The sequence below is a fragment of the Stenotrophomonas sp. 71799_Sma genome (assembly GCF_056482505.1).
This window is the reverse complement of the sequence record NZ_CM151202.1, coordinates 57,672-114,557: the sequence shown is the minus strand read 5'-3', so window position 1 is coordinate 114,557 and position 56,886 is coordinate 57,672. Positions and strand designations below refer to the sequence as shown.

Annotated in this window: 45 protein-coding genes (2 of these 45 running past the window's edge); 20 read left to right on the top strand and 25 right to left on the bottom strand. The window is 68.1% G+C overall.

All coding sequences use genetic code 11. The features are described from left to right. Together ACZK4Z_RS00475 and ACZK4Z_RS00470 are read left to right on the top strand one after the other, a co-directional pair. Window positions 1-1,947, top strand: partial view of a DUF4175 domain-containing protein gene (locus ACZK4Z_RS00475; RefSeq protein ID WP_253143517.1) — the 3' portion only. Its footprint begins 222 nt before the window's first position; only the last 1,947 of its 2,169 coding nucleotides appear in the window; its start codon lies off the left edge, out of view; it ends in the stop codon at window positions 1,945-1,947. Next, on the top strand, window positions 1,944-3,752 hold the full coding sequence (locus ACZK4Z_RS00470; protein ID WP_125893029.1) for a hypothetical protein: 1,809 nt from the start codon (window positions 1,944-1,946) through the stop codon (window positions 3,750-3,752). The genes ACZK4Z_RS00475 and ACZK4Z_RS00470 overlap by 4 nt, the downstream gene beginning before the upstream one ends. Before the next feature lie 70 nt (window positions 3,753-3,822). Here ACZK4Z_RS00470 and ACZK4Z_RS00465 read toward each other — a convergent pair whose 3' ends face one another. Then, entirely contained in the window at window positions 3,823-4,497 is a 675-nt protein-coding gene (locus ACZK4Z_RS00465; RefSeq protein WP_125893027.1) for a hypothetical protein, read from the bottom strand. Window positions 4,498-4,536: 39 nt separating this feature from the next. Beyond that, the gene (locus tag ACZK4Z_RS00460; RefSeq protein WP_012509660.1) at window positions 4,537-5,055 is read right to left on the bottom strand and encodes a hypothetical protein; all 519 of its coding nucleotides are present in this window, start codon (window positions 5,053-5,055) and stop codon (window positions 4,537-4,539) included. A gap of 212 nt (window positions 5,056-5,267) precedes the next feature. On the opposite strand from ACZK4Z_RS00460, the gene ACZK4Z_RS00455 reads away from it, so the two are divergent. The 3 genes from ACZK4Z_RS00455 (at window position 5,268) to ACZK4Z_RS00445 (ending at window position 9,160) form a co-directional block, all read left to right on the top strand. Next, window positions 5,268-7,757 carry a DEAD/DEAH box helicase gene (locus ACZK4Z_RS00455; RefSeq protein WP_125893025.1) on the top strand — a complete coding sequence of 830 codons (2,490 nt, stop codon included), beginning with the start codon at window positions 5,268-5,270 and terminating at the stop codon, window positions 7,755-7,757. After that, window positions 7,754-8,779, top strand: coding sequence for a ribonuclease H-like domain-containing protein (locus ACZK4Z_RS00450; protein ID WP_125893023.1), 1,026 nt, complete (start codon window positions 7,754-7,756; stop codon window positions 8,777-8,779). Before ACZK4Z_RS00455 ends, ACZK4Z_RS00450 begins: the two co-directional genes overlap by 4 nt. A 66-nt stretch (window positions 8,780-8,845) precedes the next feature. Further along, window positions 8,846-9,160 carry an I78 family peptidase inhibitor gene (locus ACZK4Z_RS00445; RefSeq protein WP_125893021.1) on the top strand — a complete coding sequence of 105 codons (315 nt, stop codon included), beginning with the start codon at window positions 8,846-8,848 and terminating at the stop codon, window positions 9,158-9,160. Between the two features lie 67 nt (window positions 9,161-9,227). On the opposite strand, the gene ACZK4Z_RS00440 is transcribed toward ACZK4Z_RS00445, so the two are convergent. Both ACZK4Z_RS00440 and ACZK4Z_RS00435 read right to left on the bottom strand, forming a co-directional pair. Continuing rightward, complete coding sequence (locus tag ACZK4Z_RS00440; protein ID WP_125893019.1) at window positions 9,228-11,210, bottom strand: M56 family metallopeptidase; 1,983 nt, start codon at window positions 11,208-11,210, stop codon at window positions 9,228-9,230. A 3-nt stretch (window positions 11,211-11,213) separates the two neighbouring features. Further along, complete coding sequence (locus ACZK4Z_RS00435) at window positions 11,214-11,600, bottom strand: BlaI/MecI/CopY family transcriptional regulator (RefSeq protein ID WP_004133922.1); 387 nt, start codon at window positions 11,598-11,600, stop codon at window positions 11,214-11,216. Window positions 11,601-11,790: 190 nt separating this feature from the next. Between ACZK4Z_RS00435 and ACZK4Z_RS00430 the strand changes: the two genes are divergently transcribed. After that, the gene (locus ACZK4Z_RS00430) at window positions 11,791-12,867 is read left to right on the top strand and encodes a serine hydrolase domain-containing protein (protein ID WP_478451571.1); all 1,077 of its coding nucleotides are present in this window, start codon (window positions 11,791-11,793) and stop codon (window positions 12,865-12,867) included. Between the two features lie 72 nt (window positions 12,868-12,939). Here the strand turns inward: ACZK4Z_RS00430 and ACZK4Z_RS00425 are convergent, their stop codons facing one another. After that, the gene (locus tag ACZK4Z_RS00425) at window positions 12,940-14,046 is read right to left on the bottom strand and encodes an SDR family oxidoreductase (RefSeq protein WP_125893015.1); all 1,107 of its coding nucleotides are present in this window, start codon (window positions 14,044-14,046) and stop codon (window positions 12,940-12,942) included. 193 nt (window positions 14,047-14,239) lie between these two features. Here ACZK4Z_RS00425 and ACZK4Z_RS00420 point away from each other — a divergent pair, with 193 nt between their 5' ends. Further along, entirely contained in the window at window positions 14,240-14,548 is a 309-nt protein-coding gene (locus tag ACZK4Z_RS00420) for a hypothetical protein (protein ID WP_004153470.1), read from the top strand. On the opposite strand, the gene ACZK4Z_RS00415 is transcribed toward ACZK4Z_RS00420, so the two are convergent. After that, entirely contained in the window at window positions 14,526-15,581 is a 1,056-nt protein-coding gene (locus ACZK4Z_RS00415) for a DNA topoisomerase IB (RefSeq protein ID WP_478451096.1), read from the bottom strand. The genes ACZK4Z_RS00420 and ACZK4Z_RS00415 overlap by 23 nt on opposite strands. Before the next feature lie 111 nt (window positions 15,582-15,692). Here ACZK4Z_RS00415 and ACZK4Z_RS00410 point away from each other — a divergent pair, with 111 nt between their 5' ends. The 3 genes from ACZK4Z_RS00410 to ACZK4Z_RS00400 all read left to right on the top strand — a co-directional run bounded on the left by ACZK4Z_RS00410 (window position 15,693) and on the right by ACZK4Z_RS00400 (window position 22,243). After that, window positions 15,693-16,082: an I78 family peptidase inhibitor gene (locus ACZK4Z_RS00410; RefSeq protein ID WP_004133799.1), complete on the top strand. Its 390-nt coding sequence runs from the start codon at window positions 15,693-15,695 to the stop codon at window positions 16,080-16,082. A 175-nt stretch (window positions 16,083-16,257) separates the two neighbouring features. Continuing rightward, complete coding sequence (gene gltB / locus ACZK4Z_RS00405; RefSeq protein ID WP_125893011.1) at window positions 16,258-20,712, top strand: glutamate synthase large subunit; 4,455 nt, start codon at window positions 16,258-16,260, stop codon at window positions 20,710-20,712. 85 nt (window positions 20,713-20,797) lie between these two features. After that, window positions 20,798-22,243: an FAD-dependent oxidoreductase gene (locus ACZK4Z_RS00400; protein WP_014035469.1), complete on the top strand. Its 1,446-nt coding sequence runs from the start codon at window positions 20,798-20,800 to the stop codon at window positions 22,241-22,243. On the opposite strand, the gene ACZK4Z_RS00395 is transcribed toward ACZK4Z_RS00400, so the two are convergent. After that, window positions 22,229-24,637 (bottom strand): ATP-binding protein, encoded by a 2,409-nt coding sequence (locus tag ACZK4Z_RS00395; protein ID WP_125893100.1) that lies wholly within the window; start codon window positions 24,635-24,637, stop codon window positions 22,229-22,231. The two genes, ACZK4Z_RS00400 and ACZK4Z_RS00395, sit on opposite strands and share 15 nt — an antisense overlap. Before the next feature lie 167 nt (window positions 24,638-24,804). On the opposite strand from ACZK4Z_RS00395, the gene ACZK4Z_RS00390 reads away from it, so the two are divergent. Further along, window positions 24,805-25,671: a methylglyoxal synthase gene (locus tag ACZK4Z_RS00390; RefSeq protein WP_049422383.1), complete on the top strand. Its 867-nt coding sequence runs from the start codon at window positions 24,805-24,807 to the stop codon at window positions 25,669-25,671. A 490-nt stretch (window positions 25,672-26,161) separates the two neighbouring features. On the opposite strand, the gene ACZK4Z_RS00385 is transcribed toward ACZK4Z_RS00390, so the two are convergent. The 3 genes from ACZK4Z_RS00385 to ttcA are packed head-to-tail and all read right to left on the bottom strand — an operon-like array spanning window position 26,162 to window position 28,863. Beyond that, a complete protein-coding gene (locus ACZK4Z_RS00385; RefSeq protein ID WP_125893009.1) occupies window positions 26,162-26,941 on the bottom strand; it encodes a M48 family metallopeptidase in 780 nt (259 codons plus the stop codon). A gap of 59 nt (window positions 26,942-27,000) precedes the next feature. After that, window positions 27,001-27,906, bottom strand: coding sequence for a recombination-associated protein RdgC (locus tag ACZK4Z_RS00380; RefSeq protein WP_005411825.1), 906 nt, complete (start codon window positions 27,904-27,906; stop codon window positions 27,001-27,003). Between the two features lie 36 nt (window positions 27,907-27,942). Then, window positions 27,943-28,863 carry a tRNA 2-thiocytidine(32) synthetase TtcA gene (ttcA, locus tag ACZK4Z_RS00375; protein ID WP_180837745.1) on the bottom strand — a complete coding sequence of 307 codons (921 nt, stop codon included), beginning with the start codon at window positions 28,861-28,863 and terminating at the stop codon, window positions 27,943-27,945. Between the two features lie 91 nt (window positions 28,864-28,954). Between ttcA and ACZK4Z_RS00370 the strand changes: the two genes are divergently transcribed. Further along, a complete protein-coding gene (locus ACZK4Z_RS00370) occupies window positions 28,955-29,158 on the top strand; it encodes a YdcH family protein (protein ID WP_005421068.1) in 204 nt (67 codons plus the stop codon). A gap of 100 nt (window positions 29,159-29,258) precedes the next feature. On the opposite strand, the gene plsB is transcribed toward ACZK4Z_RS00370, so the two are convergent. The 4 genes from plsB to ACZK4Z_RS00350 all read right to left on the bottom strand — a co-directional run bounded on the left by plsB (window position 29,259) and on the right by ACZK4Z_RS00350 (window position 34,915). Further along, window positions 29,259-31,895 carry a glycerol-3-phosphate 1-O-acyltransferase PlsB gene (gene plsB, locus ACZK4Z_RS00365; protein WP_125893005.1) on the bottom strand — a complete coding sequence of 879 codons (2,637 nt, stop codon included), beginning with the start codon at window positions 31,893-31,895 and terminating at the stop codon, window positions 29,259-29,261. Beyond that, window positions 31,895-32,845 (bottom strand): hypothetical protein, encoded by a 951-nt coding sequence (locus tag ACZK4Z_RS00360; RefSeq protein ID WP_125893003.1) that lies wholly within the window; start codon window positions 32,843-32,845, stop codon window positions 31,895-31,897. Before ACZK4Z_RS00360 ends, plsB begins: the two co-directional genes overlap by 1 nt. 424 nt (window positions 32,846-33,269) lie before the next feature. Next, a complete protein-coding gene (pyrF, locus tag ACZK4Z_RS00355; protein ID WP_125893001.1) occupies window positions 33,270-33,995 on the bottom strand; it encodes an orotidine-5'-phosphate decarboxylase in 726 nt (241 codons plus the stop codon). Continuing rightward, the gene (locus ACZK4Z_RS00350) at window positions 33,992-34,915 is read right to left on the bottom strand and encodes a 5'-nucleotidase, lipoprotein e(P4) family (RefSeq protein ID WP_032128687.1); all 924 of its coding nucleotides are present in this window, start codon (window positions 34,913-34,915) and stop codon (window positions 33,992-33,994) included. The genes pyrF and ACZK4Z_RS00350 overlap by 4 nt, the downstream gene beginning before the upstream one ends. 101 nt (window positions 34,916-35,016) lie before the next feature. Between ACZK4Z_RS00350 and ACZK4Z_RS00345 the strand changes: the two genes are divergently transcribed. Continuing rightward, entirely contained in the window at window positions 35,017-35,667 is a 651-nt protein-coding gene (locus ACZK4Z_RS00345; protein WP_032128686.1) for a YceH family protein, read from the top strand. A gap of 98 nt (window positions 35,668-35,765) precedes the next feature. Here the strand turns inward: ACZK4Z_RS00345 and ACZK4Z_RS00340 are convergent, their stop codons facing one another. Beyond that, window positions 35,766-36,293, bottom strand: coding sequence for a GNAT family N-acetyltransferase (locus ACZK4Z_RS00340; protein ID WP_125892999.1), 528 nt, complete (start codon window positions 36,291-36,293; stop codon window positions 35,766-35,768). Between the two features lie 214 nt (window positions 36,294-36,507). Between ACZK4Z_RS00340 and ACZK4Z_RS00335 the strand changes: the two genes are divergently transcribed. After that, window positions 36,508-37,859 (top strand): IS3-like element ISStma2 family transposase gene (locus ACZK4Z_RS00335; protein ID WP_132810585.1). Its coding sequence is split into 2 segments (ribosomal slippage): window positions 36,508-36,955 and window positions 36,955-37,859, totalling 1,353 coding nucleotides; the frame shifts between segments, so codons are not numbered across the junction. 127 nt (window positions 37,860-37,986) lie between these two features. Here the strand turns inward: ACZK4Z_RS00335 and ACZK4Z_RS00330 are convergent. Continuing rightward, window positions 37,987-39,963, bottom strand: coding sequence for a UvrD-helicase domain-containing protein (locus ACZK4Z_RS00330; RefSeq protein WP_125892686.1), 1,977 nt, complete (start codon window positions 39,961-39,963; stop codon window positions 37,987-37,989). 101 nt (window positions 39,964-40,064) lie between these two features. On the opposite strand from ACZK4Z_RS00330, the gene ACZK4Z_RS00325 reads away from it, so the two are divergent. Both ACZK4Z_RS00325 and ACZK4Z_RS00320 read left to right on the top strand, forming a co-directional pair. Further along, window positions 40,065-40,685, top strand: a complete 621-nt coding sequence (locus ACZK4Z_RS00325; RefSeq protein ID WP_008264720.1) for a thymidine kinase — start codon at window positions 40,065-40,067, stop codon at window positions 40,683-40,685. Window positions 40,686-40,780: 95 nt separating this feature from the next. Next, entirely contained in the window at window positions 40,781-41,485 is a 705-nt protein-coding gene (locus tag ACZK4Z_RS00320; RefSeq protein WP_125892684.1) for an SEL1-like repeat protein, read from the top strand. 42 nt (window positions 41,486-41,527) lie between these two features. On the opposite strand, the gene ACZK4Z_RS00315 is transcribed toward ACZK4Z_RS00320, so the two are convergent. From ACZK4Z_RS00315 to ACZK4Z_RS00300, 4 genes are all read right to left on the bottom strand, one after another. Next, a complete protein-coding gene (locus ACZK4Z_RS00315; RefSeq protein WP_012509627.1) occupies window positions 41,528-43,132 on the bottom strand; it encodes an OpgD/OpgG family glucan biosynthesis protein in 1,605 nt (534 codons plus the stop codon). 105 nt (window positions 43,133-43,237) lie between these two features. After that, window positions 43,238-44,050 (bottom strand): bifunctional DNA-formamidopyrimidine glycosylase/DNA-(apurinic or apyrimidinic site) lyase, encoded by an 813-nt coding sequence (gene mutM, locus ACZK4Z_RS00310; RefSeq protein ID WP_049422377.1) that lies wholly within the window; start codon window positions 44,048-44,050, stop codon window positions 43,238-43,240. A gap of 19 nt (window positions 44,051-44,069) precedes the next feature. Continuing rightward, a complete protein-coding gene (locus tag ACZK4Z_RS00305) occupies window positions 44,070-44,402 on the bottom strand; it encodes an EF-hand domain-containing protein (RefSeq protein WP_125892682.1) in 333 nt (110 codons plus the stop codon). Beyond that, the gene (locus ACZK4Z_RS00300) at window positions 44,399-45,601 is read right to left on the bottom strand and encodes a DesA family fatty acid desaturase (protein WP_032128677.1); all 1,203 of its coding nucleotides are present in this window, start codon (window positions 45,599-45,601) and stop codon (window positions 44,399-44,401) included. The genes ACZK4Z_RS00305 and ACZK4Z_RS00300 overlap by 4 nt, the downstream gene beginning before the upstream one ends. 151 nt (window positions 45,602-45,752) lie before the next feature. Here ACZK4Z_RS00300 and ACZK4Z_RS00295 point away from each other — a divergent pair, with 151 nt between their 5' ends. Next, window positions 45,753-46,574, top strand: a complete 822-nt coding sequence (locus ACZK4Z_RS00295; RefSeq protein ID WP_100467667.1) for an ABC transporter ATP-binding protein — start codon at window positions 45,753-45,755, stop codon at window positions 46,572-46,574. A gap of 143 nt (window positions 46,575-46,717) precedes the next feature. On the opposite strand, the gene ACZK4Z_RS00290 is transcribed toward ACZK4Z_RS00295, so the two are convergent. Together ACZK4Z_RS00290 and ACZK4Z_RS00285 are read right to left on the bottom strand one after the other, a co-directional pair. After that, window positions 46,718-47,920, bottom strand: coding sequence for a DUF4785 domain-containing protein (locus tag ACZK4Z_RS00290; protein ID WP_125892680.1), 1,203 nt, complete (start codon window positions 47,918-47,920; stop codon window positions 46,718-46,720). Window positions 47,921-47,931: 11 nt separating this feature from the next. Next, window positions 47,932-48,810 carry a hypothetical protein gene (locus ACZK4Z_RS00285; RefSeq protein WP_032128674.1) on the bottom strand — a complete coding sequence of 293 codons (879 nt, stop codon included), beginning with the start codon at window positions 48,808-48,810 and terminating at the stop codon, window positions 47,932-47,934. 262 nt (window positions 48,811-49,072) lie between these two features. Between ACZK4Z_RS00285 and ACZK4Z_RS00280 the strand changes: the two genes are divergently transcribed. After that, window positions 49,073-49,912: an acid phosphatase gene (locus ACZK4Z_RS00280; RefSeq protein ID WP_125892678.1), complete on the top strand. Its 840-nt coding sequence runs from the start codon at window positions 49,073-49,075 to the stop codon at window positions 49,910-49,912. A 112-nt stretch (window positions 49,913-50,024) separates the two neighbouring features. Here the strand turns inward: ACZK4Z_RS00280 and ACZK4Z_RS00275 are convergent, their stop codons facing one another. Beyond that, the gene (locus ACZK4Z_RS00275) at window positions 50,025-52,298 is read right to left on the bottom strand and encodes a TonB-dependent receptor (RefSeq protein ID WP_071228650.1); all 2,274 of its coding nucleotides are present in this window, start codon (window positions 52,296-52,298) and stop codon (window positions 50,025-50,027) included. Between the two features lie 159 nt (window positions 52,299-52,457). Between ACZK4Z_RS00275 and ACZK4Z_RS00270 the strand changes: the two genes are divergently transcribed. Then, entirely contained in the window at window positions 52,458-53,474 is a 1,017-nt protein-coding gene (locus ACZK4Z_RS00270; RefSeq protein ID WP_032129262.1) for a TIGR00266 family protein, read from the top strand. Between the two features lie 284 nt (window positions 53,475-53,758). After that, a complete protein-coding gene (locus ACZK4Z_RS00265) occupies window positions 53,759-54,751 on the top strand; it encodes a patatin-like phospholipase family protein (protein ID WP_478451093.1) in 993 nt (330 codons plus the stop codon). A 39-nt stretch (window positions 54,752-54,790) separates the two neighbouring features. On the opposite strand, the gene ACZK4Z_RS00260 is transcribed toward ACZK4Z_RS00265, so the two are convergent. Then, on the bottom strand, window positions 54,791-56,791 hold the full coding sequence (locus ACZK4Z_RS00260) for a hypothetical protein (protein ID WP_125892676.1): 2,001 nt from the start codon (window positions 56,789-56,791) through the stop codon (window positions 54,791-54,793). A gap of 87 nt (window positions 56,792-56,878) precedes the next feature. Beyond that, a protein-coding gene (locus tag ACZK4Z_RS00255) for an Lrp/AsnC family transcriptional regulator (protein ID WP_004153377.1) crosses the window boundary here: on the bottom strand, window positions 56,879-56,886 show its final stretch. Its footprint extends 475 nt past the window's final position; only the last 8 of its 483 coding nucleotides appear in the window; the start codon falls outside the window, past its right edge; it ends in the stop codon at window positions 56,879-56,881.

Here is a 56,886-nt window from a genome sequence, read left to right as displayed (position 1 = left end):
GATGCCGGCGGTACCAGCGAGGACAGTGCCGATCTGCTGTTCGCCGATACGCTCACCCTCAATCCGCTGCAGCAGCGCCAGCGCGCGCGCGTGCTGGCCACGCTGGAACGCGCGATGCCGGAACTGCGTCCGCGCTGGCCGCGTGGGGCATTGGCGCTGTGCTGGATCGCAGGCCTGGCCATCGTTGCGCTGGCACTCGGCTGGCCGCGTTCGAATCCCGGTTCCGCGCCTGCTCGCACGTCGGCGCCAGGCAGCACGGCGTCCGCAGGCCCGCTGCAACTGCAGTCCAGTCGCCTGCGCATCGACGCACCGGCTTACACCGGGCAAGCCACGCTGACGCAGAGCACGCTGGATGCAAAGGTCGCCGCCGACAGCCAGCTGTCGTGGTCGTTGCGCTTCGACCACGCACCGGCCAAGGCATGGCTGCAGTTCCACGATGGTCGACGGCTGCCGCTGAGCGAGCGCGATGGGCAGTGGCAGGCACAGGATGTGGCGCGCACGCCGGTGCTGTACCGCGTGGTGAGCGAACCGGCGCTGGCCGAAACCCGCCTGTACCGGCTGGATGTTGTGGCCGACCGCGCGCCCAGCGTGCGCGTGCTGGAGCCGGCCGCCAGCCTGGTGCTGGGCACGCCCGGGCAACGGCAATGGGCGCTGCGCTTCGAGGCCAGCGACGATTACGGTGTCGCGGCGCAGGCAACGCTGTCGATCACCACCACCCAGGGCAGCGGTGAGAACATCACCTTCGTGAAGCGCAGCGTCACGCTTGCCGGCAGCGGCGAAGCCACCGCGCGGCGTTTCGCCCATACCCTTGATCTGGCTGCGCTGGGCGCACAGCCCGGCAACGATGTCATCGCCCAGCTGGAAGTGCGCGACAACCATGCGCCCACGCCGCAGACCGGACGCAGCAGCAGCGTGATCCTGCGCCTGCCCAGCGCCGAAGTCGCACTCGGTGCAGAGCTGGAAGGCCGCATCAAGAAGACCCTGCCTGCCTACTTCCGCAGCCAGCGGCAGATCATCATCGATGCCGAAGCGCTGATCCGGCAACGACGCAGCCTGGCCGCCGAGGACTTCGTGAAGCGCAGCGATGCGATCGGTATCGACCAGCGCATCCTGCGCCTGCGCTACGGCCAGTTCCTGGGTGAGGAAAGCGAAGGTGCGCCGAAGCCACCGCCGACCAGCGACCTGCCCACCAGCGATACGCCCGCCGCAGACGACCACGATCACGACGACGATCACGACCATGGCGCCGAGGCCGGAGCGCACGACGCGCATGGCCACGACCACGGCGGCAAGCCGGCCAATGCCGATACGCCGCCGGTGTTCGGCAGCGCCACCGACGTGCTCTCCGAGTACGGACACACCCATGACCACGCCGAGGCGGCCACTCTGCTCGATCCGCAGACCCGTGCCACGCTGAAGGCGGCGCTTGACCAGATGTGGTCGGCCGAAGGCGAGCTGCGCCAGGGCCGACCGGAGCAGGCATTGCCCTTCGCCTACAAGGCATTGGGCTTCATCAAGCAGGTGCAGCAGGCCGAGCGCATCTATCTGGCCCGGGTCGGGCCGGAACTGCCACCGATCGATGAAGGCCGCCGCCTCGGCGGTGATCGCGCTGGACTGGCCAGTCGGGAACTGCCGCTGGCCGCCCGCACCCCGCCCGATCCGGCCATCGTCGAAGCCTGGCAGCGTCTCGGCGACGACACCGGCGCGCCGGATCTGGATGCGCTCGCGACTTGGCAGCAGCGCAACGCGGCCTACCTGCCCGATGCACTCGATCTGGCTGCGGCCATCGAGCAGCTGCGCATCGAGCCCGGTTGCCAAGACTGTCGCCAGCGCCTGCGTGCACAGTTGTGGCGGGCGCTGCAGCGTCCGCTGCCGCAGGCGATGCGGCGCAGTGCCGCCGATGCGATGGGGCAGCGGTACCTTGATGCGCTGGAGGCGCAGCCATGAACGCCTCCGCTGTGGACCTGTGGATTGCACTGGCACTTGCCCTGATCGTGGTCATCGCCAGCGTGCGCCAGCTGCGTGGAAACACCGCCCACCCTGGCCGCCGGTGGATCGTGATCGCACTGCAGATCATCGTCGCCGCGCTGCTGTATTTCTGCCTGGTGCCGCCCACCCGCCAGCAACCCGCAGGCGGGCTGGTGGTCCTCGGAACCGATGCCGGCAAGGCCGGCGCGCTCCCGGCCAGCGAAGGCCCGCTGTTGCTTTTGCCCGAAGCTGCCGATATTTCCGGCGCACAGCGCGTTCCCGACCTGGCCACCGCGCTGCGCCAGCATCCGGCGTCCACACTGACACTGGTCGGTGCGGGCCTCGCCGCACGTGATCGCGACGCGGTGTTGCCGCCGGATGTACGTTGGCAGGCCGCACCGGAGCCGCGCGGCTGGATCGCGCTGCAACCACCGGCCGATGTCGCTCCCGGTGCTCGTTTTGACGTCCAGGCACAGGCGCGTGGCGCGGCCAAAGCGAAAGCAGAGCTGCTTGACCCCGCCGACAGCGTGGTTGATCGCACGGACGTTGCCGAGGACGGGCGCGTGAAGCTCAGCGGCATCGCCCGCGCCGAGGGCCGCAGCGTGTTCCAGCTGCGCCTGCTCGATGCCGACGGCCATGTGGTGGACAGCGTACCGGTACCGCAGCAGACCCTGCCGGCCGCACCGCTGCACCTGCTGGTGCGCGCCAGTGCGCCGGGTCCAGAGCTGAAGTACCTGCGGCGTTGGGCGGCCGATGCCGGCATCCGCGTGCAGGTGCAGGCCGATACCGGGGCGGGTGTCAGCGTGGGAGATGGCGCGGTCGCGCTGGATGCGGCGTCACTCGCGCGCAGCGATCTGCTGCTGCTGGACGAGCGCAGCCTGGCCGCATTGAGTGCCGGCCAGCTGGCTGCCATGCGCCAGGCGTTGCGCGAGGGACTGGGCGTGCTGGTACGCAGTGCGGGCGCACCTTCGGCCAGCGCGCGCCAGCGCCTGCAGGATATTGGTCTACCGGTGCAAGGCGATGGCAGCAGCCACGCCCTCGAACTTCCCGGCGACGGCGACAGCGCGGTCCTCGCTGCACGGCGTGGCCCGCTCGCCGCGGGTACGCTGCCGACCGGCTACGGCGAAGAGGCTGACCGCAGCTCGCACAATGCTCCCCTGCCTGCGCTGGAAGCACTCGCGCTGCAGGCACCGGGCAGCACCGCCCTGCTGCAGGATGGCACGGGCAAGGCTGTCGGTGGCTGGCGCGCTGCCGGCAAGGGCCGCATCGGCCTGCTGCCGCTGACCGACAGCTGGCGCTGGGTACTGGCCGGGCGCGACGACCGCCACGGCGAACTGTGGAGCGGCGTGGTGGCCACGCTGGCACGTGCACAGGGCAGCGCTGATGCGCTGTGGTCACCGCAACCGATCGGCTGGGCAGGCGAACGACAGGCGCTGTGCGGTGTGCAGGCGCCGCTGCATGTCTTCAACAAGCGTGGCGACGATGTACCCCTGATCGTCGATGGCGCGACGTCGGCGCTGCGCTGCGCTGGCTGGTGGCCCCGCGAACCGGGCTGGCAGCGCCTGCAGCATGGCGGCAGCGTTGTCTGGCGCTATGTGTTCGACCCGAAGGATGCACCGACGCTGCATCGGCAGGCGATGATCGATGCGACCACACGTGCACTGGCTGCCAGCACGCCGGCAGACGCGTCAGTGATGCAACCCGTGTCAGGCCTACGCTGGCCGTGGTGGCTGGCGTTCGTGTTGTGCGCATCGCTGCTGTGGTGGCTGGAACGGCGACGCTGAAGCCGAGGATTGATCCCGGGGTCGGATCCCTCCGGTTGCCCCGGTAGATGCCAACCTTGGTTGGCGCTTGTCAACGCGAACCGGCGCGCCGGTACACGCCGTTGAAGCGCACGTTCATGCCACCGCATTCGCTGTTGTCGGCCACGATCAGCACCTCCCCCAGCGAATGCACGCGCACCTTGCAGGTGTCCTCTACAAACTCGACATCGGCACCACGCGGCGCCGCGCGCGCTTCCACCTGGCCCATGTTCGGCCCGTAGGGACGCTGCTCCGGCGTGGGGTTGGCGGAGGGCCAGTAGGCGTCACCCTCCACATGCAGCTGCCCGCCCTGCACGGTGATGCGCAGGCCGTTGTCGCCGTCCTTCCAGTGGCCCGCCCAATCCTGCAGCGACGGCACGACCACCGGCAACGCCTGCAGCTTGCTGCGGTCCACCCAGCCAGCACTGCCACCCACCTTGTTCGGGAAGAACGCGCAGCGGTAGCGGCCAAGATCACGCCCGGTCACCACGGTATCGCCATTGACCACATAGCTGCGCTGTCGGCAGGCCGGTTCGCCCTTCGCCGGGCAGCCGTCCATGTCGCCAAGCAGGTACAGACGGGGCGCATCGACCACCCGCGCCAGAGCGAACCGGCTCTGTTCAGAGGGAAACGCGCCATTGCGGCAGGCGCCGTCATCGGCGATGCCGGAAGCGAAGGCGGAGGCTGGCAGCAACGCGGCCAGCAGGCAGATCGAACGCAGGAACATGGCAGCACTAGCGGTGGGGAGCCGGCAGGATATACCGGCCTACTTCACCGGCGGTGCATCGCCGGCATCCTGCTCCTGGGAGAACCGCAGCGCACGCTGCTGCTGTTCGGCACTGAGCTCCGGCGGTGGCCGCGCCACGGCGGCCTGGATCTGCGCCGGTCCGCCGGTGAGTTTGTTGATCCCCTTGGCCGCCGCCATCACACCCTTGACCACGCCCATCATGATGTAGCCACCGCCCATGCTGACCTGCTCCGGCGACGGCGGTTCGCTCCAGTCGCGACTGAAGCGGTTGTCGCCGAACTTCACCGGGTTCTTGAAACGGTACAGATCCAGCGGCTCGTCTTCGGGCTTGAGCGCACGCACTTCGCCAAGGGTGGTGACGTTGTCCTGCGGCAGGGTGGTGGAGATCGGCGCGGTGGTTGCCGCCGGCGCATCTGCAGGAGGTTCGGGCGCTGGGTCGGGCACCGCTACCGGCGTGGCCTGCTGCGCCTGCGCGATACCGGCCAGCAGCATGCTGGCCAGGACGGCTCCCTGCGTTCCACGTCGTGCCACAGCCATCCACCCTGTTGGTTGCGTCCAGCACCCAAGGATACGGATGCCGGCTTCAGATTTCGTTGCTGCACTGGCAGCTGTTCAGCCAGGGGAGATGCGGCGACGCCACGGGACGCGAGCACTGAACGGTTCATGCCCTTGGTGTGCGGTGTCTCACATCCTGAGACGTGAGTGTGGTGCCATGTGACCCCTCGCAATCCGTCCCGGCTCCACTTTCCATGGCTTACGAACTCGCCAAGCGCACCGCCGATGCCGAGCAGAAGCTCGCCACCCGCGATGGCCTGCCCGCCCGCGACGGCGCACTGCTCAGCGCGCGCCTGCAGCGCCGCTACCAGGACCGCATCACCGGCAGCTTTGCCATTCCCGGCCGCGAAGGCCGCTATGCGCCCATTCCCGATTCGGTTCCGCCGGCCCTGGCTGCCGCCCTGAAGGCACGTGGCATCGAACAGCTCTACAGCCACCAGGCCGAGGCCTGGAACGCCAGCCAGCGCGGCGAGCACGTGGCCATCGTCACCCCCACCGCCAGCGGCAAGTCGCTGTGCTACACCCTGCCGGTGGTCAGCGCGGCGATGCAGGACAAGGCCAAGGCGCTGTACCTGTTCCCGACCAAGGCACTGGCCCAGGACCAGGTGGCCGAGCTGCTGGAACTCAACCGCGCCGGCGACCTCGGCGTAAAGGCCTTCACCTTCGATGGCGACACTCCCGGCGATGCGCGCCAGGCCATCCGCCTGCACGGCGACATCGTGGTGTCCAACCCGGACATGCTGCACCAGGCGATCCTCCCGCATCACACCAAGTGGGCGCAGTTCTTCGAGAACCTGCGCTACATCGTCATCGACGAAGTGCACACCTATCGTGGCGTGTTCGGCAGCCACGTCACCAACGTGCTGCGCCGGCTCAAGCGCATCTGCGCGTTCTACGGCGTGCAACCGCAGTTCATCCTGTGCTCGGCCACCATCGGCAACCCGCAGGCGCATGCCGAGGCGCTGATCGAGGCACCGGTCACCGCCATCACCGAATCCGGCGCGCCCAGCGGGCCCAAGCAGGTGCTGCTGTGGAACCCGCCGGTGATCAATCCGGACCTGGGCCTGCGCGCCTCGGCACGCTCGCAGAGCAACCGCATCGCGCGCATCGCGATCAAATCCGGGCTGAAGACCCTGGTGTTCGCGCAGACCCGCTTGATGGTCGAGGTGCTGACCAAGTACCTGAAGGACATCTTCGACCACGACCCGCGCAAGCCGCCGCGCGTCCGCGCCTACCGTGGCGGCTACCTGCCCACCGAACGCCGCGAGACCGAGCGTGCGATGCGCGCGGGCAACATCGACGGCATCGTCAGCACCTCGGCGCTGGAGCTGGGCGTGGATATCGGCAGCCTGGACGTGGTCATCCTCAATGGCTACCCCGGCAGCGTGGCCGCCACCTGGCAGCGCTTCGGCCGCGCCGGCCGCCGCCAGCAGCCGGCGCTTGGGGTGATGGTGGCCAGTTCGCAGCCGCTGGACCAGTACGTGGTGCGGCATCCGGACTTCTTCGCCGAGGCCTCGCCCGAGCACGCGCGCATCGCGCCGGACCAGCCGCTGATCCTGTTCGACCACATCCGCTGCGCGGCGTTCGAGCTGCCGTTCCGGGTTGGCGATGGCTTCGGCCCGATCGACCCGGAAGTGTTCCTGGAAGCGCTGGCTGAAACCGAGGTGATCCACCGCGAGGGCGAACGCTGGGAATGGATCGCCGACAGCTATCCGGCCAACGCAGTCAGCCTGCGCGCAGTGGCCGATGGCAACTTCGTGGTGGTCGATCGCAGCGATGGCCGCCAGCAGATCATCGCCGAAGTGGACTACTCCGCCGCCGCGCTCACCCTGTACGAAGGTGCCATCCACATGGTGCAGTCCACGCCCTACCAGGTGGAGACGCTCGACTGGGACGGCCGCAAGGCCTATGTCACCCGCACGCATGTGGATTACTACACCGACAGCATCGACTTCACCAAGCTCAAGGTGCTGGACCGCTTCGATGGTGGCGTGGCCGGGCGTGGCGATTCGCATCATGGCGAGGTGCACGTGGTGCGCCGCGTGGCCGGCTACAAGAAGATCCGCTACTACACCCACGAGAACATCGGCTACGGCCCGGTGAACCTGCCCGACCAGGAACTGCACACCACTGCGGTGTGGTGGCAGCTACCGCAGGCACTGCTGCTGCGCGCCTTCGCCAGCAAGCAGGATGCGCTGGATGGCTTCCTCGGCGCCGCCTATGCGCTGCACATCGTCGCCACCGTGGCGGTGATGGCCGATGCGCGCGACCTGCAGAAGTCGGTGGGCAACGGCGATGGTTCCTGGTTCGCGATCGCCGACCAGAGCGGCCGTGGTCAACTGCGCGGCAGCGAAGGTGATCCTGGTGTGGTGGAGCTGCTGCAGGAGTTCGTGCCCACCGTCTACCTGTACGACAACTTCCCCGGCGGCGTCGGCCTCAGCGAGCCGCTGTGGCAGCGCCAGGCCGAACTGGTGCAGCGCGCGCGCGAACTGGTGCAGCGCTGCGACTGCAAGGCCGGCTGCCCGGCCTGTGTCGGCCCGGTGCTGGCCGCGCAGGAAGAGGATGACACCTCGCCGCGCGCTCTGGCGCTGCGTGTGCTGGACCTGTTCGATGCCGAGGCCTGCCAGCACGTGCCCGACGTGGTGGTGACCACCCGCGACCCGATGGAGCTGCTGGCCCCGTGAGCCTGAGCCTGGACAAGCTGCGCCTGCTGCGGAAGCAGGCCGGTGACCCGAAGGCAGTCACGCCGGCTGCGCCCGAGCCGCCGCCCGCATCACCTGCGGCACCGGTTGCCGCCAACGATGCGCGGCAACCACCGGCCGAGCGTTCGGTGTTCGCCTGGGTCGAACAGGAAATCCGCCACAAGCCGACCGGTGCAGCGGCCTCCACACCGGCACCCGCACCGCTGCGTCGGCCGGAAGTGGGCAGCCTGCATCGCCTGCTCGGCCTGCGTTCGCGGGGTGGAGCCGCGCCGGCACGCGCCAGCGCGCAGGATCGCCAGCTGCCCGGCGAGGAGATCGCACCGGGCCTGTTCCTGATCGAATCGCTGCAGCCGCAGCCCATTCCGTCGCAGCCGCTGTCACTGGATTTCGCCCGCCGCGAAGGCGAACACGTGGCCCCACGCGATCTGCTGTTCTTCGATACCGAGACCACCGGCCTGGCCGGCGGCACCGGCACCCGTGCCTTCATGATCGGTGCCGCCGACTGGCATGTGTGCCCGCAACGCGGCGAAGGCCTGCGCATCCGCCAGCTGCTGCTGGCGACGATGGCCGCCGAGGATGCGATGCTGGCCACCTTCGCCCGCTGGCTGCAGCCGTCCACCGTGTTCTGCAGCTACAACGGCCGCAGCTACGATGCGCCGCTGCTGAAGGCGCGCTACCGGCTGGCCCGCCAGCGCTGCCCGATCAGCGCGCTGGATCACGTCGACCTGCTCTATCCCACCCGCCGCCGCTATCGCGGCACGTGGGAGAACTGCAAGCTGTCCACCATCGAACGCCAGCTGCTGCGCGTAGTGCGCGAGGACGACCTGCCCGGTTCTGAAGCGCCGGGCGCATGGCTGCGCTTCCTGCGCGGCGGCGACGCGGTGAACCTGCGCCGGGTGGCCGACCACAACCACCAGGACGTGGTGACCCTGGCCCTGCTGCTGCAGCGGCTGGTACGGGAAGAACAACGTGAACGCGAAACCCTGGCGCTGGTCGGGCAGTAGGCGTTGACGCGGCCTGACGGTGGCAGCGGTGACACTGCCGCCACCATCCACGCCTGGAGCCCGACGATGCGCCTCAACCCCCTGGTCCTGCTCGCCATCCTGCCCTTGGCCGCCTGCAGTCACGCCGGCAGCAGCACCACCCATGATCCCGCGCCGGCGCCCGTGGCCGATACCGCACACGAATGCAGGCCGGAGGCGCTGGAGGCCTTCACCGGCAAGACCGCCGACGAAGCCACGATCAAGAAACTGGTGGCTGACAGCGGCGCGCGCGGTGCACGGGTGGTCAAGCCGGGCATGGCGGTGACCATGGACTTCCGCCAGGACCGCGTGACCGTGCAGGTGGATGCGCAGAACCGCATCGAGCGCGCCAGCTGCGGTTGATGTTCCCAAGGAAGTGCCGACCGCTGGCCGGCACCCCACATTGCCGGCCAGCGGCCGGCACTACCGCTCAGAGGCGCTCGGCCTTGCCGCTGGCCAGTGCGCGCGCGATCACCTGCTGTGCCTGCTGCGATGCCTGCGCATGCACGCGTGCCTGACGCTCGCCCAACGCGGCCTGTTGGCTGCCCAGTGCCGCCTGTCGGCTGGCCAGTTCAGACTGCTGGCTGGCCAGGCGCTGCATGTCACGGGTGCGGCCGGATTGCGCGGCCTCGCTGCGGGCTTCCTGCATCGCACGACGTGCCTCGGCAGCGGCCTCGCGTGCAGCCTCACGCGCAACGGCCATATCGCTGGTCGCACCACGCGCCGCCTTCGCGGCTTCTGCGGCGGCCTCACGGTTGATGTCGTGGGCAGCCATCGCGCTGCGCGCTACCTCAGCGGCGGCCAGCGCAAGGCGGCGTGACTCCTCACCCTGCAGGCGGCCCATCTCACCCATCTGCCTGCCGAGTTCGCCCTGCTCGCGACCCAGCGCACTCTGTTGGCGGCCCAGTTCGCTCTGCTGGCGACCGAGGTCTGCGGCGCCGCTGTAGGCGCGCTGCAGGGTCTGGATCAGCATCGGGTCGCGCACCACATAGCGCTTGTCGCCCTGGCGGAACCACAGCGCCGGCCCCTTGCCGAGCTGCCTGCGGGCCACCGTTACATCGTCGATGCCGCCATTGGCGAAGGTCGAATCACCATCGACCAGCACGTAGGCCTGCGACGGCGACTTGCCGAGATCCAGGCGCCCGTAGGTGGTGATGGAGGTGGTGTGGGAAGTCGAATGTTTACTGTGCATGTCGGTATCCACGTCGACCGCCACATCGGTATCGTCTGGGCCTGACAGCGCCTCGACATCGGCCGGCTCGGCAGGCGGCGCGGGCGCCACCGGCACGGCCGGAACGCGCGCGGCCGAAAGCGCTGCGGGCGGCGCGTTCGGAGCCTTCGGCGGCGGCGGCACCACGGCCTTCGGTGCGGCCGGCGGCGCGGGCGGTGCCGGTGGCACTGGCGCAGCGACCAGCCGCATCGGTGCCACGCCCACCAGCACCACGACGGCGGTCAGTGCCATCGCCAGAATGCGCGGGCAGGCCCGGCGCGGCTGCAGCGAGAGCAGGCGACGCTTGAGGCTGGTGGTGTTCGGCGCGGCGCTGGCCACGCCCAGGTGTGGCTGCGGTGCCACGCCCAGCTGCAACAGCAGGCGGCCATAGGCCTGACGACTCGCGCCATGCTGGCCAACCACGGCCGCATCCACCGCTTCTTCGCGGGCCTGTGCGTATTCGCGCACCGACAGGCGCAGCAGCGGGTGGAAGAAGAACAGGTGCTGGGCCAGTGCGGGCAGCAGGCCCCACTGCAGGTCACGCCGCTGCAGGTGTTGCAGTTCGTGAGTCAGTGCCAGGTCCAGCGCATCACCCTGCAGGGCGTTGTCGCCGGCCGGCAGCAGCAGCACCGGGCGGAACGGCCCGACCAGCTGCGGTGCGTCCACCTGCGTGCTCATCCACAACCGCGGCGCAGGACGCACGCCGTGCGCATCGGAGGCCAGTTGCAGGGCCTGCACCAGCGCTTCGTCCTCGCAGGGATAGGCGGCGGCCAGCAGCGCGCGGCAGCGGCGCCATTCACCAAAGGTGCGCAGGGCCATCAGCAGCACACCGGATGCCCACAGCGCAGCCAGTGCAACGGCCCACCACGCAACTGCCGGCACGTCCGCTGCAGGCACCGGCATCGCCGCCAGCAGCTGCGCCGAGGCTTCCGGTGCCAGCGGGTAGACCAGATCTGCGGCAACGTCGGTGGCGGTCATCGCCACCGCCTGCGGTGCGGGCAACCAGGCCAGCTGCAGCGGCTGGCTCCAGAACAGGCCGAGCACGGCCTGCAGCGACACCAGCCACCACAGGCGGCAGCGGGTGGCCGCCGACAGCGACGGCAGCGCGCGGCACACGCCGTACACCAGGGCCACCAGCAGCACGGTCTGCAGGCTGGTCCAGCCCAGCCGTTCCAACAACGGGATCAGCATCGTGGTGTCCATGGCTCAGCCCTCGTGGCGGCGCGATTGGAGTTCGGCGACCAGCGCTTCCAGCTCGGCCAGCTCGTTGTCGCTGACCTGCTGGCGCTGCGACAGGTAGGCCACGAACGGCGACACCGAGCCCTGCAGGGTGTTGTCGACGAACTGGGCCACTGCACCCTGCAGCACGCTTTCCGGGCCACGCGTGGCCTGGTAGCGGTAGACGCCGTCCTGCTGCTGGCGACGAAGATACCCCTTCGCCCGCAGCCGCTCCATCATCGTCAGCACGGTGGACCGGGCCAGGCCACGGGCCTCGCCGTAGCCACTGGCGACCTCGCCGACGCTGGCCGGCGCATGTTCATCGATGTACTGCAGCAGGGCCAGTTCCTGGTCCCCGATCGTCTTGCCACGCATGACACCACTCCCTTGACTACCCGTGTCGCCACTGTCTGCGTGACGACAACTGTAGTCAACCCCCCGGAAGTCATGGGCCGACGAACGGTAGGCACACCTCGCGCTTAAACCTTTGACGCGCCCGCTGCATCCGATCCTCGACGCCCCGCCGGAATCCCGCATGTTCCACCCAATGCTTCGAGTCGTGCTGATGCTCATCACTGCCCTGCCCTTCGCCGCCATCTCCGCCATCTCCGCCAGCCAGGACCAGGCCAACGACCAGACCCGCCGGCTGATCCGCCGGATCATGCTGGAGCAGCGCATTCCCGGGCTGCAGGTCGCGGTGATCAAAGACGGGCAGATCGTGTTATCCGAGGCCTACGGCCTGGCCAATGTCGAGAACGGTGTGCTCGCCTCGCGCGACACCCGCTTTCCGCTCAATTCGGCCACCAAGGCGTTCACCGGCGTGGCTGCCGCTCAGCTGGCCCAGCAGGGGCAGCTGGATCTGGACGCGCCGGCCTCGCGTTACCTGGATGATCTTCCGGCAGCGTGGAGAGACGTACGCGTACGCCAGTTGCTTGCGCATACCTCAGGCCTTCCGGACATCCTTGATGCGAACGGGCTGTTGGGCGGTGGCTCCGAAGCGCAGGCGTGGACAGCCGTCACTGCGCGGCCGGTCGAAGCCGCACCCGGGCAGCGCTTCGCCTACAACCAGACCAACTACGTACTGCTGGCACGGATCATCGCGCAGCAATCCGGCATGCCCTACGAACGTTTCCTCGCCACCGGCCAGTTCAGCAGCGCGCGCATGGCCCGCACCACCTTCGGCGACAGCTACGACCTGATTCCGGATGCGGCGACGATGTACAGCTTGGCCCCGCGTGCCACCGACGCTGCGGATGCACCGTCCCGCCTGTCGCACTGGTTCTACGACATGCCGCCTTCACTGTGGGCCGGCGGCGGCATCCTGACCACCGCCGATGACACCGCGCGCTGGCTGGTCGCGTTGACCGACGGGCGCCTGCTTCAGGATGCAGCTCGGAAGAGGATGTGGACCGCAGAGCGCCTCACCGATGGCCGTGCCGGCCCATGGGCGGGCGGCTGGCCGGTGCTGCGCACATCGCCCGACCTGCAGGTGGCCGGTATCGGCGGTGCGCGCTCGGCCTTCGTGGTCTATCCCGACCGCGACGTCGCGGTGGTGGTGCTGACCAATCTGGTCGGTGCCAATCCACAGCAGTTCATTCCGCGCATTGCCGATCTTTATGCGCCTGCGGTGACCGTGCCCTGAGGCTGCCGGCCAGCGGCCGGCACTACCGGAGCATCGGCCGCGCCGACGGCCATTTCCGGCAGAATCGGTGCGTCAGCCGTGCGGCCCGCCCATCACCGGCAGGATCACCCCGCTGATGTAACTGGCACAGACCGGCGAAGCCAGGAACACATAGGCCGGCGAGAGTTCTTCGGGCTGTGCGGGCCGGCCCATGTCGCTGTCCTTGCCGAACTCCGCCACGTCCTCCGCCGGCTTGTCGGCCGGGTTCAACGGCGTCCACACCGGACCCGGTGCCACGCAGTTGACCCGGATGCCACGCGGCAGCAGCTGGCTGGCCAGCGCCTTGGTGAAGGCATGAATGGCGCCCTTGGTGGCCGAGTAGTCGATCAGCGCCTTGCTGCCGAAGATTCCCGTTTCCGAACCGGTGTTGATGATGCTGGCACCCTCGCCCAGGTGCGGCAGCACCGCGCGCGCCATCTGGATGTAACCGCCGATGTTGGTCTGCAGGGTTTCCTGCAGATGCGCGTCTTCCAGGTCTTCCAGCCGCTCGCAATGCAGCTGGAACGCGGCGTTGTTGACCAGGATGTCGATGCCGCCGAACGCCTTGGCCACCTGCTTGACCGCCTTGTTGCAGAAGCGCGGATCGCGCACGTCACCGGCGATCACCACGCAGCGGCCGCCTTCGCGCTCCACGTGCTGGCGGGTGATGTCCGCGTCCTCGGCCTCGTCCAGGTGCAGTACCGCCACATCGGCGCCTTCGCGTGCGAACAGTACTGCCACCGCACGGCCGATACCAGAATCGCCACCGGTGACGATCGCACGCATGCCCTGCAGCTTGCCGCTGCCGGTGTAGTCCGGTGCAAGGAAACGCGGCGCCAGCTCCAGTTCGTGTTCATGCCCTGGCTTGGCCAGCTGCTGCGCCGGCATCGCCTCCGGCTGACGGCGTGCGCCTGCCTGGGTCGCGGTCTTCTTTGTTGCCTTCTTTGCCGCGCGCACATCCTTGGCCTTTTCCTGGTCCTGCAGGCGCCGCTGCCGGGCCGCGACGCGCGCTGCGCGTGGATCGCTGGCGGCCGCCTTACGGGTGGCGGTCTTCACCACGCGCGGGCGATCGGGGTCGGCGACGGTCTTGATTGCGGTGCTGCCTTTGCGCACCTTCGGCGATGCCTTGCGGCGGGCGGGGGTCTTCTTGGCGGTGGCCATGCAGGTCTCCTCGGGGGGAATGGGGTTGCCGGCCAGCGGCCGGCACTACCCGGGCGGCATCCGCCGCGCCTGCAGTGTCTCCACCTATGCTGTTGGCGGCAGTGAGCGCACCGTGTCCACGATGTGCACGGTATTCATTCCGCCACCACGTGCGACGTCGCACGCTGCACGCAACCACACAAGGAACGCCACCATGAAACATGCCATCGCTACCACCGCCGTCTGCTTCGCCCTCGCCGCCTGCAGCAGCACACCGATGGCCCAGGTGCAGCCGATCGACGGCGTCATTTCCGGGCAGTGCCACAGCGACATGGTGCGCGGCGCACTGGGCTTGGCCGCTTCGGATGCCACCGTGGCCCGCGCACGCGTGGACAGCGACAGCCTGCATGTGCGGGTGCTGCGCCATGACGGTCCGCGGGTACCGCCGGCCAGCGAAGGCGGCGACCGCCTGACCATCGAAAAGGGCCGCACCAACAACATCACCGCGATCTACTGCGGTTGAGCCGGCGCGCCCTGCGCAGCACGCGCAGGGTGGCCTGTTCCCACTGGCGCGGCCCGCGCAGGCCGGCCAGCGTGGCCAGTTCGCCGCGTTCCCAGCCGGCGAACACGCACGGGTCGATGTAGGCCTTGCGGCACACCGCCGGAGTGTTGCCCAGCAGCGATGCCACTTCGCACACCACCGCGCGCTGCGCCTGCGCCAGCGCGCGCTGACTGGCCGGTTCCGGCAGTTCGGTGGCGGCAAACGCCTGCACCGCCGCCACCGTGCCACCCCAGGTGCGGAAATCCTTGGCAGTGAAGTCCTCGCCCATCACCTCGCGCAGGTAGTCGTTCACCGCGCCGGATTCCACCGGCTGCAGCGCACCGTCATCATCGCGGTACTGGAACAGCGCCTGCCCCGGCAGCTGCTGCAGGCGCCGCACCAGCAGCCCCAGCCTGCGGTCGCCCACGGTCACCTCCTGCAGCTGCCCGGACTTGCCGCGGAAGCGCATGCGCACCCGGCCGCCGCGCAGCAGTTCCAGATGGCGGTTGCGCAGTGTGGTCAGTCCGAACGAACGGTTCTGTTGTGCATAGGTTTCATTGCCGACCCGCACCAGGGTGTCCGCCAACAGCGCCACCACCATGGCCAGCACCTTTTCCTGCGGAAACCCAGGTCGCTTGAGATCCCGCGACAACCGCCGCCGCAGCGTAGGCAAGGCCTCGCCAAAGGCGATGATGCGGTCGAACTTGCCGGCGTCGCGCTCCCTGGCCCAGTCGGCGTGGTAGCGGTACTGCTTGCGTCCGCGTGCATCGCGGCCGGTGGCCTGCAGGTGGCCGTTGGCGTGGGCGCAGATCCATACGGCGGTATACGCCGGCGGAATCGCCAGCGCCCGGATGCGTTGCAGGGTGGTGGCGTCGCGTATCGCGTGACCATCGGCATCGCGGTAGCTGAAATCCTTGCCGGCGCGGCGCCGGCTGATGCCCGGCTGGGTGTCATCGACATAGCGCAGGCCGGCCGCGCGCGCGGCCTGTCGTTCAGGAGTAGAGGGGGTTGCCATGTCGGTAGTGTCGCCGTCGCCATGCCGCGATCCTGTCGATAACACAAGACAAACACGTGAGGGCCGGTTCGCCGCTATGCTCGGGTCTTCACAACCCCTTCCGGAGTCATGATGTCGTTCCCGATTCGCGCCCGTTCGCTCTCCGCCCTGTTGCTGCCGGCCGTGCTGGCGCTGACCGCCTGCCAGGCACCGGCGCTGGATGAACAGGATTCGGCCACGGCCCACGCCCAGCAGGCCGCCGAAGCCGCCAAGGCGCCGGCCGACGAAGCCGGCAAGGCCACCGAGGCTCCGCCGGTCGGCACCTGCGATGCCAGCCAGGTGCAGAGCCTGGTCGGCCAGACCTACACCGACGCGCTGGGCAAGCAGGCGCAGGAAGATGCCGGCGCCAACCAGGTGCGCGTGCTCAAGCCCAACGACGTGGCCACGATGGAGTTCCTCGGCGACCGCCTGAACATCGAAGTGGACGCCAAGGGCGCCGTCAGCGGCGCGCGCTGCGGCTGAGTCCGGCCCCGCGCCGGCACTGGGTTGCCGGCGCGTTCTGTTGCACCTGCAACCGTGTATTGCGGCGTTGCAGCAACCTGTGATCTAGTCGAGGCATCCGGTGGCCTCACGATGCGCTCCAGGGATTGAGCGGGCTTGAGTGTCCCCGTTCAATTCATTCCGCATCGAGGTAGAGATGGCCCCCCGCAACCGCCAAGGGCTTTACGACCCGCGCTCCGAGCGCGATGCCTGTGGATTTGGCATGGTCGCCCAGCTCGACGATCAACCATCGCGCCTGTTGGTTGATACCGCCATCGCCGCGCTTTCGCGCATGACCCATCGTGGCGGTGTCGCCGCCGATGGCCTGACCGGCGATGGCTGCGGCCTGCTGCTGCGCCGCCCCGATGCGTTCCTGAAACTGCTGGCCAGCGAAGCCGGCATCGCGGTCGCTGCGCGTTTCGCCGCCGGCCTGGTGTTCCTGCCGCACGACGCCGACGCGGCGCAGGCCTGCCGCGCGCAGCTGCAGGCGCAGGTGGAAGCGGTCGGCTGCAAGGTCGCCGGCTGGCGCGAGGTGCCCACCGATGACAGCGTCTGCGGCCAGCTGGCGCGCGACACGCTGCCGCGCATCGAGCAGGTGTTCGTCGACGCCGGCATCGGCCAGGACGATGCCGGCTTCGCGCTGGCGCTGTTCCTGGCCCGTCGCCGCAGCGAACAGCAGCTGCGCGAACACGCCGACTTCTACGTCACCACCCTCACCCCGGATGCGATCAGCTACAAGGGCATGGTGCTGCCGGACAAGCTCAGCCGTTTCTTCCCGGACCTGCAGCGCCGCGAGCTGGCCTCCAGCGCGATCGTGTTCCACCAGCGCTTCTCCACCAACACACTGCCGCGCTGGCCGCTGGCGCACCCGTTCCGCATGCTCGCCCACAACGGCGAGATCAACACCATCGAAGGCAACCGGCGCTGGGCCCAGGCGCGCAGCAAGGTGTGGAAGACGCCGCGCTTCGACATCGGTGAATTCGACCCGGTCATCTCCATGCACGGCTCTGACTCGCAGAGCCTGGACAACATGCTGGAGCTGATGGTGGCCGGTGGTATGGAGCTGATCCAGGCGCTGCGCATCCTGGTGCCGCCGGCCACCCAGTCGCTGGAATTCAAGGATCCGGACCTGGCCGCCTTCTACGAGTTCCATGGGCTCAACAGCGAACCGTGGGATGGCCCGGCCGGCATCGTCGCCTGCGACAGCCGCTATGCGGTGTGCACCTTGGACCGCAACGGCCTGCGTCCGGCGCGCTGGATGCTGACCGCCGACCGCCACTTCCTGGTCGCCTCCGAAGCGGGTGTGTGGGAAGTGCCGACCGAGCGCGTGGTGCGCAAGGGCAAGCTCGGCCCCGGCGAAATGGTGGCCATCGATCTCAAGCGCGGTGACCTGCTCGACTCCGATGCGGTGGATCGCATCAACCGCGGTCGCGCGCCGTACAAGCAATGGCTGCAGCAGGGCGTGACCTACCTGCAGACCGAACTGATCGACCCGTCGCTGGTGGAGGAACCCTTCGACGAAGGCACCCTGCGCAGCTACCACAAGCTCTACCAGCTCAGCAGAGAGGAAGTGGAACAGGTGCTGCGGCCGCTGGCCGAGACCGAACAGGAAGCCACCGGCTCGATGGGCGACGACACGCCGATGGCGGTGCTGAGCCAGCGCAGCCGTCCACTGTACGACTATTTCCGCCAGGCCTTCGCGCAGGTCACCAACCCGCCGATCGACCCGCTGCGCGAAGACTGCGCGATGTCGCTGTCCACCCAGCTCGGCAAGGAGACCAACATCTTCCATGCCGGTCCGGAGACGGTGAACCACGTCATCCTCAACTCGCCGGTACTGAGCCAGCGCAAGCTGCGCCAGCTGCTGAAGATGGACCAGTACGTGCAGGCCAACCGCCTGCTGGACCTGTCCTACAGCGAAGACGAGGGCCTGCGCGCCGGCATCGAGCGTATCTGTGCCGAGGCCGAACAGGCCGCGCGCGACGGCATGGTGATGCTGCTGCTGTCTGACCGCTACCCGGTGGCCGGGCGGCCGATGGTGCATGCGCTGCTGGCCACCAGCGCCATCCACCATCACCTCTCGCGGCTGGGCCTGCGCTGCGACGTGAATCTCATCGTCGAGACCGGCACCGCGCGCGACCCGCACCACATGGCCTGCCTGCTGGGCTTCGGCGCTACCGCGGTGTATCCGTACCTGGCCTATCAGACCCTGTTCGACCTGGGCCGACGCGGTATCCTCAAGCTCAGCAAGGGCGGTGAGCAGTCGCAGATCGGCCGCCGCTACCGCAAGGGCGTGTACAAGGGCCTGTCGAAGATCATCTCGAAGATGGGCATCTGTACCGTGGCCAGCTACCGCGGCGCGCAGCTGTTCGAGATCATCGGCCTGGAACCGGAAGTCGTGGACCTGTGCTTCCCGGATACCGCTTCGCGCATCGGTGGTGCCGGTTTCGCGCGCCTGGATGCCGACGCACGCGAGCTGTGCGCGCAGGCCTGGGACGCGCAGCAGGATGTGGATGTCGGCGGCCTGCTGAAGTACGTGCACGGCGGCGAGTACCACATGTACAACCCGGACGTGGTGACCACCCTGCAGCGCGCGGCGCGCAGCGGCGATCCGCGTGCCTGGCAGCAGTACTGCGATACCGTGCACGCGCGTCCGCCGTCGGCACTGCGCGACCTGCTGGAACTGGTGCCGGCCGCTGCGCCGACACCACTCGATGACGTGGCACCGGCCAGCGAGCTGTTCCCGCGCTTCGATACCGCGGCGATCAGCCTGGGTGCACTGTCCCCTGAGGCACACGAGGCGCTGGCGATTGCGATGAATCGCCTCGGTGGTCGCAGCAACTCCGGCGAAGGCGGTGAGGATCCCGCCCGCTATGGCACCGCCAAGCGCAGCAAGATCAAGCAGGTGGCCTCGGGCCGCTTCGGCGTCACCGCCGAATACCTGGTCAATGCCGAGGTGCTGCAGATCAAGGTCGCGCAGGGTGCCAAGCCCGGCGAAGGCGGCCAGCTGCCCGGCCACAAGGTCAACGAACTGATCGCGCGGCTGCGCTATGCGCGCCCGGGCATCGGCCTGATTTCGCCGCCGCCGCACCACGACATCTATTCGATCGAGGACCTGGCGCAGCTGATCTACGACCTCAAGCAGGTCAACCCGACCGCGCTGGTGTCGGTGAAGCTGGTCAGCCATGCCGGCGTCGGCACGATTGCCGCGGGCGTGGTCAAGGCCGGTGCGGACCTGATCACCATCTCCGGCCATGACGGCGGCACCGGCGCCTCGCCGGTCAGCTCGATCCGTTATGCCGGCGTACCGTGGGAACTGGGCGTGGCCGAAGCGCACCAGGCGCTGCTGGCCAACGACCTGCGCGGGCGCACCCTGCTGCAGACCGACGGCGGCCTGAAGACCGGCCTGGACGTGGTCAAGGCCGCGCTGCTGGGCGCGGACAGCTTCGGCTTCGGCACCGCACCGATGATCGTACTGGGCTGCAAGTACCTGCGCATCTGCCACCTCAACAACTGCGCCACCGGCGTGGCCACCCAGGACGAGCGCCTGCGCGAGAACCACTTCACCGGCCAGCCCGAGCGCGTGGAGAACTTCTTCCGCCTGCTGGCCGAGGAAGTGCGTGGCTGGCTGTCCTACCTGGGCGCACGTTCGCTGGAAGAAATCGTGGGCCGCACCGACCTGCTGCGGCAGATCGAGGCGGCGCCGCGCGACGGCGTGCGCGTGGACCTGTCACGCCTGCTGGCCGATGCCCGCTACGAGGGCAGTCACTGTGCCGCGCAGCGCCTGTACGAATCGCCGGACAGCCTGGCCACGCAGATGGACGGCCTGCTGGCCCCGGCCATCGAACACAAGCGCGGTGGCGAACACCGCTTCCTGATCCACAACACCGACCGCAGCATCGGCACCCGCCTGGCCGGTGCGGTGGCACGCGCACACGGTAACCAGGGCATGGCCGAGGCGCCGCTGGAACTGCGTTTCCGCGGCAGTGCCGGGCAGAGCTTCGGCGCGTTCAACGTCGGCGGCCTGCACCTGGAAGTGGAAGGCGAAGCCAACGACTACGTCGGCAAGGGCATGGCCGGCGGCCGCCTGGTAGTGCGTCCGCCGCGCGGCGCGCGCTTCGAGGCACGCAGCACCGCCATCATCGGCAACACTTGCCTGTACGGTGCCACCGGTGGCGAGTTGTTCGCTGCCGGTCGTGCCGGCGAGCGTTTTGCGGTGCGCAATTCCGGCGCGCTGGCGGTGGTCGAAGGTGCCGGTGACCACTGCTGCGAGTACATGACTGATGGCGTGGTGCTGGTGCTGGGCAAGGTCGGCCTGAACTTCGGTGCGGGTTTCACCGGCGGGCTGGCCTACGTGCTGGATGTCGACCGCGATTTCGTCGACCGCTACAACCACGAGCTGATCGACATCCATCGCGTCTCCGCCGAAGGCTTCGAGAACTACCGCCAGCACCTGCACCGCCTGATCGGCCGCCATCGCGAGCTGACCGGCAGCATCTGGGCGCAGCAGATCCTGGACGAGTTCCGCGATTACATCGGCAAGTTCTGGCTGGTCAAACCGAAGGCCGCCAGCATCGAGTCGCTGACCGAAACCCTGCGACGCGCCGCCTAACGGCAGTGCCGGCCGCTGGCCGGCAACCCAGGATCACGTAGTGCCGGCCGCTGGCCGGCAACCGGAAAACATCAAAGAGCCCGCCATGAGCCGCAAGCACGCCTTCCAGTTCCTCGACCTGCCCCGCACCATGCCGCAGCGCATTCCGGTGGAACTGCGCACGTCCGGCGACTGGGGCGAGTTGTACGGCAAGTTCGGCAAGGAGGACGCCCAGTACCAGGCCGGTCGCTGCCTGGATTGCGGCAACCCCTACTGCAGCTGGAAGTGCCCGGTGCACAACGCCATTCCGCAGTGGCTGCAGCTGGTGCAGGAGAACCGCATCCACGAAGCCGCCACGCTGTGCCACAGCACCAACCCGTTGCCGGAGGTGTGCGGCCGGGTCTGCCCGCAGGATCGACTGTGCGAGGGCAGCTGCACGCTGGAGGAATTCGGTGCGGTCACCATCGGTGCGGTGGAGAAGTACATCGTCGATACCGCGCTGGCCAGCGGCTGGCGCCCTGACCTGGGCGCGGTGCAGCCCAGCGGCCACAGCGTGGCGGTGATCGGCGCCGGTCCAGCCGGCCTGGCCTGCGCCGATCGCCTCGCCCGCGCTGGCATTGCCGCCGTGGTCTACGACCGCTATGAGCAGATCGGCGGCCTGCTGCAGTTCGGCATTCCCAGCTTCAAGCTGGACAAGGACGTGATCCACCGCCGCCGCGAAGTGCTGGAGGGCATGGGCGTGCAGTTCCGCCTCGGCGTGGAGATCGGCCGTGACCTGAGCGTGCAGCAGCTGCTGGACAGCCACGACGCGGTGTTCGTCGGCACCGGCGCCTACCGCTACACCGATGGTGGCCTCGACGGCCAGGACCTGAAGGGCGTGCTGCCGGCCCTGCCGTTCCTGGTACAGAACAGCCGCATTGTGGGCGGCGATGACCCGAAGGGTCGGCCGATTGCCGGCTGGGAAGACACCATTGCCCTGCCCGACCTCAACGGCAAGCGCGTGGTGGTGCTCGGTGGCGGCGATACCGGCATGGACTGCGTGCGCAGCGCGGTGCGGCTGGGCGCGGCCAAGGTCACCTGTGCCTATCGCCGCGACGAAGCCAACATGCCCGGCAGCGCGCGCGAAGTGGCCAATGCCCGCGAAGAAGGCGTGCGCTTCCTGTTCAACCGGCAGCCGCTGTCGATCGAAGCCGGCGCCGACGATGAAGTGATCGGCGTGACCGTGGTGGAAACCCGGCTGGGCGAGCCCGATGCCAACGGCCGCCAGAACGCCGTGCCGATCGAAGGCAGTGAATCGCTGCTGGAAGCGGACGTGGTGATCATCGCCTTCGGCTTCTCACCGAGCGTGCCGGCGTGGCTGGCCGAGCTGGGCGTGGAAGGCCAGTCCAACGGACGCATCGTGGCCGGCGGCAAGGACCGCCTGCCATTCCAGACCGCGCATCCGCGCCTGTTCGCCGGTGGTGACGCGGTGCGCGGTGCTGACCTGGTGGTGACCGCCGTGGCCGAAGGCCGCGATGCCGCCGCCAGCATCGTGCGGCTACTGGCCCACTGAGTCCGGTACCAGCAATGCCGCCAGCAGCGCCCGCAGTGCGTGCGGCTCCACCGGCTTGGCCAGGAAGTGGTCGATGCCAGCCGCACGACAGGCTTCGCGGGTGCTTTCCATCACGCTGGCGGTGAGCGCGATGATCGGCAACTGCGCACGCGCCGGGCAGGCATCGGCACGGATCGCCCGTGCCAGCGCGAAGCCATCCATGCCCGGCATGTGGCAGTCGGTGATGACCAGGTCGAACGGCTGCGCCTGCCATGCTTCAAGCGCCGACCGTCCATCGGTACAGGCGTGGACCTGCAGCCCGAGCGCACACAGGTGCTGCTCCAGCAGATGCAGGTTGGTGGGATGGTCTTCAGCCATCAGCACGCGCGCCGCCGGCAATGGACGCTCGTCCGCAACCGCCGGCGCGGGCGCGGCCACGGGTGCCTCACAGGCATCCAGGTCCAGATCCAGCCACACCGTGGTGCCCTTCCCGGGTGAGCTGCGCAGCTGCAGCTCCGCCCCCATCGAGATCGCCAGCTCGCGGCAGATCGCCAGGCCCAGCCCACTGCCGCCGAAGCGCCGCGTGGTCGAGCGCTCCGCCTGGGTATAGGCAGCGAACACCGCCTGCTGGCGCTCCTCGCTGATGCCCACGCCGCTGTCGCTTACCTGCAGGCGCAGCCGCTGGCCCCAGTCGCGTTGCTGCAGTACCTGCACCTGCAGTTCCACGTGGCCGTGCCGGGTGAACTTCAACGCGTTGCCGGCCAGGTTGAACAGGATCTGGCGCAGGCGCAGGCCATCGGCCAGCGATCCCGGCTGCATCTCCGGATCAAGCACCACCTGCAGGTGCAGGCCTCGGCTGGCGGCCACCGGCATCAGCAGCTGCTGCACCGCGCGCACCAGTGCCGCCAGGTCGGTGGGCCGCAGCTGCAGTGGTGCGCCCTCCAGGCGTTGGCTGTGCAGTACATCGTCGAGGATCTGCCGCAGCATCCGCGCGGCATCATCGACGGTGGCCAGCACCTGCTGCTGGCGCGGCTCCAGCCTGCTGCCCGCCAGCCGTTCGAGCATGCCCAGCAGCGTGCTCATCGGGGTGCGGATCTCGTGGCTCATCGTTGCCAGGAAGTGCGCCTTGGCCTGTGCCGCCTGCTCGGCCTCGCGGCGCGCTTCGGCCAGCGCGCGGGTACGTGACTGCACCTCACTGACGTCGATCCAGTAGCCGCTCCACTCGACGTCGCTGTCGTCGCAGGACAACGGCCGCCCATGCGAGCGCACCCATCGCCAGCCCTGTGGCGAGCGGGTGCGGAAGGTGACGTCGATCGGGCCACGCGCCAATGCAGCCATCTCGACGCAGGCCATCACCTGGTTGCGGTCATCCGGGTGGACCGCGGCCAACAACCGCTGGTGATCGATCCGCGCGGTCTCCACGCTGATTCCGAACAGGGCCTGCACGTCCCCGGCGATCTGCGGAAAGCTGTAGTGGCCGCCCGCCGAACGACGCGCCTGGTAGACCACCGCCGGCAGGTTCGCGGTCACCTCCTGCAGGCGCTGCTCCACCCCTCGGCGGCGCACGCTCTCGCGATGGACCCGCCAGTAGCCGAAGGCATGGACCAGCGCCAGGGCGAGCAGGATGAGCGAGGCCGGCACCAGCCAGCGCAGGGGCGACGATGACGGAGCATTGCGCGGCCGGTCCGGCAGCCAGGCCGCGCGGATCTGATCGCGTTCGGTGTCGGTCAGCTGCGACAGCGCCTGTTCGAAGCCGGCGATGACATCGGCGCAGGCGGGCGTGGTCGCCAGCACCAGGGCATCATCGAAACCGGCCGGCGCGGCGATCAGCAGTGCACCGCCCTGGTAGCGGCGCAACGCCGCCTCGACGTCGCCGAGGTTGGCGACCACCGCATCGACCAATCCGGTACCCAGCAGCGGGAGTGCATCGTCCAGCGCTGCCGGAGGCAGCAGCTGTGCACCCGCTGCCTGCTCGGCCAGCAGCCCCTGCAGCGGCACCCGGCTGGGGCTGGCCACAATGCGTCCACGTAGATCTTCCAGGCCCAGCACCGGCGGCGCATCCTCCCGGCGCACGATCACCTGTGGCAGCTGCAGGTAGGGCGTGCTGACCACCCATCCGGCAGGCAGTTGCGAGCGTGGCCATCCCAGCAGCGCCTGGGTGCCGGCCGGCAGCTCGTCCCGGTCCACGCTGGTGGCCGGCACGGGCAACAGCTGCAGTGGCCGTTGCCCGCCCAGCAGCTTCAGGTACGCCGCGCCGAGCCCCCGGGCTTCGCCCTGTTCGCTGGACGACAAAGGATCACGGTCGGACGGCCAGGCGATGCGCAGCGGTGTGCTGCAGCCCGTGGCGGAGGCCGCGGCAGGCAGCAGCAGGCTGGCCATGACAGCAATGGCTGCCGGGAAGCCGGCGACATTCACGGTAGGCATCCTCATCTCGCGGGCGGAAGGAACGGCCGCGCTGCGGTACCGCTGCCTGCCACGCTATCGACGCGCGGGCCGACGGCAATGAAGAAAGTTGTAAAAGCATCCAGATGGGGGAATGCCGACATACACTGCCGCCTTCACCCGTACCTGCGGAGCGTTCGATGCGCATCGGCCTGGCTGCCAACCGTCTTCATCACCACGACGCGCGCGCTGCGCTGTTCCGTTGGCTGCGCAGCAGCGAGGCCGGCCTGCGCGAGCTGGGCGTGTCGCTGCATGCGGTCGGCCGCACCCATGACGCGATCGAACGGCAGGGCTTCCTGACCGGGTACGCGGGCCTGCACCGTTATCCCTACGGACGCGAGGGTGGCCTGATGAAGCTGGTCGCCGAAGTCGTTGGCATGGGTCCGGATCGGACACTGGATGGCGCGATCTACCTGATCGACCCGGTCGATCCATCCTCGGTGTTTCCGGAAGCAACCGCGCTCAAGCGGCAGTGCGTGATCCACGGCAAGCCGTTCATTTCGACCGTGGCCACCGCACGCGACTGGGTGGAGGTGGAGCGCGTCCACGCCGGGCTGGCAGCAGATGCCGGCGCCGACGACCTGCATGCGTTCGAAGGCCAGACGCTGGCGCTGATCGCGCACGATGCGATGAAGCCGGCGATGCTGGCCTTCGCCGATGAGCACTTCGATGTGCTGGCCCGGTTCGGTGAGCGGGTGGCCACCGGGACCACCGGCCAGCGTTTGAACGAGCTGGCCTGGAGCCGGGGCTGGCCGCGTGATACGCCGTGGGTGACGCGCTACCAGAGCGGCCCGATGGGCGGTGATGCGCAGATTGCCGACCGGGTGCTGGAGGGGCGTTGCCAGCGCGCGATCTTCTTCGAGGATCCGCATGTGGCGCGCCAGCATGAGGCGGATATCCAGCTGCTGGAGCGCGCGGTGACCACGGTGACCGATCAGGCGGTGTGCATTACGGCGCCGCGGGTGGCGGCGCGGTGGGCGGCGGCGGCGGCGTTGCGGGCGGGGTGAGGGTTTCGGCCAACGGCTGAGCCCCTCGTGGTGGGTCGTTCAGATCAGAAGCCGTGCTTGGCCGGGTGGGGTGGATTGCGCAGGGGTCGCTGCAAGTCCCCCTCCGGGGCCCGGCCCAGCCGCTGGCGGCTGTGCGTTCAGGCGCTTGCGAAGCAGTGCTTCGCAAGCAAAGCGCCTTCACCCCTGTAAGCTCGGTCGCCGCTTGCTCGTGTGCGCTGTCCTGCGCACACGGCAAGACCGGGCTTGGGCGTCCTGCCCAACCCGCCCGAGGCATGCCTCGGGCCCATGCGGCTCACGCCCCTGCGCAACCCACCCCACCCGGCCACGGACACTTTCCGGTGTGCCCACCACGGAAGAAAGAAAGAAGAGCAGGAGCGAAAGCGGGTCGCGCGCTGCGCGCGCTTTTGTAGAGCCGAGCCATGCTCGGCTGCTGTTGATCGCGAGGGCTGAATATCCGCGCTACGCGCGTTAGCCGAGCATAGGCTCGGCTCTACAGCAGCTGGCGGAGCATAGCTTTCAAGCGGCGCCCTTCGAGCTGGAAGTAATCGCGCTGTTCGCGCCAGGCGGGGAAGCGTTGTTCCACTTCGTGCCAGAACGCGGGTGAGTGATTCGGCTGGATCAGGTGGCAGAGTTCGTGCACCAGCACGTACTCGAACGCCTCGGATCGGCCCAGCACCAGGGCCAGGTCCAGTGCCATGCTGCCGTCCGGGGCAAGTGAGCCCCATTGCGAGGACATCACCTTCAGACGCAGGCGGCTGGGTGCGCGCGGCAGGGTGGGCAGGTACTTCGGCAGCCAGCGGCCAACGTCGGCGCGGGTCTGGGCTTCGTAGAACTCGCGCAGCAGGCGGCGCAGGGTGGCATCACCGCCGCGGGTCGGCCACTGCACGCAGGCGCCGTGCTCGTCGATCTCCAGCCGCGCGTAGCGGCCTTCCTGCCAGCGCAGCGGCAGCAGTTCGCCACGCAGGGGCAGCACGCCGTCTTCGCCCGGCTGCAGCGGTGCCGGCAGGCCCTGGCCCTGGTACTGGCGAAGCTGCAGTGCCAGCCAGTCGCGGTGCTGTTCCAGGAAGCGTTCGCCCATCACCAGGCTTGCGCGCGGCGGCAGGGTCAAACGTGCGCCGCGTTCGTCCACGCTCAGCTTGATGCGGCGCGCACGTGGATCGCGCACGCGCAGCACCTCGATCTCGGCATCCTCCAGGCGCAGGCGAACGGTGTCGCGCTGTACGGTGGCGGGCGGGGTCGGGCTGATCAGGCGGCGCAGCAGACGGCTCATGCGCCCAGCATAGCGCCGCTTCGGGCCGCCGGATGACCGGCGGCCGTCGGGCTGCCTGTTCAGTCAGCCTTGCTGAGCTTGAAGGCTTCTTCCAGCAACAGGAACAGGCGGCGGATCTCGGCGCTCTGCAGGGCGAAGCGGGCATCGAACTCGGCGCGGCGGCCGTCTTCGTCGGCATGCTCCAGCTGGTCCAGGGCGCCGTCGAGGAACTTCAGCTTGCGCACGATCAGGTCGTCGCCGATCACGAAGGACAGGTTGTCTTCGAAGATCAGCGCCAGCTTGGTCACCTGCTTGCCGGCGTCCAGGTGCTTGTCGATCTCGTCGCAGCGCAGTTCCTGGTGCTGGCACTTGACCACCGCGCCACCTTCCACCGGGTCCTTCATCTCGCACTCTTCGCCCAGGCTCAGCCCGGTCGGCAGCGGCTCGCCGGCGATCCAGCCGGTCAGGATCGAACGCGGTGCGACTTCGGCATTCAGCGGCATCGCCGGGAAGCTACCGAGCAGGCCGCGGATGTCGGACATGAAGTACTCGCCGGTCTTGCGGCTGGAGGTATCCACCGCCACGTAGCCGTGCTGCAGGTCGATGAAGGCGTCGTTGCGCGAGGACTTCACGAAGGCGCGCGGCAGCAGTTCATGCAGCAGGTCGTCCTTCATGCGCTTGCGCTCGCGGCCACCCGGGCGGCGGCCTTCCTTCTCCTCGATCTCCTCCAGCTTGCGCTCGAGCAGGTCGTTGACCACCGCCGCCGGCAGGATCTTGTCCTCGCCGCCCACGGTCAGCCACAGATGTTCGGCGATGCGGTGGGAGAGCAGTTCCTTCTCCTCGCGGCCGAACGGCGAGATGAAGCCGCGCGAATTCATTTCCAGTGCGCCGACCGGCTTCAGCAGCGCGTGCGGCAGCAGGGTGTCGACTTCGGAAAAATCGGTGGTGGTCGGGAAACGGAAGAACGTCAGGTTGCGAAAGAACATGGAATTCCGGATGGCAAAGAGGAAGGGCGACCGACCTTAAACGGTGGGCGTCTCGGGATCTGCGTCGGCGTCGGCCGGGGAACCGGCCAGCCAGGCATGGGCGTCGGGCAGCGGCGCGTCGTCGCGACGGCCCAGCGCCATGAAGTCGAACAGGGTGGTGTCGGCCAGCTGCGAGGGCCGGACTTCGCCCATGGCACGCGCGATCTGCTCGATGCGGCCCGGGTGGTCCTTTTCCCACTGCTTCAGCATCAGGCCGACCTGGCGGCGCTGCAGGTTCTCCTGGCTGCCGCACAGGTTGCAGGGAATGATCGGGAACTGGCGGGCCTGTGCGTACTCGACGATGTCGCTTTCGCGCACGTAGGCCAGCGGCCGGATCACCACGTGCTTGCCGTCATCGCTGCGCAGCTTCGGCGGCATGCCCGACAGCTTGGCGTGGTGGAACAGGTTCATGAAGAACGTGGCCACCATGTCGTCGCGGTGGTGGCCCAGCGCGATCTTGGTGAAGCCATGGAGTTCGGCGTAGTTGTACAGCGCGCCACGACGCAGCCGCGAGCACAGCGAACACATGGTCTTGCCTTCCGGGATGACCCGGCTGACCACCGAATAGGTGTCCTGCTCGATGATGTGGTACGGCACGCCCAGCCCGGCCAGGTACTCCGGCAGCACGTGCTCGGGGAAGTCCGGCTGCTTCTGGTCCAGGTTCACCGCCACCAGCTCGAACGGCACCGGCGCCTTCTTCTGCAGCTGCAGCAGCACGTCCAGCAGGGTGTAGCTGTCCTTGCCGCCGGACAGGCAGACCATGACCTTGTCGCCGGCCTCGATCATGCCGAAGTCGGCAATCGCCTCGCCGACCTGGCGGCGCAGGCGCTTGGCCAGCTTGTGCTGCTCGCGCTCGGCCACGCGCGGATCACGGGCGATGCGCGGCTGGGGATCGGGAAGGGAAATCACGGCACTCATGGGTTCCATTCTAACGGCTCGGAGCGGCCACGGCCGGGGGTCGGGATTCCCCTCTCCCGGCAGTCATCATCGCTGTGTATGCTCGGAGGCTGTGGACACCTACAGCCCCGCCGAGATCGTCGAGCACCTCGCCGCCCTGCGCGCCGAGCACCGCCTGCTGGATGAACAGATCACCCGCATGGCCGCCAATGGCGAGGACGAGCTGGAAGCCAAGCGCCTGAAGCGGCGCAAGCTTCAGCTGAAGGACTGCATCGCCAGGCTGGAAAGCCTGCAGATTCCCGACGAACCGGCCTGAGCGGTGGCCCATCCACGCATGGCGTGGATCTACTGCTTCGCCCCGGTAGATGCCAACCTTGGTTGGCATGCCGTTCGCCGGGCATCGCCGGGCGCTGCCTTCAATCCTGCGGCGCAGGCTCGTCCGGACGGGCCGCTTCCGGGCTGACCCGCTCGATGGTGTGGCGCAGCTCGCGGCCGAGGATGAACTTGGCATCCTTGGCCCAGGCGTCCAGGCGTTCGTCGAACAGCAGCTTGCTGTTCTCGTCCGGCCACACCAGGCGCAGCTCGCGCAGCTTCTGGATGAAGCCACGGAACAGGGATTTGTCGAAGAACTCCGGTGCCGCCGGTGCATAGAGCAGGCTCAGCCGCTGCGCGGCCTGCTGACACAGGCTTTCCAGCTCGGCCGCGCCGAGCACGCCGGGGCCGTTCTTCACCAGTACCGAGATGGCGATGTAATAGCGCTCGAACGCCTGCTGCAGCGAATGGCCGATCGCACGCAGGCGGAACACCTCGTCGGTCTGCCCGGTGTTGCGCGCCAGGATGCCGCCATCGTCATCGTTGACGTTCTGCAGCAGGCCTTCGCGCACGAACACGTCGATGGTCCGGTCGATGCGCTGGGCGAACTCGTCCTCGCTCCACGGCAGGAACAGCTCGGCCTGCAGGAACGGGTATACCGTACGGCCCAGCTGGACCAGGCCGGTGCGGCTCATGCGGCGGTTGTTCTGGAAGCAGCAGGCCACCCACGACGAGGCGGTGAACAGGTGCACCACGTTGTTGCGGAAGTAGCTGAGCAGCACCGCGGTATCGCCGCTGACGCTGAGCACGTCGCCCAGCGGGTGCTTGATGCGGGTGAGGACGTTGATTTCCTCGGCATGGGCGATGATCCGCTCCGGCGAGTGCGGGGTCACCGTCACCCGGTCCGAGTACGGCATCTCGACCAGCAGGGTCTTGCACAGCTCGATCTGCGCGATCAGGTCGGCCTCGCCCATCGCGTGCTTCGGCGTGGACAGCAGGGCCAGCGCCAGCAGGTTGATCGGGTTGACGTCGGCGGCGGCATTGACGCGCACGTTGATGCTCTGCGCGAGAGTATCGACGGTCTTCATCAGCCAAGCCGGCTTCTCATCCTCCGGCACAGCCCGGCCATCCCATTCGGGAGCATTGGCTGCAAGAACACTTGTCAGCTCGATCGGCTCGCCGAAGTTCACCACCACCTGGCCGTAGTTCTGCTTGAGCACCTTGGGGATGCCCCACAGCAGCGACCAGATCGATTCCTTTTCTTTCGGCCGGCCGGACAGCTCGTCCAGATAGCTGTTGCCTTCCATCAGCTTCTCGTAGCCGATGTAGATGGGCTGGAACAGCACCGGCTTGCGCGGCTGGCGCAGATAGGCCCGCAGGGTCATCGAGATGACACCTCCCTTGGGCTGCAGCAGTCGGCCGGTACGCGAGCGGCCACCTTCGACGAAGTACTCGATGGAATATCCGCCTGACACCAGCTGCGCCATGTATTCGGAGAACACTGCCGAATACAGCGGATTGCCACGGAAACTACGGCGCGCGAAGAACGCACCGCCCTTGCGCAGCAGGGTACCGACCACCGGCAGGTTCAGATTGATACCCGCGAAGATGTGCGGCGGCACGATGCCACGGTCGTACAGCAGGTAGGACAGCAGCAGGTAATCCATGTGGCTGCGGTGGCTGGGCACGTAGACCACTTCGTGGCCCGGCGCGGCGGCCTTGAACTTGTCCAGGTGGTGCACCAGCACGCCCGCATAGATGCGGTTCCACACGTGGCTGAGCATGAAGCTGGCCGAACGCACCACCGGGCTGGAATAGTCCGCGGCGATTTCCCAGGCGTAGGCGTGTGCCTTCTTCCAGGCATCGGCCGGCTTCGAATTGTCGCGCTTGGCCTGTGCGGCGATCGCTTCGCGCACCGGTTCGGCGGCCAGCACCTGGTCGACCAGCAGGCGCCGCGTCGACAGGTCAGGGCCGATCACCGATTCACGGATGCGGCGGAAATGGGTACGCAGCACGCGCTGCAGCTTGCGCACCGTGCGCTCCGGCTCAAGGCCTTCGTCCACGGTGCTGCGCAGCGAGATCGGCGGGGCAAAGCGGACGATGGTGCTGCGGCCGTTGAGCAGCACCGCCAGCAGGCGGCGGAAGCGGCCGACCAGCGCCCAGTTTTCCGAGAACAGCACGGCGAACCAGCCGCTCTGCTTGTCCGGCGCGCGGCCGACGAAGATCGACACCGGCACCAGGTGCACGTCCAGGTCATCGCGCACGCGATGGGCCTGCAGCACCTTGGCCAGCGAATCGGAATGGGTCTTGGCGCCGCGCTGTTCGGGAATCAGCGAGTTGCTGGAGCTGCGCCGCGACAGCGCCAGGTAGGCGCGCTTGCGGCCGGTCGGGTCACCGGCCAGCGGCACCAGCGGCGACGGCAGGCCGGCCTGGCGGCAGGCCTTGTCCAGGATCAGCGCATTGGACAGGCCGTAGTCCTCCAGCACGTACATGACCGGGCGGCCATCGTTGTACTGGCCCGGGTCTTCCGGTTCGATCTTCAGCGACAGCCACGGCTCGACCAGGCGGCCGAGCAGCCGAGCCCAAAGCGGGCGGCGGCCGGCCGGACGCGCATGCGCGGGCGGCGGTACCGGGTTCGGGCCGGTACCGGTCGAGGGGGACGCCGGCACCGTATCGGCGGGCGTCGACTGGGATTCTTCGCCGGGGAACGGCAGCGGGTTCTGTTTCGACATCGGCGCCATTATGGCTTAGGCGGCGGCGTTGCCGCTTCCCCACCCTCGGCGGGGGCTTCAGCCGGTGACGGCGACGCAGCGGCGCGGGCAGCATCGGCCTGGCGCAGCAGGGCATCGGTATCGGCCAGGGTGCGCGTCAGGTACCAGTGGCCCTCGCGCCGGCTCAGCGGCAGCTGCAGGGTCATCTCACGCCCCGCCAGGTCGTAGTGCAGGCGTACCAGCGCGTTGTCGCCCTCCACCGACAGCAGTTCACCGCGCACGCTGCGCAGTGCGTCATCCACGCCCAACCCGTAGCTGCCCAACACCGCCTTGAGGGTATGGATGAACGGCGCCAGCTGCTGCAGGCTGCCTTCCATGCCCGCGGCCTGCAGGCCGGCCTCATCGTCGAAGCCGACCTTGCCGGCGGCCCCCACCAGCGCGGCGATCGTGCTGCGTGCACGCGCACGGTCACTGATCGGCGCGCCCTGCGCCCAGCTGGCGAGGGTTTCCACCAGGGCGATGTAATGGGCCTGCTGGCCGGGCGTATAGCCCTTCTGGTGGCGCAGGTACTGCACGCCGAAGTTGCCCATCGACTGCGCGGCCTGGCGCACGGCACCGGCCTGGCCGGCCAGCTGGCGGTCGAAGCTGCGTTGCAGTTCGGCACCGGCATTGGGCGTGCGCAGTGCGGCCAGCATCGGCAGCAGCTGGTCGCCCAGTGGCAGTTCAGTCAGCGGCCACTGGCTGCGGCCCTCGGCCCAGGCCTGCTGCAGGCGCTGGTACTGGCTGGGCGGAACCGACAGCTTTGCATAGCCGACCAGATCGTCCTCGGCCAGGCGCAGGGCCATCGCCTGCACCGCCGCAACTGGTTCGGCTGCCGGCCTGGCCGGATCGTTGGCCGGTTCACGGCACGCGGTCACGGCCAGCAGCATGACTGCCAGCCCCCATCCACGCGCAGACCTTCCTCGCACTGCCACGCTCATGCACTCGGACTCCCCGGACCGGTCCGCATCTTGCGGCCTGCGAGGTGACAGCGGCAAGCCGGGACGTCACGGTTTCCGCGGTTGCTTGTGCAAGTCACTGATCGGAATAAAAAAAGAGCCGGGATCACGAGGATCACAGGCTCTTCAAGCCGGCGCAGGGCCGGTGGACAGTGTTGTGGCACATGTCCGGTCCGAGGACCGGATGGCGGCGATCCTACGCTGCCGCTCAAGTTAAGGCAACACTTCACGTAGTGTCATATAAATCATTGATTTTATTGAGTAGCCTGATGCCTTGCGCCGGGGCCATGAAATCTACGGCAGGTTTTGCGGCGATTCGGGCACAACCGGTCCTTCGGCGGATGCAAAAACGCCATCCCGCGCGGGTCGGGATGGCGTTCGGGCCTGCAGACTGCACAGCGGAATCTCAGCGTGCAGCCAACGCCGACGCGATTTCCTGCTGGATGGCCCGGGCCGCGGCCTGCGGATCGGCGGCCAGGCGGATCGGGCGACCGACCACGATGGCATCGGCGCCATCGGCAAAGGCCTGGGCCACGCCAACGGTACGCTTCTGGTCATCGCCGACCGGGCCACCGGGGCGGATGCCCGGGCAGACGATCGAGAACCCGGCGCCGGTAGCGGCGCGGATCGGGCCGGCTTCCTGGCCCGAGGCGATCACGCCATCGATACCGGCCGCCTGCGCGGCCAGCGCGCGCTCGACCACCACGTCCACCGGCTCACGGTCGATGCCCATCTGCGCCAGGTCCGGGCGGCCCATCGAGGTCAGCACGGTCACCGCCAGCAGGCGCATGTCGCTGCTGTTGGCGGCGGCGCAGGCTTCCATCATCGCCGGGTGCCAGCCGTGGATGGTGGCGTAGCTGACCGGCCACTGCGACAGGCGCTTGATCACCGCCGCGGCGGTGGCCGGGATGTCGAAGAACTTCAGGTCGACGAACACGCGCTTGTCGCGGCGGGCCAGCTCGTCCAGCACCTGGAAGTACTCGCCGGAGGCGAGCAGTTCCATGCCGATCTTGTAGAACGCCACGCTGTCGCCGAGGCGGTCGACCCACTCCAGCGCCTGCACGCGATCAGGCACGTCCAGCGCGAAGATCAGGCGCTCGCCATCGCGCAGCGGCAGCGGCGCGCGGCTCACGGTGCGTAGTCCAGCGCAGCGCGCTTGGCGTCGTGGCGGGCCTGGCGCGACTGGCTGTAGTCGTTGTTGAACTGCGCCGGCTCGAAGCCGCCGTAGGTCGGGTTCGGCAGCATCCACCAGCGCTCGCCGAACCAGTCGTGGTACTGCTGCAGCAGCGCGTCACGACCGTCGTTGGTGTTGGCGGTCACTTCGACGAAATCGCCCAGCTGGTCGCCGAACTGCATCAGCACGCGGTATTTCTGCCCGGCCAGGCGGCGGCGGCAGTTCTTCTCGCTGCCGGCCTGCTCGCAGCCTTCGACCACGGTGCCCAGGCCCAGGAACACGCTGTCATCGGCCACCGGCAGGCCCTGCTCGCGCAGGTTGGCCAGGGTTGCGTCCTTCAGGTGCACGGCGCGGTTGGAGATGTACAGCAGGGTCACGCCCTTGGCGTTGGCGGCCTTGGCGAAATCAACCACGCCCGGAATGGCCTTGGCCTTCTTTTCGGCCACCCACTGGTCCCAGGTCAGCTCGTCGTATTCCTTGCCGTCGCGCACCAGGCGCGCCTGGTAGGGCGAGTTGTCCAGCACGGTCTCATCCACGTCCAGCACCACCGCCGGCTTCAGGCCCTTGGCCTCGTTGCCGCGTTCTTCCGGCACCAGCGCATCCCAGTGGGCTTCCTTCAGCGCGGCATCCAGGTGGTCGGCGGCGGCACGGTAGGTCTGCTCGGTGATCGCCTTGTACTCCTGCGCGCGCTGCATCCACAGCACCGCATTGAGATTGTCGTTGGCAGTGGCATCGAGCGCGCCGTCGGCCTTGGCAGCGGCGGCCGGGGCCTCCGGCGCAGCGGCTTCGGCGGCGGGCGCATCCACGCGCTTGCAGGCGGACAGGCCCAGCGCCGCAGTGGCGAGCAGGGTCAGGGACAGGGAAACGGGACGACGCATGGATTCACCGGCAATCAGATATACCGGCGCATTTTACCGGCAAAGGCGGTCCCGGGACGGCTATGCTTGGCGGTTGACCCGTTGCCCTTCCGGAGGCCGCCATGACCGATTCCACCCAGACCCCCGACGTCCCCCTGCTCGACGCCGTGCAGGCCCGCCTGCTGGGCTGCCTGGTGGAGAAGGAGGCAACCACCCCGGACACCTATCCGCTGACGGTCAACGCCGCCCAATCGGCCGCCAACCAGAAGACCGCCCGCGAGCCGGTGATGAACGTCGATGCCGGCAGCGTGCAGCACGCGCTGCGCCAGCTGGAAACACTGGGCCTGGCCCGCCAGCACTTCTCCTCGCGCGCAGACCGTTACGAGCACCGCCTGCAGGCCGCGCTGGACCTGACCCGGCAGCAGACCGTGCTGCTGGCGATGCTGCTGCTGCGTGGGCCGCAGACCCTGGGCGAACTGGTCACGCGCAGCGAGCGCCTGCACCGCTTCGCCGACGCCGACGAAGCCCGCCACGCCATCGAGCGCCTGCAGCAGCGCGCGCTGCTGGTAGTACTGCCGCGCGCCAGCGGCCAGCGCGAAGACCGCTACATGCACCTGCTGTGCGGTGAAGTGGACGGCGCGGCACTTGCGGCCAAATACGCCAGCAGCGGCGGTGGCAGCGACGCGGCCGATCCGGGCCTGGCCGAGCGCGTGGCCCAGCTGGAAGCGGCCGTGGCCGAGCTGCAGGCGCAGCTGGCCGAACTGCGCGGCTGATGGTGGGTGCCGACCGTTGGTCGGCACTGCATCTGAATCGTGCCGACCAACGGTCGGCACCCACCGTCAGCTACTACTGTGCCGGCCAGCGGCCGGCACTACCCGACGTCAGCCGCACCCAAGGTGGCGTACAGCCGGCTGGGCGTTTCGATGCCCGGCAACTGGATCACCCCGCGCTCCTGCATGCCCAGGCCCAGCAGGATCTTCCCGGACACCACGTTGTCCAGATCGGTGATGCCGTACAGATCCTGCAGGCCCAGCTCAGCGCGCGCATGCGCGAACACCGCCCGCGCCGCCTCACCGGCATAACCCTGCCCGGCGAATTCAGACAGCACCGCGTAGCCGATGTCCGGCCCCGGCAGGCCATCGCGGCGCACCAGCCCGGCATTGCCCAGCCACGCCCCATCGGATAACCGCTCGATGGCATACATGCCGAACCCATTCAACGCATAGCTGTGCAGCACCCGCAGCGCGATGTACTCACGCGCCTGTTCTTCACTGCGCACGTTGCGGTCACCGATGAAGCGCACGAAGCCCGGATCATTCAACAGCGCCAGCATCTGCGCCGCATCGCGATCAGGTTCAATCGCACGCAGGCGCAGGCGTTCACTTTCAATTGGATGCACGCGCAGACCTCCAGCCGAAACCCCGATTCTGCCTCAACCCCCGGCTGTTGCTTTTGATTTTCTTTTTTCTTTTCCGTGGCTGGCGCGCACGGAACCTGTCAGAGGCCGGGCGGGTGGGCTGGGCGGGACCGTCCGCGGCATGGATGCCGCGGCCGAGCCCCCATGGTGAAGTGACCCCCGGGAGTTGGACACCAGATCCAACCCCGAGGGATACATGAACAAATACGACGCGCGTTTCAAACTGCAGGTCGCCAAAGAGGCCTGCAAGACCTCCACATCGGTCAAAGCCATTGCCCGTCGCCACGGCCTGGAGTTCTCCACGGTCAGGCGCTGGGTGGCGACCTATCGGCTGCATGGTAGGCGGGGATTTCATCGCCAGGCCCGGTCCTATGACCTCCCGTTCAAACTGGCTGTCCTGGAGAAGATGAGCCAGGACGGCTTGTCCGGGCGGGAGGCCACCACCTACTTTCAAATTGGCGATGCCGGCGCGGTGGGACGATGGCGGCGCCTGTATGCTCAAGGCGGTGCCCAAGCGTTGGCACCCCCTCCGCCGCCGCCCCGAAAGCCGATGAAAAAGACCCGTTCGTCCAAGCCACCTGAGGATATGAGCCGCGATGAGCTGCTCAAGGAAGTCGCCTATCTGCGTGCGGAGACCGACTACCTAAAAAAACTCGATGCCTTGATCCGGGAAGAGCAGGCGGCGCAGGACGCAAAGCGCAAGCCGTCCAAGGATTGAGGCAGGTTCATACGCTGTCGCTTCTGCTCGAAGCAGCTGAGCTGTCACGCAGTACGTTCTATTACCAGAACCATGTCCTGGCCCATCCGGATCAGGATGAGGCAGCCCTGTGCGAGCGCATCCGTGCAATCTACGATCAAAGCCAAGGGCGCTATGGCTATCGCACGGTGACGCTGGAATTAGCCAATCAGGGTCATCGGACCAATCACAAGCGGGTTCAGCGCCTGATGGGGGAGATGGGACTGAAATCGCGGGTGCGTGTGAAGCGCTACCAGGCCTTCAAGGGGGCGGCCAATGTTGTGGTTGGCAATGACCTCAATCGCCAGTTCCATGCCGAGCGGCCCAACCAGAAGTGGGTGACTGACGTGACCGAGTTCAAGGTGCAGGGCATGAAGCTGTACCTGTCGCCGATCATGGACCTCTACAACGGTGAAATCGTGGCTTATCAGATCAAGCGTCGGCCCGTATTTGATCTGGTGGGTCAAATGCTGGAGGAGGCCATCAAGAAGCTTTCCCCGGATGAGCGCCCCATGATCCACTCCGACCAGGGCTGGCAGTACCAGCATGAAAACTACCGGCATATGCTGGAAAAGCACTCGTTGAAGCAAAGCATGTCCCGGCGCGGCAACTGCCTGGACAATGCGGCGATGGAGAGCTTCTTTGGAACGCTGAAGTCGGAGTTCTTCTACCTGAACAGCTTTGACAGCCTCGAGAGTCTGGAGGCTGGGCTGGTGGAATACATCCAGTACTACAACGAAGAGCGCATCAAACTGAAACTGAAAGGTCTGAGCCCGATAAAGTACCGGGAGCAGGCCCAATCGGCCGCCTGACCCCGTCCAAGTCTCGGGGGTCACTTCATGGACGGGTTTACGGCGTGTCCCGACCAGCCCACCCGCCCGGCCCACCACGAATGCGCTGCGAACGGCGGCAGCCACGAGGGGCTGCGCCGTTCGCCGGTCAATCGAACAGCGCCTCGATCGCCGCCAACCCCGCACTCGCCCGTTCCTTCTTGCGCACCGCATCGGCCACCGGATCAGCACCATCGCGCTGGATCTCCTCCGCCGGAATCTCCTCGAAGAACCGGCTCGGCTTCAACCGCACGTGCTCACCGAACTTGCGGGTCAGCTTGCTGTAACTCATCCACAACTGGATCTTGGCGCGGGTGATGCCCACGTACAGCAGGCGCCGCTCTTCCTGCAGGTTGCCCTCGTCCAGGCTGACCTGGTGCGGCAGCACGCCATCCTCGCAGCCGACGATGAACACGTACGGGAATTCCAGGCCCTTGGAAGCATGCATGGTCATCATGCGCACCTGGTTGCCGCCCTCGTCCTTGTCGCTGCGCGACAGCAGCGCCAGCTGGCCGGCCAGGTCGGCGGCAGTGGCACCGCGCGGGCCCCCCTCGAACCACTGCGCCAGTTCCTCGATGTTGTTGGCACGGCGCTGGTAACTCGCCTCTTCCTTGGCCTGCTGGCGCAGTTCGCTGAGCAGGCCGGATTCCTTGGCGACCTTGCGGATCATGTCGCCGGAAGTGACCTGTTGGGTCTGTGCACGCAGGTCACGCAGGATGTCGGTGAAGCGCGCCAGGCTGTTGGCCGCGCGCGGGGGCAGTTGCTGCAGGGCACCGATCGCCTCGGCAGCCTGCGCCATCGGCATGTCCTTCTCCTGCGCCAGCTCGGCCAGCTTGGCCAGCGTGCCGGCACCGACGTCGCGCTTGGGTGACTGCACCGCACGCATGAACGCGGTGTCGTCGTCCGGGTTCACCAGCAGGCGCAGCCAGGCCAGCGTGTCCTTCACTTCCTGGCGTTCCAGGAACATGGTGCCGCCGGTCAGGTGGTAGGGAATGCGCAGCAGCTGCATCGCCTTTTCCAGCGGACGCGACTGGAAGTTGCCGCGGAACAGGATGCAGAAATCACTCCACGGCACATTGCGCGACTGCGCCACGAAGGCGATCTCGGCGGCAACCTTTTCCGCCTCATGTTCGCTGTTGCGGCACTCCCACACGCGGATGCGTTCGCCGTCGGCCTGGTCACTCCACAGCTTCTTCAGGTGCTCGTGCGGATTGTTGGCGATCAGGGCATTGGCCGCGCGCAGCACGCGGTTGGAGCAGCGGTAGTTCTGCTCCAGCTTGATGATCTCCAGCGTGGGATAGTCGCGCCCCATCTGCTGCAGGTTTTCCGGATTGGCGCCGCGCCATGCATAGATCGACTGGTCATCGTCACCCACGCAGGTGAAGTTGCCCTTGTCACCGGCCAGCTGCTTGAGCAGCCGGTACTGCGCGTCGTTGGTGTCCTGGCATTCGTCCACCAGCAGGTAGCCGATGCGCTCGCGCCAGGCCAGCGCGATCTCCGGATTTTCTTCCAGGATCTGCACCGGCAGACGGATCAGGTCATCGAAGTCGACCGCATTGAACGCCGTCAGGCGCAGCTGGTAGCGCTCGTAGACGCTGGCCGCCTCCTTTTCGCGATTGCTGCGCGCGGCGGCCATCGCCTGTTCGGGCGACAGGCCGGCGTTCTTCGCGCGCGACACCAGGTTCTTCATGTCCTCGATGTCGTCAGGCTTGGCCCCGTACATCAGGTCCTTGATCTGCGCAGCGGCATCGTCGGCATCGAAGATCGAGAAGCCGCGCTTCAGGCCAACGGCCGCGTGCTCGATCTGCAGGAACTTCAGGCCCAGCGCATGGAAGGTGCAGATGGTCACCTCGTCGGCGTCCTGCTCGCGCAGGCGCTTGGCCACGCGCTCGCGCATTTCCTTGGCCGACTTGTTGGTGAAGGTGATCGCCGCGATGCGGCGCGCCGGATAGCGGCCGCAACCGATCAGGTGGGCGATCTTTTCCACGATCACACGCGTCTTGCCGCTGCCCGCGCCGGCGAGCACCAGCAATGGACCTTCGATGTGCAGGACGGCGGCGGCTTGGGGGGGATTGAGACCGTGCATGGGATGGGGATTGTAGCGGGGCCGGGTGACGACCACAGCGGGCCGCCGGTGGGGTTGCTGAACGGCTTCGGCGAAGCGGGGCTGCGGCGTACAATCCGTCGATGGCCAAGCTCTACTTCTACTATTCGGCGATGAACGCCGGCAAGACCACCACCCTGCTGCAGAGCGCCCACAACTACCGCGAGCGCGGCATGCGGGTGGCGATCCTGACCCCGCGCCTGGACGATCGTGCCGGCGCCGGCGTGGTCGCCTCGCGGATCGGCCTGCGTGCGGACGGCATGGCCTTCGACCGCGATACCGACCTGCAGCGCTGGGTCGAGCAGGATCTGGCAGCCAACGGCCCGATGGGCTGCGTGCTGGTGGACGAGGCGCAGTTCCTGACCCGCGCCCAGGTCTGGCAGCTCAGCGAAGTGGTCGACCAGCTGCGCATTCCGGTGCTGTGCTACGGCCTGCGCACCGACTTCCGCGGCGAGCTGTTCGAAGGCAGCCAGTACCTGCTGGCCTGGGCCGATGAGATGCAGGAGATCAAGACCATCTGCCACAGCGGCAAGAAGGCGACGATGACGGTGCGTGTGGACGAGCATGGCCACGCGGTGCAGGACGGCCCGCAGGTGGAGATCGGCGGCAACGACCGCTACGTGTCGGTCAGTCGCGCCGAGTTCAAGAAGATCACCCGCGGCGAAGGGCGGATCGATCCGGCGCAGGCGCCGCTGCCGCTGTAGCAGGCGCGCCGGTGCGCCATGACCTCCAGCGGTTTACAAGCACGCGCTGTCGCGCCTAGGCTGCGGCTCCCCTGCTGCCGAACTGGACGTCCGACATGCGCTCTGCCCTCCTGCTGCTGCCGCTGCTGTTGCTGCCCCTGCTGGCCACCGCGGCCGAGCGCCCGTCAGGTGAAGACGATGCGGCGGTGATCGGCGCCGGTTTCATGGACAGCCACCCGGACATGATGTACCGGCAATGGGGCGTCAACGCGCTGCGTCGCAACGATGTCAACGGCGCGATGGACAACTTCCGGCTGGCCGCGCGGTATGCGGACAAGCCTGCCCAGGGCTACCTCGGCGAGATGTACTGGTACGGGGTAGAGCAGCCGCGCAATCCGGTCATGGCCTATGCCTGGATGGAGGTGGCGGCCGAACGTGGCTATCCGTTGTTCGTCGAGCTGCGCAACGAGTACTGGGCCACGCTGCCGCTGGAGCAGCATGATGCGGCGCGCGCGCAGGCAATCGCGCTGCGCGCCGAGTATGGTGACGAAGTCGCGCGCCCACGCATGGCCGAAGTGCTCAGAAAGGGGCGCCGCGAGATGACCGGCAGCCGCGTCGGCTCGATGTCCAACAACGTCGACATCGTGTACATGGACGGCGGAATCTCCCGCACCATCAAGGCCGATCGCCTCTACGACCCGAAGTACTGGGACCCGAAGCAGTACGAACGCTGGCAGGACGAAACCTGGATGAAGATCCGCCGGGGCACGGTGGAAGTGGGTGTGCCGACCCAGTCGCACGCCACCGACAGCAAGCCTTGAAACAACGGTGCCGGCGTGTAGCCGGCACCGGGCCGCATCCATTCAGTACAGCGTGCGCTCCGGCGCACCTGCCGGCGGCGGGGTGTACTGGTACAGCCAGGTCTCGGTGAGGGTCTTGCCGCCACTGCGCAGGAACAGACGGATGTCGATCTGCTCGGTGCTGCCTTCCGGCGGCACCAGGTCGAACATCGCGCGGTAGCCGTTGATCTCGCGCAGCGGGCGCGCCGACACGATCTCGACCCGGCCACGGCTGGCTTCCACCACGGCCTCGACCTCGCCCTTGTCGATCAGCCTGGCCAGTTCGCCGCCTTCGAAGTCCACCGCGAAGCGCCAGCTGAAATACTCGCGCTTCTTGCCGACCACGCCACCCAGGCCGGTGCGGCTGGCCACGCAGTGCGCCAGCGGCGGCCGTGCCGGCGGTTCGGCGCCCCAGTACAGGCGGTAGCCGACCAGCAGCTCCTGGCCCGGCTGCGGCTTTTCCTTCGGGTTCCAGAACGCCACGATGTTGTCGAAGGTCTCGTCCACGGTGGGAATCTCCACCAGCTGCACCGAGCCCTCGCCCCATTCGCCCTTCGGCTCCACCCACAGGCAGGGGCGCTTCTCGTAGAACACGCCGTCGTCCTGGTAGTGGTCGAAGTTGCGGTCGCGCTGCAGCAGGCCGAAACCACGCGGGTTGCGGTCGACGAACATGTTGAAGCGCAGGTTGCGCGGGTTCAGCAGCGGTCGCCAGATCCATTCGCCGGCACCGGTCCACAGCGACAGGCCATCGGTGTCGTGGATCTCCGGGCGCCAGTCCCATGCCATGCGGCGGTCGTTCTCGCCCACCTGGTACATGCTGGTGCACGGGGCGATGCCCAGCCGCTCGATCGCCTTGCGCGGGTACAGCGCGCTGTCGATATCCATCAGCAGCACGTCGCCGTTGGTGATGGCGAAGCGGTACGCACCGGCCACGCTGGGCGAATCCAGCAGGCCGTAGACCACGATCGTCTCCGAATCGGCCGACGGCTGCTCCAGGTAGTAGGCGATGAAGTCCGGGAATTCCTCCGGCTTGCCCATGCCGGTGTCGATCGCCAGGCCGCGCGCGGACTGGCCGTACTGGCCTTCCTTGCCGACCGCGCGGAAGTAGCTGGCGCCGAGGAAGGCGGCGAAGTCGCGGTCGGTGTCCTTGCGGGTGTTCAGGCGGAAGCCGGCGAAGCCCAGATCGGCCGGCAGCTCGCCGTCCTTGATGCCGCTCTTGCCGTAGTTGAACGCCGCGCCGTCATAGGCCAGCTCCTGCGCCTTGCCGTCGACCACGTCGAACATGCGCACCGGCGAGTGGAAGTACAGGCCCAGGTGGAAGAACTTGGCCTGGAACTTGCCAGGCTGGTCAGCCCACAGCGCATGGTCCTGGCGGTAGCCGATCGACTGGTACTGGTCCCAGTCCAGGCCTTCCAGGCGGCCCGGCAGCACCCGCTTGTGGCTCTTGTAGGGTGCCTGTGCCAGCGCGCGCGCCTGGCCCTTCAGGGTGGCGAAGTCGAACGGCTGCGGCTGGCCGAGGCGGCGCAGGCCCATCTGGCCGCTCTTGCTGGCCGCGCACGCGGGCAGGGACGGCAGGCCGAATGCAGCCAGGGCGAGGGAGGCATTGCGGATGAAGTCGCGTCGTTGCATGCAGGCGCGTCAGGCACAGAGGGAAGGTCGGCCATCATAGGCAGACAAACGTTAACGGGCAGCGGAGACGTGCCCTGCCCGTTCAGCTGCCGCTGGCCGCCCGGCTCAGCGCTGGCAATGGCTGCACCAGACGCTGGCGCGCTGGCCGATGGTGGCGTGCTTCAGCGCGCGACCACAGTTCGGGCAGGGCAGCCCATCGCGGCCGTACACCAGCAGTTCCTGTTCGAAATAGCCCGGTGCGCCGTCAGGGCTGATGAAATCGCGCAGCGTGGTGCCGCCACGGGTGATGGCGTAGCCGAGGATTTCCTTCACCGCGTCGGCCAGCCGCTGATAGCGCCCGCGCGAGATCTTGCCGGCCTCGCGCAGTGGACTGATGCCGGCCTTGAACAGGCTCTCGGCGGCGTAGATGTTGCCCACGCCCACCACCACCGCCTGGTCCATCAGGAAGGTCTTCACCGGCGCGCTGCGGCCACGGCTGCGGGCGAACAGATAGTCGCCGTCGAACGCGTCGTCCAGCGGCTCCGGGCCCAGCCCCTGCAGCAGCGGATGGATCTCACCGGCGGGCTGCCAGAGCAGGCTGCCGAAGCGGCGCGGGTCGTTGAAGCGCAGCAGGCGGCCGTTGTCCAGGCTGATGTCGACGTGGTCGTGGGCGCGCACCGGCGTATCACCGGGCAGCACGCGCAGGCTGCCGGACATGCCCAGGTGCAGCACCGCGCTGCCGATGGCGGTATCCAGCAGCAGGTACTTCGCGCGCCGGCGGATCTCCTCGATGCGCTGCCCCGGCAGCAGCTCGGCCACTTCCGGCGGAATCGGCCAGCGCAGGTCGGCGCGACGCAGGATCACGCCATGCACGCGGCGACCCTGCAGGTGCGGCGCCAGGCCGCGGCGGGTGGTTTCGACTTCGGGCAGTTCAGGCATGAACCGATTCTACGCCCGCTCAGCGTGGCGGTGCCGCCAGTTCACGGGCATCCAGGACGCCATCACCGTTGGCATCCTGCTTGTGGAAACGCTGCACGATCACCTGCCGCTGCTGCTCGCGGCTGATCGCCCTGCCCTTGCCGCCCGGCAGCTCATCGGCGCCCAGCACGCCATCGCCATTGCGGTCCATGCGGTCGAAGGCATACAGCATCCACTGCACGTACTCGGATTCACTCACCCGGCCGTCGCCATCGCTGTCCATCCGCTGCAGGTAGCTGGTGGTGTCGGTGACCTGGGCCAGCGCCACGCCCGGCAGCAGCACCGCCAGCAGAACCCCGTACCCAGCCCTCACGCGCCCACCAGGCTGTAGCCCTTCAACCGTGCGGCATAGGCCTGCAGCGCGGCGATCCCGCTTTCCTCGGCCTCACGGCACCACGCCTGCAACTGATGCAGGCGCTCAGCGGCATCGTGGCCGCGGGCCTCGAGCAGCGCCGCCAGCCGCGCGCGGTACTCGACCAGGGTGCGGATGCGCGGGCGCTGCGCCACCCATTCGCTGAGCTGGGCACGACTGTCCGGCTTCAACCAGCGGCCATCGTTGACCAGGCCACGGCGCAGCCGGCGTGGCAGCAGGCGGCGCAGCTTGGCCCCGGCCTGCACGGCTTCCTCGCGCAGGGCCGGCATGAACACATTGCGCTGGTAATCGGTCATCGCCTGGAAGCGGTGCGACAGCAGCGCCTTCAGGGTTTCGGCATCGGGCACCGCGATGTTCGGGCGCACGTCCATGGCCGGCGCCACCCGCAGCACCTTGGCCAGGCGCAGCGCCTGCAGCAGGCGGATCGCACTCCAGCCGATATCGAACTCCCAGCGCCGCATCGCGAAGCGCGCCGAACTGGGGAAGGCATGATGGTTGTTGTGCAGCTCCTCGCCACCGATCCAGAACCCCCACGGCGTGAGATTGGTGGAGGTGTCGGCGGACTCGTAGTTGCGGTAGCCCCACCAGTGCCCCAGGCCATTGACCACGCCCGCGGCCCAGAACGGGATCCATGCCATCTGGATCGCCCACAGGGCCACGCCCGGCAGGCCAAACAACACGGTATTGATCGCGAACAGCAGCACCGGCCCCAACGTGGCATGCGGGGTATACAGGCGGCGCTCGATCGCATCATCCGGGGTGCCGCGCCCGTACTGCTCGATGTCCGCGCGCATGCCACGCGCTTCGCGGTACAGCTCCACGCCGTGCCAGAACACCTTGCCGATGCCACGGGTGACCGGGCTGTGCGGGTCGTCCTCGGTCTCCACCTTGGCGTGGTGCTTGCGGTGGATGGCCACCCACTCGCGGGTGATCATCGAGGTGGTCAGCCACAGCCAGAAGCGGAACACATGGGCCAGCGCCGGGTGGAAATCGACCCCGCGATGGGCCTGGCTGCGGTGCAGGTACAGGGTCACCGAGAAGATGGTGATCTGGGTGAAGACCAGCAGCACCGCCAGCATGGCCCACCACCCCAGGCCGAGCACACCACCGGTCAACAGGGACATCAGGGCATCTGGCATGACGGCTCTCCGGATCGACGCGGGGATGGCAGACATCATGGGCGCTTGCGTTGCAAACTGCATCCCTGCGGCGATGCTTTGCATCGCCATCCGAGGCACCGTTCACAGTTGGGGACCTGAGTTGTCGAGCCTTGATCCACGCGCCAGCGCCATGACCGCCGCCCCGCCCCTGCCGGAGCTGCCCCCCTTGATCGAACTGGACCGCGCCACCGTGGTACGCGGCCAGGTGAAGGTGCTGCACGGGCTCAGCCTGCGCATCGCGCAGGGCCAGCACACCGCCCTGCTCGGCCCCAACGGCTGCGGCAAGTCCACCTTCATCAAGCTGATCACCCGCGAGCTGTACCCGCTGGCCCAGGGCGACGGCGCGGTGGCGGTGAAGGTGCTGGGCCAGAACCGCTGGCAGGTGGACCGGCTGCGCTCGCAGCTGGGCATCGTCACCGGCGACCTCAGCAGCAACCTGGCCGACATGCCCGGGCTGACCGTGGAACAGGCGGTGCTGTCCGGCTTCTTCGCCAGCTACGTGGTACCGGCCTTCCGCGAGGTGACCGCCGACATGCGTGCACGCGTCGGCGAGACACTGGCGATGACCGGCGCGCTGTCGCTGCGTGAACGCGCCTACGCAGAGCTGTCGGCCGGCGAGACCCGCCGCGTGCTGATCGCCCGCGCGCTGGTCAACCGGCCGCAGGCACTGCTGCTGGATGAGCCCTCCACCGGCTTGGATCTGGTCGCCCGCGAGCAGCTGGTGGCGACCATGCGGGTGTTGGCACAGCAGGGCATCACCCTGGTGCTGGTGACCCATCACATCGAAGAGATCATTCCCGAGATCGAGCGGGTGGTGCTGCTGCGCGACGGCCGCGTACTGGCCGATGGCACCCGCGCCGAGCTGCTGCGCAACGAACCGCTGTCGGCGGTGTTCGGCGGTGCGATTACGGTGGTCGAGCAGGAAGGCCGACTGACCGCGTACGCGGGATAGACAGATGCATCGCTCTCCGTAACCGTCTGTAGAGTCGAGCCATGCTCGACTGCCGTTCGCCGCGAGCAGAAGCAGCCGAGCATGGCTCGGCTCTACAGAAGGCGGGGCAGCGGGCCGGATGTTCCGGCCCGCCACCGCTTTGCTCAGAACCGCAACGCCAGTGCGCGCGACTCGATCGGTGCCATCCGGCTCTGGTCCTGCAGCTGCAGGTCGCGCAGCTCGTACGGCGCACCGAATCCGGCCGGCAACGCCGCCTGGTCGAACGGCAGCGCCAGCTGGCCTGCGCCCGGGCCATCGAACCACGCGGCCGCATGTGCCTGTGCGACCGGCTTCAACTGGCCATCGCGGGCCGTGGCGTACAGCGTGCCCCGCGCCTCATAGCGGCCGGCGGCGGCCACCTGCAGCGGCAGCGCCACCTGCCGACTGGCCGGGTCCGGCGCGGCCTGTCCACTGAAGCGGGCAGTCGGCCGTGCCACCGCAAAGGCGACCTTGCCATCGCGCAGCACACCGTCGGCCTGGGCGAACACCTGCAATTCCCACAGCCCCTGCACGCTGCCGACGTCGGCGGGGATCCGCACCTGCGCGCGCAGGCTGCCATCGGTGGTTCGCAGCAACCGCTGCGGCCAGCTGCGGCCATCCGGTGCGACCAGCAGGGCTTCACCGCCCAGCCCACCACGACGCGATGCCAGCTGCGCGGTGGTGGCGCCGTCTTCCAGCAGGCGTGCCTGCAGCTGCATGTTACCGCCGGCCAGCACCTGGGCCTGGTTGGCCTGCACCTCCAGCCGCAGCGGGCTGTTCGGCTCCAGCACCTGTACCACGTAGCGGCCCTGGGCCTGCGCGCTCTGCAGCGTGTAGGCACCGACGGCACTGGTCGCGCCGGTACGCAGCATGCTGCTGCCATCGCTGACCGGCATGCCGGCGTCCTGCAGCGCGCGCGCATCGACACTGCGCGCCACGCTGCTGCGGCCGGCCGGGTCGCGCACCTGTAGCGTGTTGGCCGGCAGCGCGCGGGCACCTGCGGTCGGGCTCAGCTGGATCACCGCATCCGGCGCCGTCAGTGGCAGGTCCAGGCCTCGCTGCAGCTGCGTACCATCAACCTGCTGCCAGTAGCTGCGGCTGACCGAGGCATACGGCGTGGCCGCCTGCAGCGGTTGTGCTGGGTCCAGCGCCCAGGCAAAGGCCAGTGGCGCGTGTTCGCTCTCATCGGTGGGAAGCGGCGCGGCTACCAGGGCGGCAGGCACCTGATCGCCCGCACGGGCGGCCTGCAGCGGCTCCGCGGCCTGCGCTGCGGAAAGGGACAGCACTGCCAGGGTGGCGCCGGCCAGCAGGGTGGATTGAATCGTCATGGTCGTCTCCCTCACTGGGTCAGGTCGTTGCGCAGCAGGGTGCCGAGGCCGAAGCACTCGCGGCGGCTCTGGTTGTGGCTGAGTGGTTCCGCGCCCTGGGTGCGCGCCTTGTCGGTGAACCAGGTGGTGCCTGCGGCCTTCTGGCTGCTGCACTCCAGGAAGCCATCGGAGCAGGACGACAGCCAGTTCTGGGTGAACTCCAGGCCGACATTGGCTGCATAGCCACCGCAGTAACTGTTGCTGTCCCACACCGCCGATTCCACATCGCTGCCGACCACCGCACGGAACGGTTTGGGCAGCGCCGGGCGGCCAGCGGTGCCGTAGAGGTTCTGCGCGTTGTAGGTGGCCATGCTCGCCACCTGCTGCTGGCGCACGGCGTCGTTCTTGTAGCCCAGCAGCCAGCCCAGCGAGGTTTCAAAGGTGTTGCCGTTGAGCACCGCATCGGCCAACGGCGTGCCGGCCGAAGACGGTGCCAGCGCGTTGACCTTGCGCACCGTGCGGATGATCTTCGGATAGCGGCTGTCATAGGTCGGGTTGGACAGGATCCAGCGCATCACGTTGCCGCCGTTGGAGTGGGTGATCACCACCAGCTGGGTGATGCCACGGCTGTCGATGAAGCCGGTCAGCTGATTGGCCAGGCAGCCGGCCGCTTCCGGCTTCCACATGTACTGGGTGAAGTCGCAGTTGATGACCACATAGTTGCTGCTGTTCGGCAGGCCCTGGCGCACGGTGTCGATGATCGCCGGCTGCCAGTAGTCCTGGGTGGCGTTGGTCTGTGCGCCGGTGCCATGCACGAAGGCCACACCGACCACGTCGGCCGCCTGTGCCGGCGCGGTTGCCAGCCCGAGGAGCAGGGCCAGGACGGTACTTCCTGTTGCGGTGCTGCGCATCGCTTCTCTCCCTCTGTCAACGGATCCCCCCGACCCGGCTGGAACTGGACGGCCCCTGGTGCTTGCCGTTGTGCCGATGCTCGCGGCGAGGCCGCGTGAAAGTCCGTGCGCTGCGCCCGGATTCAGGAGACTGACGTCACTCGATGACGCTTTTCATATCGCCGGGATGACCATGCCGGGTCTGGCCGTATGACCGATGGCCACTGCGGTGTCGTATACGGGCTGCGATCATGGCGCGATGTTTTTCCTCCGGAGCCTGTCCATGTCGCTGATTTCCCACCCTGCCCGCCCGCTGCTCGGCCTTGCCGTCATCGCGGCCCTGGCCGGTTGTGCCGCCACCGCCGCCAAGCCGACCGCCGTCGAAGCCAACATCACCACCAAGGCGGTGGGCTATCTGGACAAGAGCGCGGTACCGGCCAGCCTCGACCTGGTGCCAGCACCGCCGGTGGCCGGTTCGGCCGCCCTCGCCCTCGACGAACAGGTCAGCCGTGAAGCCCGCGCGCTGCGTGGCAGCCCGCGCTTCGCCCAGGCCGGTGTCGATGCGGAACTCGGCTTCCCAGAAGGCGCCAACCACTTCTCCTGCGCCGCCGACATCGACGTCGATGCGGTGAAGACCCCGGCGCTGTACCGCCTGCTGGAGCGCAGCCGGATCGACGCCAGCGCCGCCACCAAGGCCGCCAAGAACCACTACCAGCGCCCGCGCCCGTTCATGGTCAATGGTGAACCGACCTGCTCGACGAAGGACGAAGAAGGCCTGCGCAAGAACGGCTCGTATCCGTCCGGCCACACCTCGATCGGCTGGGCCTGGGCCCTGATCCTGTCGGAGATCGCACCGGATCGCGCCGATGCCATCCAGGCCCGCGGCCGCAACTACGGCGAGAGCCGCCTGGTCTGCAACGTGCACTGGCAGAGCGACATCCTCGAAGGCCGCTTCATGGGCGCCGCCGCCGTGGCCCGCCTGCATGACAACACCGCGTTCAACAAGGACCTGCTGGCCGCACGCAAGGAGATCGCTGCCGCGCGCAAGGCCGGCCTGCACTCCAGCCGCGACTGCGCGGCCGAGGAAGCGGTGCTGAAGGTGCGCCCGCAGAGCGCGCTGTAAGCGCCTGGCGGTTCAATTGTTGCCGGCCAGCGGCCGGCACTACCGATGGGTGTAAAGCAGAAGGGCCGGCATTGCGCCGGCCCTTCTTCATTGCATCTACGCGGTCACCGCATCAGAACTTCGCGGTGAACTCCACGCCCCAGGTACGCGGCTCGTTGAGGAAGCCGGTCAGGTTGTTGAAGTCGATCGCGCCGACCACGCGGGTCTGGTTGGTCAGGTTGCGGCCGAACACGGCCACGTCGTACTGGCCGTAATCCCAGTTGTAGCCCAGGCGCAGGCCGCCTTCCAGCGAACTACGGCCGCGGAATTCCGGCGACTCGTAGATGAAGAAGTTCACCGCGCTGCGGTAGGCCCAGTCGGTGTAGGCATACAGCTCGCTGCCATCGCTGAGCGGGAAGCCGACACGCAGGGTCGCGTTGTGGATCCACTTCGGCGCCTGCGGCAGCGGGTTGCCGTTCACCAGCGCATAGGTGCCACCGTTGATGACGGTGGTCGGGTCGTTGATGGTGCAGCCACCGCCGCAGATCGCTACCGCCAGATCCTTGTCCTTGATCTCGGTGTCGTTGTAGCTGCTGCCGAAGGTCAGCAGCACGTTGTCGGCCAGATAGGCTTCCAGGTCCAGCTCCACGCCCTGGCCGATGGTCTTGTCAGCGTTGAGCAGGGTGGCGGTGTTGTTGGTGCCACCCACGGCGATCAACTGCTGGCCGTCAACGTTGTAGCGGAACACGCTCAGGCCCAGGCGCGCGCGGCGCTCGAACAGGTCGGCCTTGATGCCGGCTTCGTACGAGATCACCTTCTCCGAATCGGCCTGCGACAGGCCCGGCGCGAAGGCCAGGCGGCCCTGGATCGACGGCGCACGGAAGCCCTTGGCCACGCGGGCGTAGGCATTCACGTTGTCGGTCAGCTTGTACACGCCGCTGACATCCCAGCTGACGTCGTTGACGTCGGTGTTGGCCAGGTACGGGCCACTGACCGGGGTGCCGAACGGAAGGACGGCCTGCAGCACGCTGGCGTTGAAGTCCTTCTTGTCCTGGGTGTAGCGCACGCCGGCGCGCAGCTTGAAGCGGTCGGTGACATCGAAGTCACCCGAGGCGAACACCGCCCAGGCCTTGTTGCGCTGGTTCTGCACCACGTGGCCGGTCTGCGGATTGCCCGGCTTCAACGAGTTGTAGTTGAAGTTGTTGATGGTCACGTCTTCGTCGAAATAGAAGACGCCGGCCTGCCAGTCGAAGCGGCCCCATTCGTTGGATTCAACGCGGAATTCCTGCGTCCACTGGCGATGGTGCGGCAGGCCGTCGGCCGACTCCGACGAGAACGGGATGAAGCCCGGCCCATAGTTGCCAGCGCCCAGCGATGCGTCGCCGTAGCCACCGTCGATGTCACCACGATTGAGCGATTCGGCGGTTTCATAACCGGTGATCGAGTGCAGGGTCACCGAACCGAGGTTCCACTGCAGGCGCGCACTGCCGCCCCAGGTCTCCAGGTCGGAGAAGTTGACGCCATCGTTGGCCACCTTGTCGCGATCGAAGTTCTCGACCAGGCCGTTGCCACCCTTCTGGATGATGTTGGCGCGGAACAGGCGCGCGGTACCGTTGAGCTTGCGCTTGTGCAGGTTGAACAGCGCTTCGAAGTCGTCGCCTTCGTACAGGAACTGCACGCGGCCGGCGGCTTCGTCATAACCTTCGAAACCGCTGTTGGGCGCACCGGCGCGGGTGTTGTCGACCCAGTCGTCACGGCGCTGGTAGATGGCCGAGACGCGTGCCGACCAGCGGTCGGTCAGCGGGCCGCCATAGGCGCCCTGCACGTTCCAGCTGTTGTAGCTGCCATAGCCCACGCGCACGTAGCCGTCGGCATCCTGCGACGGGCGCGCCGAGTCGAACTTGACCACGCCGGCCGGGGTATTGCGACCGAACAGCGTGCCCTGCGGGCCGCGCAGCACTTCCACATTGGCCAGGTCGAACAGCGGGAAGCCCTTCAGCAGCGGGCTTTCCTGCACCACGTCGTCGTACACCAGCGACACCGGCTGCGACGCATTGAGGTCGAAATCGGTGTTGCCCAGGCCACGGATGTAGAAGCGCGGGAAGGCACGGCCGTAGGACGACTCGATGTTGAGGCTGGGCACGCGCGCGGCCAGGAAGCGGATGTCATCGCCCGCCGAACCCAGCACATCGAGCTTCTCGCCCTGGATCGCGCTGATCGCGACCGGCACGTCCTTGGCGTTCTCGACGCGGCGCTGCGCGGTCACCTGCAGGGCATCAAGGGCAACCGGATCCTTGGCAGCGGGAGTTTCCTGGGCGGCTGCTACCAGCGGCAACAGGGCGGAAAGAGCGGCAACGAGGGGGCGCGCGACCGGAAGGCGGCCACGGGAAGTGCGGGTCGGAGACATGGCGGTAGGCTGTGTTTGGAGGGGTGGTAAAACGGCGCTACCAGATAATTGTTGCAATACAGCACCTGCCCCGCAAATGCCTGCCGTTCATGGCCGCGTCGCTCCGGCCCCCGCGCCCTCGCTAGACTCGGGGTTTTCCAGCCCTGCAGAGCCGCCGCGATGACCCAGTGGTACTTCCATGCCTCCGCCCAGGCCGAGCGTATCGGCCCGCTTGATGACGAGGCCGCGCGCCGTTATGCGCAGGCCAACCCGCGCGCCCTGGCCTGGTGCCAGGGCATGAGCGGGTGGACCTCGATTGCCGAGGTGCCCGAACTGCAGTCCGCGGCCCCGGGCATGCCGAACACCCCGCCGCCGGTCCCCGCCGCGGCCAGCGGCCGCGCCGACGACATCGAGTTCCGCATCGTCGGCCATGAAATGCAGTTCGTGGAGATCGAGCTCGACCCCGGTGAGAGCGCCATTGCCGAGGCCGGCGCATTGATGTTCAAGGATGCCACCGTGCAGATGGACACGGTGTTCGGCGCCGCCAACGGCGACCAGGGCGGCGGCTTCATGGGCAAGGTGATGGCCGCCGGCAAGCGCGTGCTGACCGGCGAGAGCCTGTTCGCCACCGTCTACACCCAGAGCGGCCACGGCAAGGGCAAGGTCGCCTTCGCCGCGCCCTACCCCGGCACCGTGCTGGCAATGAAGCTGGACCAGCATGGCGGCCGCCTGATCTGCCAGAAGGACAGCTTCCTGGCCGGCGCGCGCGGCGTGCAGATCGGCGTGCAGTTCCAGCGCAAGATCATGACCGGCCTGTTCGGCGGCGAAGGTTTCATCATGCAGAAGCTGGAAGGCGACGGCTGGGTGTTCATCCATGCCGGCGGTTGCGTGGTGGAGCGCGAGCTGGCGGCCGGCGAGCGCCTGGATGTGGATACCGGCTGCGTGGTGGCCTACCACCCGACCGTGGACATGGACGTGCGCCGGGTGGCTGGCATCAAGAGCATGCTGTTCGGTGGCGAAGGCGTGTTCCTGGCCACGCTGACTGGCCCGGGCAAGGTCTGGCTGCAGTCGCTGCCGTTCTCGCGCCTGGCCGGCCGCATGTGGATGGCCGCGCCCCAGGGCGGTGGCCAGAACCGCGGCGAAGGCTCGGTGCTGGGCGGCCTGGGCCGGATGCTGGACGGCGACAACCGGTTCTGACCGCCTCCGGTCGTGCCGGCCGCTGGCCGGCAGCCCCATGGACCTTGGCGCGCATCCCGGTAGTGCCGGCCGCTGGCCGGCAGCCTCATGGACCTTGGCGAGCGTCCCGGTAGTGCCGGCCGCTGGCCGGCAGCCTCATGAACCGCTGCCAGGTTCCCAATGATTGCCGGCCAGCGGCCGGCACTACCTTTATGAATGGGCGATGTTTCCCACCCTGCCCGCCCCGCCACAGCTTCGGTATGCTGGCGCCCTTTCCTGAATCCGGCGCCGCGAGCGCACTGCCGATGAGCCTGTTCCGTCCCCGCATGCTGCTGTCCGTCGCCCTGATCGGCCTGCTGGCCGGCTGCGGTGGCGATCCGGTCCGCCCCACACCGCCGCCGGCGCCGACCGTGGTGCCGCAGGCCAAGCCGGTGAAGATCGGCATCGCCCTCGGTGGCGGCGCAGCCAAGGGCTTCGCGCACATCGGCGTGATCAAGATACTGGAGGCCAACGGCTTCGAACCGGCCGTGGTGTCCGGCACCAGCGCCGGCAGCGTGGTCGGTGCGCTGTACGCCAGCGGCATGGACGCGTTCCAGATGCAGAGCAAGGCGGTCGCGCTGGACGAAGCCAGCATCCGCGACGTGCGCCTGTTCTCCGGCGGCCTGGTGCAGGGCCAGAAGCTGCAGGACTACGTCAACGAGCAGGTTGCCAACCGTCCTGCCGAGCGCCTGAAGAAGCCGTTCGCCGCCGTCGCCACCCAGCTCGAAACCGGCGAGCGCTCGATCTTCGTGCGCGGCAACGTCGGCCAGGCGGTGCGCGCGTCGAGCAGCATCCCCGGCGTGTTCGAACCGGTGAAGATCGGCGGTCGCAACTACATCGATGGCGGCGTGGTCAGCCCGGTGCCGGTGGATGCCGCACGCCAGCTCGGCGCCGACTTCGTGATCGCCGTGGACATCTCCAGCAAGGCCAGCGGCAAGGCGCCGACCGACATGCTGGGCATCGTCAACCAGTCCATCTCGATCATGGGCCAGCGCCTGGGCGAGCAGGAACTGGCGCGCGCCGACATCGTCATCCGCCCGAAGGTACTGGACATCGGCGCCGCCGATTTCAGCCAGCGTGGCACCGCAATCCTGGAAGGCGAAAAGGCCGCGATGGCGGCGATGCCGCAGATCCGCGCGAAAATCCAGCAGCTGCAGCGCGCACGTGCCGCGGCGGCCGCACCGGCACCGGTGGCCGCGCCGAAGTGCGAGGAAGCCTCGCGCCTGGGCAAGCTGATGGGCCGCAAGGACAAGTGCTGACCTGAGCCAGCGTGTCGCTTCCAGACAGCGACGCGCATGCTAGCGCGCGGGCCGGTAACCGCTGGCCTGCTGCCGCTCGCGCCTGCGCATCTGGCGCGCCTGCTCCTGCAATGTCGCCGTATGCTGCAGCTGTTCCATGCCATCGGCCGGCACATGCAGCTGGCGTCGCGCACGGGTCAGTGCCAGATAGACTGCGCGCACCGGGTTGTGCCAGATGCGCCCGCCCTGCCCCGCACTGAAGCAACCGGGCGACAGCGAGACCACGTCGAACTGCAGGTTCTTCGCGTGTTCGGCCAGGCACAGCGCCACCCGCCCTTCAGCGGGCGTGTCCTGGTCATCGAGCGCCTGCAGCAGTGACTGCACCCGATCGGCAGACGCAAACAGTTCGACCAGCGCGCCCTGCCCTTCGTCAGCCTGCGTGGCCAGGACGTGCTTCCATGCCGGGTCCGAGGCGCTGTCGCGGCGCCGGCGCCACGCATCCAGCGGCCGCTGCAGCACGCTGCGCAGCGCACGCAGCGATGCCGGATGCAGGTAGGGCCGCAGCCCGAGCGCGTGCAGCTGTGCCGCATCCAGGGCCAGATCGGCGACGCTGCCATGGATGCGCAGGCCCTCGCTCGGCACCTGCGCCCAGTCGCGGTAATGCAGCACACCGGTGGCGCGGTCGGTGGCACCGACGAACGGCCCACTTTCCTGGCCCAGTCCATCCAGTGCCAGGGTCTGGTTGACCAGGCCCTCGACCTGGTTGCCCTGGCGCACCGACTGGTGCATTTCCAGCACCTTCGACGCGGCCCAGCGCGGCACCGTACCGGTCAGGCACTGGTGCGGATCACCCAGGCTGACCACGCCAGGCGCATGGCCGGCCAGCAACTGCTTCCACGACGGGCTCAGGTCATGCGCCTCGTCCACCAGCAGCATGCCCATATCCTGCGGCGGGGTGACGCCGCGCAGCGCCAGCCACTTGCCGATGTGCGCCGGGCTGAGGCTCAGCAGCGTGCCCCGCTGCAGCTCGGCGTCGAACATGCAGCGCCAGACGTGCTCGGCGGCCGCCATGTACGGCGACACATCGAGCATCGCAGCGGGCACCGAACGGTCGAAATGCTGGAAGGCCATGCGCGGCGCGGACGAGGCGCACCAACGGTTGATGGCCTCGAACGCGGTCAGCAGCACCTGCTCCGGGCTGCGCCCACCGATGCCCTGCAGTCCGATGCGGCCGGCAATCTCGCGCGGAGTACGGGTGCTGCGCCGGTAGCTGGCAACGAAGCCACCGGTCTGGCCGCTGCGCGCGGCGTGCTGGGCCACGCGGTTGGCGAACTCGATCTGGGTCAGCAGGCGCACCGCAGTGCTGGCCGGCACGCGGGCGCGGAAGGCTTCCACCTGCCCACGCGAGGGCGCCACGTAGGTGTAGCGGCCCGGCCGCGCCTCCATCAGCGCCAGCACCAGGTGGCCCTTGCCGGTGCCGGCATAGCCATCGAGGTCGATCAGCTCATCGGGGTTGGCGGCGATGGCGCGCAGCACGCGGGCCTGCTCGGAGGTGTACAGGCCATGGTGTTCGACCGACCGTGCATCCTCGGCGACAACCTCATCCTGCGTGGCCTCGTCATCGTCACTGGAAAAGGTGGCGGGAAAGCGGATCTCATGTTCGACCAGGGTTTCCTGACAGGCCTGCTGCAGGGCCAGGCCCGGATACTCCCGTGGCGACTGCGCGATGACGTCCTGCAGGATCTCCGCCGGTGTCAGCAGCACGCCGTGGCCGGCCAATGCGCTCAGCCAGGCATCCAGCTCCGGTTGGCCACCGCCACCGGGCCCGGCCAGCTGTGCAGCCGCGCCTTCGTTGCCAGCAAACAACGCGCAGGCATCATGCAGCAGGCGCTCGATCTCGGCCGCCGGATGCAGGCGCGTCCGGCACAGCTGCGCGGCCATCAGGCCGGCCTGCTCCACTGCGGTCTGCGGTGGCGTGCCATGGGCAACGTAGCGCGCCAGCGACTTGCGCTGCAACGGCAGGAACGTGGTGGTGGGCAGCGGGTGCTGGAGTTCGGGCATGCGTGGAACCGGAAAGGAACGCTGCGACGCGCGCAGGGCGGAGATGCTCGGCTACCCGCCCGGCGCCGTCAAATCGCAGCGGCGCGTTCATTCCA

Coding starts and splice junctions, on each gene's coding strand:
- ACZK4Z_RS00470 (WP_125893029.1), top strand. CDS start 1,944: ATGAACGCCTCCGCTGTGGACCTGTGGATTGCACTGGCACTTGCCCTG.
- ACZK4Z_RS00465 (WP_125893027.1), bottom strand. CDS start 4,497: ATGTTCCTGCGTTCGATCTGCCTGCTGGCCGCGTTGCTGCCAGCCTCC.
- ACZK4Z_RS00460 (WP_012509660.1), bottom strand. CDS start 5,055: ATGGCTGTGGCACGACGTGGAACGCAGGGAGCCGTCCTGGCCAGCATG.
- ACZK4Z_RS00455 (WP_125893025.1), top strand. CDS start 5,268: ATGGCTTACGAACTCGCCAAGCGCACCGCCGATGCCGAGCAGAAGCTC.
- ACZK4Z_RS00445 (WP_125893021.1), top strand. CDS start 8,846: ATGCGCCTCAACCCCCTGGTCCTGCTCGCCATCCTGCCCTTGGCCGCC.
- ACZK4Z_RS00440 (WP_125893019.1), bottom strand. CDS start 11,210: ATGGACACCACGATGCTGATCCCGTTGTTGGAACGGCTGGGCTGGACC.
- ACZK4Z_RS00435 (WP_004133922.1), bottom strand. CDS start 11,600: ATGCGTGGCAAGACGATCGGGGACCAGGAACTGGCCCTGCTGCAGTAC.
- ACZK4Z_RS00430 (WP_478451571.1), top strand. CDS start 11,791: ATGCTCATCACTGCCCTGCCCTTCGCCGCCATCTCCGCCATCTCCGCC.
- ACZK4Z_RS00425 (WP_125893015.1), bottom strand. CDS start 14,046: ATGGCCACCGCCAAGAAGACCCCCGCCCGCCGCAAGGCATCGCCGAAG.
- ACZK4Z_RS00420 (WP_004153470.1), top strand. CDS start 14,240: ATGAAACATGCCATCGCTACCACCGCCGTCTGCTTCGCCCTCGCCGCC.
- ACZK4Z_RS00415 (WP_478451096.1), bottom strand. CDS start 15,581: ATGGCAACCCCCTCTACTCCTGAACGACAGGCCGCGCGCGCGGCCGGC.
- ACZK4Z_RS00410 (WP_004133799.1), top strand. CDS start 15,693: ATGTCGTTCCCGATTCGCGCCCGTTCGCTCTCCGCCCTGTTGCTGCCG.
- gltB (WP_125893011.1), top strand. CDS start 16,258: ATGGCCCCCCGCAACCGCCAAGGGCTTTACGACCCGCGCTCCGAGCGC.
- ACZK4Z_RS00400 (WP_014035469.1), top strand. CDS start 20,798: ATGAGCCGCAAGCACGCCTTCCAGTTCCTCGACCTGCCCCGCACCATG.
- ACZK4Z_RS00390 (WP_049422383.1), top strand. CDS start 24,805: ATGCGCATCGGCCTGGCTGCCAACCGTCTTCATCACCACGACGCGCGC.
- ACZK4Z_RS00385 (WP_125893009.1), bottom strand. CDS start 26,941: ATGAGCCGTCTGCTGCGCCGCCTGATCAGCCCGACCCCGCCCGCCACC.
- ACZK4Z_RS00380 (WP_005411825.1), bottom strand. CDS start 27,906: ATGTTCTTTCGCAACCTGACGTTCTTCCGTTTCCCGACCACCACCGAT.
- ttcA (WP_180837745.1), bottom strand. CDS start 28,863: ATGAGTGCCGTGATTTCCCTTCCCGATCCCCAGCCGCGCATCGCCCGT.
- plsB (WP_125893005.1), bottom strand. CDS start 31,895: ATGGCGCCGATGTCGAAACAGAACCCGCTGCCGTTCCCCGGCGAAGAA.
- ACZK4Z_RS00360 (WP_125893003.1), bottom strand. CDS start 32,845: ATGAGCGTGGCAGTGCGAGGAAGGTCTGCGCGTGGATGGGGGCTGGCA.
- ACZK4Z_RS00350 (WP_032128687.1), bottom strand. CDS start 34,915: ATGCGTCGTCCCGTTTCCCTGTCCCTGACCCTGCTCGCCACTGCGGCG.
- ACZK4Z_RS00345 (WP_032128686.1), top strand. CDS start 35,017: ATGACCGATTCCACCCAGACCCCCGACGTCCCCCTGCTCGACGCCGTG.
- ACZK4Z_RS00330 (WP_125892686.1), bottom strand. CDS start 39,963: ATGCACGGTCTCAATCCCCCCCAAGCCGCCGCCGTCCTGCACATCGAA.
- ACZK4Z_RS00325 (WP_008264720.1), top strand. CDS start 40,065: ATGGCCAAGCTCTACTTCTACTATTCGGCGATGAACGCCGGCAAGACC.
- ACZK4Z_RS00320 (WP_125892684.1), top strand. CDS start 40,781: ATGCGCTCTGCCCTCCTGCTGCTGCCGCTGCTGTTGCTGCCCCTGCTG.
- ACZK4Z_RS00315 (WP_012509627.1), bottom strand. CDS start 43,132: ATGCAACGACGCGACTTCATCCGCAATGCCTCCCTCGCCCTGGCTGCA.
- mutM (WP_049422377.1), bottom strand. CDS start 44,050: ATGCCTGAACTGCCCGAAGTCGAAACCACCCGCCGCGGCCTGGCGCCG.
- ACZK4Z_RS00300 (WP_032128677.1), bottom strand. CDS start 45,601: ATGCCAGATGCCCTGATGTCCCTGTTGACCGGTGGTGTGCTCGGCCTG.
- ACZK4Z_RS00295 (WP_100467667.1), top strand. CDS start 45,753: ATGACCGCCGCCCCGCCCCTGCCGGAGCTGCCCCCCTTGATCGAACTG.
- ACZK4Z_RS00290 (WP_125892680.1), bottom strand. CDS start 47,920: ATGACGATTCAATCCACCCTGCTGGCCGGCGCCACCCTGGCAGTGCTG.
- ACZK4Z_RS00285 (WP_032128674.1), bottom strand. CDS start 48,810: ATGCGCAGCACCGCAACAGGAAGTACCGTCCTGGCCCTGCTCCTCGGG.
- ACZK4Z_RS00280 (WP_125892678.1), top strand. CDS start 49,073: ATGTCGCTGATTTCCCACCCTGCCCGCCCGCTGCTCGGCCTTGCCGTC.
- ACZK4Z_RS00275 (WP_071228650.1), bottom strand. CDS start 52,298: ATGTCTCCGACCCGCACTTCCCGTGGCCGCCTTCCGGTCGCGCGCCCC.
- ACZK4Z_RS00270 (WP_032129262.1), top strand. CDS start 52,458: ATGACCCAGTGGTACTTCCATGCCTCCGCCCAGGCCGAGCGTATCGGC.
- ACZK4Z_RS00265 (WP_478451093.1), top strand. CDS start 53,759: ATGAGCCTGTTCCGTCCCCGCATGCTGCTGTCCGTCGCCCTGATCGGC.
- ACZK4Z_RS00260 (WP_125892676.1), bottom strand. CDS start 56,791: ATGCCCGAACTCCAGCACCCGCTGCCCACCACCACGTTCCTGCCGTTG.